Source organism: Streptomyces sp. CNZ287, assembly GCF_007827615.1.
The window spans coordinates 55,225-112,895 of the sequence record NZ_VISV01000007.1 but is presented as its reverse complement, the minus strand read 5'-3'; the positions used below and the strand labels follow the sequence as shown (position 1 = coordinate 112,895).

Genomic DNA, 57,671 nt, shown 5'->3' with positions numbered 1-57,671 from the left:
TCCAAGGGCTCCTCCCCTGGGCCCGCGGCGAAGCCGCCCGCCTCGACGAACTCGCCCCGGAACGCATCGAGGTACCCAGCGGCTCCCGCATCCGCGTCGACTACGAGGACCCCCAGCAGCCCGTGCTCGCCGTCAAGCTCCAGGAACTCTTCGGCCTCGACCGGACCCCGCGGATCGCGGACGGCCGCGTACCCCTCCTGGTGCACCTGCTCTCCCCCGCCGGCCGCCCCGCCGCCGTCACCGCGGACCTGGAGTCCTTCTGGCGGCAGGGCTACCCCGCGGTCCGCGCGGAGCTGCGGGGCCGCTACCCGAAGCACCCCTGGCCCGGGGACCCGGCCACCGCCACGCCCACCCGGCACACCACGCGCCGCACGAACGCCGGGCGCTGACCGGCGAGACCGCGACCGCGGCGGCCCCGCGTCCCTCAAGCCTGCTCGCCTTACTCGACGGTCAGCTCCAGCGTGAGGGTCACGCCCTCGCTCGTGGTCAGCCGCAGCAGGTACGTGCCGACCGCGTCGCCCGCGTGGATCGTCGGCAGCTTCACCGTGCCGTCGTCCTCCGTGGTCAGGTTCAGCTTGCGGACCGGGTTGCCCTCCGTGTCCTTGAAGAACGGGCCCTCGTCGTTCTGCTCGCCCGCCTCCGTGACCATCGCCGCCGTCACCGGCGCCTTCGCGGCAGGACCGCCCCGGTACGTCACCTTGGCCTCGACGGTGCCGAACTCGCCGCCCGCCGCCGCCTTCAGCGCCGCGTCACCGACGCGGGCCAGCCCGTACGACGCCTCCACCTCGGCGGCGAAGTCCACCGGGCTCACGCCGCCGCCCGTCGTGGCGCGGATCGTGAACTCCCCGGTCAACTGACCCGCCTTGACCACAGGCGCCGTCGCATAACCAGTGCTGTTGGTGGTCACGGACGCGGTCTTCCCGCCGCCGGCGAAGACCGCGCCGGTCTGGCCGCTGATGGTGAACGTGACCGTCTTGCCGGACACGCCGGTGCCGCGCGAGGTCACGCCCCGCACCTTCGGACGCTCCTCGAAGTCGGCGCCGGTGTACGCCGTGGAGGACTGCGGGCTCGCCAGGCGCAGGTCCGCGATGGTCGGCGGCGGCGCCGGCTCCTCGGGGTCCTCGTCACCCCCGCCGGACGGCGGCGGGTCGCTGGGGTCGGGGCTGGGGCTGCCGCCGCCCTTGCCGTCGTCCTTGCCACCGCCCTTGCCGTCGCCGTCGTCTCCGCCCTTGCCCGGGCTGTCGCTCTCCGACGGGCTCGGCGAGGGAGTCGGCGTGTTGATGCCGTCGCTGCGGTCGCCCGGGTCGGCACCGGTGCCGTCGGGCACCGCGTCGGCGCCGCCCTCCTTGTAGAAGTCGTACCAGGTCAGAACCGTACGGAGATACGACTGCGACTGGTTGTACCCGAGGATGGCGGCTTCCAGATCGGACTGCGAGGACAGATCGCGCCCGCCCGCGCACAGGTAGCGGCCGGCGGCCAATGCCGCGTCATAGACGTTGTTCGGATTCCGCTCGCCGTCGTCGTTGCCGTCGCTGCCCCAGGTGGCCCAGGTCGAGGGGATGAACTGCATCGGGCCGACGGCACGGTCGTGGCTGGTGTCACCGTCGTACTCGCCGCCGTCGGTGTCCGTGATGTTGGCGAAGCCGTTGCCGTTGAGCACGGGACCGAGGATCGGGCTCCGCGTCGTACCGTCCGCCTTCACGTCACCGCCGCGGGCGTGCCCCGACTCGACCCGGCCTATGGCCGCCAGCAGCTCCCACTCCAGGTTGCACCCGGGGTTCGTGCTCGCGAGCCGGCTCTCCGCCTGCTTGTACGCGTCGAGAACGGTCGCCGGGATACCGGAGTCGTCGGCCTCGTCCTCCAGCTCGTCACCGGGCGAGGGGTTGGCGCTCTCCAGCGGCGGCAGGTCGGTGTAGTAAGGGGACCCACCCGTGATCGAGTCCTCCCCGCCCCCCGGCGCCTGGTCGGGGGCGCTCTTCCCGGGGACGTCGGGCCCCGCGGAGAGCCCCGGCGCCTGTGAGGCCGTGAGCGCCGCCATCGCGGCGGCGGCCACCGCCGCGGTCATCGCACCCTTGCGCAGTCGTCGTCGCGTCGGCGCAGACATCGCCTACCCGTCCCCTCCGTAGGTCTGCAGGCTCCCCCGCACAGCAATGCTCGCGACCATACGTCAAGTTGATGCGGCGTTCTACCGCCTGTGGATGAACGGTAACCCCACCCGCACACCCCTCGGACACCGGCGACGGCGGGGCGGGCACCGGGTCAGTACTTCGGCCCAACGTGCGCGTCCATCAGCGCGACGGAGGCACGCCTGGCGACGGAGATGTTGAACGGATCGGACCCGCGGGCAAGGGTCGTCCACTCGACCCCGACCCGGTCGAGGGTGTCGGTGAACAGCCTGCGGATGTCGTCGGACTTGTTGCTGAAGAAGTAGCGCGGGTACTCGTACCGCTTGCGCCGGCCGGCGACGAGACGCGTCGTCCAGTTCGTGATCCGGCACCCGTCCGAGTGGATCAGCCCGCGGATGAAGGGCCAGGGGTGGCGGTCAAGGATCTCCTGCTGCCATGGCTCGACCGCGATCCGCCGCTCGTGCTTCTTACCGGGGCCGTGCTGGGGGAACATGCACGCCCAGTGGACACTACAACTGGTCACCGCCACACACCCCTTTCGCTGCACGCGGCCGACCCTGTTATCCGGTCGGACTGCGCGGATGGCATCGGAGCAGGCCGCGATGAGCCCCGGCCATGCGTCCGCACAGGCGATGCTCAGGGTGTAGGTGCCACCACGCTGAGGGCTGACGCAGCCGTCACCCAGGTATAGCCCGAACAAATAGGCGTACGGCTCGGGTGCCGCGGGCAGGGTGGCCTGCGGGCCGCAGCGCACGCACTGTCGCTGCGCCGTCACAGAGGGGTGCGGTTCGAGCCGCACGAGCCATCTCCCAATAGATGCCCGGGACACCCCCATCTGCCTGCTGACCGAGTGCAGGCTTCGCCCCTCAGCGATCAGGGCCATTGCGCGCTTGCGCGTATCAAGGTCGTACACAGAAGCGAGCTTGGCTCAGAGACGAGCAGGGCGGAGAGAAGTCGCGACATGGTCACCGGATCGCATGAAGATCAAGTGCCCCGGGTGGGACTCGAACCCACACTGGATGCTGTTTGAGAGCATTGCCTGCTACCGATTGGGCTACCGGGGCTCCGCGTGAGGCGGCGACACTCACCATACAAGAGGTCGGTACCCTCGGGGGTGCCCCCCTATCGCAGCCAGGCAATACCCCGAGGAGCACCGTGAGCGCCCCCGAGACCCCCGAAACCCCGGAGGACGTCGTCGCCGCCAGCGCCGGAGGCGGCGAGCACGTGCCGCCGCTGACCACGCGGGTCGTCATCGCGGAGGACGAGGCCCTCATCCGGCTCGATCTGAAGGAGATGCTGGAGGAGGAGGGGTACACCGTCGTCGGGGAGGCGGGGGACGGGGAGACCGCGGTGCGGTTGGCGCGGGAGCATCAGCCGGATCTGGTGATCCTGGATGTGAAGATGCCCGTGCTCGACGGGATCTCCGCTGCCGAGCAGATCGCCGCCGACTCCATCGCGCCGGTGCTCATGCTCACCGCGTTCTCCCAGCGCGAGCTGGTGGAGCGGGCACGGGACGCCGGGGCCATGGCGTATCTGGTGAAGCCGTTCAGCAAGGGTGATGTGGTGCCGGCCATCGAGATGGCCGTCTCCCGCTACACGGAGCTGAAGACGCTGGAGAAGGAGATCGTCGATCTCACGCAGCGGCTGGAGACGCGGAAGCTCGTGGACCGGGCGAAGAGCATCCTGCAGACCGAGTACGGGCTGTCGGAGCCCGCGGCCTTCCGGTGGATCCAGAAGACGTCGATGGACCGCCGGCTGTCGATGCAGCAGGTGGCCGAGGCCGTGATCGAGGACGACGCGGAGAAGAAGGCGAAGAAGAAGCAGGGTTAGTCCGCGGAGCCTCTACGGGGCTTCCGTAGGACCCGCGAACGCGCGAGCGGCCCGTGCCCCCCTCCCCGGGGCGCGGGCCGCTCTGGCTGTGCGGTGGGTTCTCAGTCCTCGCCGAGGTACGCCTTGCGCACGGATTCGTCGTGCAGCAGTTCCTCTCCGGTGCCCGACAGGACGACCTTGCCGACCTCCATCACGTGGCCGTGGTCGGCGATGGAGAGCGCGGCCTGGGCGTTCTGCTCGACGAGCAGGATGGTGGTGCCCTGGGCCTTCAGCTCCCGGATCGTCTCCATGATCTTCTGCATCATGATCGGCGAGAGGCCCATGGAGGGCTCGTCGAGCATGAGCAGCTTGGGCCGGGACATCAGCGCCCTGCCCATGGCGAGCATCTGCTGCTCGCCGCCGGAGAGGGTTCCGGCCGCCTGCTTGCGCCGTTCGCCGAGGATGGGGAAGAGCTCGTAGCACATCTGGATGTCCTGCTCGATGCCCGCCGCGTCCTTCCGGAGGAAGGCGCCGAGTTGGAGGTTCTCGGTGATGGTGAGGCGGGGGAAGAGCCGGCGGCCCTCCGGGGAGTGGGCGAGGCCCATGGCGACGATCTTGTGGGCGCCGACGCCGTTGAGCGGGGTGCCGTCGAAGAAGATCTTGCCGCCGGCGGGCTTCAGCAGTCCGGAGAGGGTGCGCAGGGTCGTCGTCTTGCCGGCGCCGTTGGTGCCGATGAGCGTGACGACCTCGCCGCTCTGGACGCTGAACGAGATGCCCTTGACGGCCTCGATCTTGCCGTAGGCGACCTTCAGGTCTTCGACCTGCAGTAGCGCGGTCACGCGTCGCCCTCCTTGCTGGTCTTGGGGGTGCTGCCGCTCCCGGTGTTCCCGGCGACCGCGTCCTCGGCGGCGGCGACCTCGGCGACGGCCTCGTCCTCGGGGACGCCCTCGAAGGGGGTGCCGAGGTACGCGGCGACGACGCGGTCGTCGCTCTGGACGACGTCGGGGGTGCCCTCGACCAGTTTTTCGCCCTGGACGAGGACGGCGACGCGGTCGCAGAGTCCGAAGATGAAGCGCATGTCGTGCTCGATGACGAGTACGGAGATGCCCTGTTCGCGGATCGCGAAGACCAGTTCGCGGGTGGCCCGGGTCTCCTGCGGGTTCATGCCCGCGGTGGGCTCGTCGAGGAGCAGTAGTCCGGGTTCGCTCGCCAGTGCCCGGGCGATTTCCAGCTTGCGCTGTTCGCCGTAGGGGAGGTTGCGGGCGAGGTGGTCGCGCTTGGCGGCCAGCCCGGTGAACTCCAGGAGTTCCATGGCGCGTGCTTCGGACGCCTTCTCCGCGCGCTTGAAGCCGGGGTTGCGCAGCAGCGCGGACCACAGCCCTTCGTTCGTGCGGGTGTGCCGGCCGACGAGGACGTTTTCCAGGACCGTCATGTTGGCGAAGAGACGGATGTTCTGGAAGGTACGGGCGATGCCCGCCTCGGTGACGCGGTGGGAGCGGTGTGGCAGGACCGTGCCCTTGTAGCGGACCGTGCCCTCGGTGGGGATGTAGAGCCCGGTCATGCAGTTGAAGAAGGTGGTCTTGCCGGCGCCGTTGGGGCCGATGAGCCCGACGATCTCGCCCTGGCCGACGGTGAGGTCGACGTTGCGTACGGCGGTGAGGCCGCCGAAGCGCATGGTGACGCCGCGGGCGTCCAGGACGGTCGCGCCGTCCGGCCCCTTGGCGGGGATGGTGTCGCTGGCCATTGTTGTCACACCCCCACCTTCTTGCTGAGGCCGGTATCGTCCTTGGGCACGTCGAGCTGGCCGGTGTCGTGGAATTCGAGCTGCTTCCGGCGGTCGGCGATGAGGCCCTCCGGGCGGAAGCGCATGAGCAGGACCAGCGCCACGCCGAAGAGCAGGAGCTGGTACTCCTGGACGAACTGCAGCTTGGCGGGGATCAGGTAGAGCAGCGACGCGCCGATGAGCGGGCCGCTGACGGTGCCCATGCCGCCGAGGATGACGGCGGCCAGCAGGAACGCGGAGTTCGGCGGCACGGCTTCGACGAACTTGTACTGGGTGGGCGTGACGGTGTACGTCACGTGCGCCTGTACGGTGCCCGCCATGCCGGCCAGGGTGGCGCCGAGCGCGAACGCGAGGAGCTTGAGCCGGAAGGCGTTGATGCCCATGGCGCGGGCGGCCGTCTCGTCCTCGCGGATGGCGACCCAGGCGCGGCCGATGCGCGACTGGTCCGCCCGCCGGAAGATCGTGACGATCACGACGGTGAAGAGCAGCATGAGCAGGAAGTAGTTGGAGAACCTGCCCAGCTCCTGGCCGAGGATGGTGTGCTCCTCGCCGAGGTTGAAGCCGAGGATCTCCAGCTCCGGGATGTTCGGGATGCCGTTGGGCCCGTTGGTGACGTCGGGCCCTGAGTCGCCGTCGAGGTTCTGCACGCCGATGCGGAAGATCTCGCCGAACCCGAGGGTGACGATGGCGAGGTAGTCGCCGCGCAGCCGCAGGGTCGGGGCGCCGATGAGCACGCCGAAGACGAGCGACGCCGCGGCGCCGGTGAGCACGGCCGCCCAGAACGGGAAGGTGACCCCGATGCTGGAGGTGGGCGCGCCGGAGACCAGGGCGGCGGTGTACGCGCCGACGCCGAGGAAGGCGACGTAGCCGAGGTCGAGCAGGCCGGCGAGGCCGACGACGACGTTGAGGCCGAGCGCCACGGTGGCGAAGATGAGGATGTTGGTGCCGATGCTGGCGTAGGCGTCGTTGCTCTGGGTGAACGGGAAGGCGAACGCGGCGACGAAGGCCGCGGTCACGGTCACGTTCCGGTGCTCGGCGGTGAGCTGGCCCAGTTGCCGGGTGAGGCCCGCGCGGCCCACGGCGGGGAACGCGAAGGAGACGAGCACCATGTAGCCGATGAAGAGTTCGGCGTAGTCGGTGTCGATGCCGAACGTGAAGATGTACAGGCCGAGGGCGAAGGCGGCGGAGATGATGACGATCTCCACCCAGCCGGGCAGGGGCCGTACTCGCCCGGGGGCGGGTGCCTTCAGGGAGTGGACCAGTTGTGCCCAGGCGTTGGCCGGCGGCCTCTCGGGGTCCACGGGGACGTCGGCCGGCAGGCCGAGGGCGCCGAGGGCGGCGATCAGGGCCATGGCGACGGCGATGTAGCCGCCGGGGTCGACGTTGACCAGGCCGCCGAGGTTCTTGACGATGGCGCCGATGGTGTAGCCGGTGACGCCGAGGGTGCCGAGCGCGAGCAGCCGTACCGCGCTGTTGGGGCCGCCGGGGGTGAGCCAGCGCAGTCCGCGCAGGCCGCTGCCGGAGAGCAGGAACAGCAGGGTGAGCAGGGCGCCGGTGAGGGTGAGGAGCTGCAGTCCGCCGGGGTATCCGTAGACGGTGAGGTTGCCCGGGAACTCCTCCGTGTAGGTCCACGAGAGGAAGGTCGAGACGAAGGTGCCGGCGGCGCCGGCGTAGGCGATGAGCCGGGCGCGGCCCGGTGCCAGGGGCAGCACGGCGCCCGCGGGGGCGGCTTCGGATGCGGTGTTCTTCTCCAGGGTGTTCATGGCTATCACGCCCGATCCGCGACGCGTTCGCCCAGCAGGCCCTGTGGCCGCAAGAGCAGTACGAGAATGAGCAGGACGAACGCCCAGACGTCCTTCCACGCACCGCCGCCGAGCTGCTCCATGCCGGGGATGTCGGCGATGTAGGCGGTGGCCATGGCCTCGGCGAGGCCGAGGACGACGCCGCCGATCATGGCGCCGTAGATGTTGCCGATGCCGCCGAGGACGGCGGCGGTGAATGCCTTGAGGCCGGCGATGAAGCCCATCTTGAAGTTGACCTCGCCGTAGCGCAGGCCGTGGGCGATGGCCGCGATGGCCGCGAAGGCGGCGCCGATGGCGAAGGCCATGACGATGATGCGGTCGGTGTTGATGCCCATGAGCTTGGCCGTGTCCGGGTCCTGCGACGTGGCCTGCATCGCGCGGCCGGTGCGGGTCTTGGAGACGAAGAAGCCGAGGGCGATCATGCAGAGGGGGGCGGCGATGAGCAGGTAGAGCTCGCCGCGTTCGATGGTGAAGGCGCCGAAGTCGAGGCGCGGGCCGGAGAACTCCGGGAAGGGCCGCGACTTCGTGGCGTCGGGGTACCAGGCCCAGATGGCCTGCTGGAGGGCGATGGACAGGCCGATCGCGGTGATAAGGGGCGCGAGGCGGGGTGCGCCGCGCAGAGGTCGGTAGGCGAAACGTTCCGCGCCGACGCCGACGAGCACGGAGCAGATGACGGCCATGAGGATCATCAGCGGCAGGGCGACGAGCAGGCTGGTGCCGTTCGGCATCCACAACCACATCGTCAGGGCGCCGAAGCCGCCGATCATGAATATCTCGCCGTGGGCGAAGTTGATGAGCTGAACAATGCCGTACACCATCGTGTAACCGATGGCTATGAGCCCGTACAAGGCGCCGAGTAGCAGGCCGTTGGCAAGTTGCTGCGGCAGATCGTTCACCGCTGGGCCTCCGAGTGGGTGTCAGATATGGCCGCGGGGGGGGCGCTGTGTGCGCCCCCCGCGCCGCTTGCGGTCTGTGTGATCAGTGGGCGGTGGTGGTCGCCCCGGTCAGCCTTCGAACTCGCCGCTGGTCAGCGGCACGTGCTCGCCGTCCTTGACCTGGTACAGCGACAGCTGCTTGTTGGTGGTGTCGCCGAACTCGTCGAAGCCGACCTTGCCGGTCACGCCCTCGAAGGAAACGTCGTTCATGGCCTCGGTGATGGCCTTGCGGGCCTCGTCCGTGTCACCGGGCAGTTCGCCGTCGTTCTCTTCGACGACGGTCTTCACGGCCTGGATGATGGCCCAGGTGGAGTCGTAGGAGTAGCCGCCGTACGCCTCGTAGGCGTCCTCGTAGCCGGCCGCCTCGTAGTTCTTGATGAACTCCTTGGCGGTGTCCAGCTCGGTCAGCGGGGCGCCGACGGAGCTGGCCATGTCGCCCTCGGCGTTCTCCTTGGCGAGGGCGACGTACTCGGCGCTGAACAGCGCGTCGCCGCCGACGGTCGGGATCTTGGCCCCGGCCTTCTTGACCTGGGCGGCAAGCGGGGCGCCGGCCGGGTACTCGCCGCCGTAGTAGACGAAGTCGGCGCCGGAGTTCTTGACCTTCGTGGCGATGGCCGCGAAGTCCTTGTCGTCGGGGTTGACGTGGTCGGTCCCGACGACCTTGCCGCCGAGCTTCTCGAACTCGTCGGCGAAGGTGCCGGCGAGGCCGGCGCCGTAGGTCTTCTTGTCGTCGATGACGAAGACCTTCTGCAGCTTCTCCTCGTTGTAGAGGTACTGCGCCGCGTACGGGCCCTGGATGGCGTCGGTGGTGGACACGCGGAAGTACGTGTCGAACGGCCGGGTCTTCTCGCCGTCCTGCCACTCCTCGCCCTGGGTCAGGGCGGGGTTGGTGTTGGCGGGCGAGACCTGGACCAGGTCGGCGTCGGCGAAGACCTTCTGCATGGACTGGCCGACGTCGGAGTTGAGCGGGCCGACGACGCCCATGACGTCCTCGTTGCCGACGAGCTTGGTGGCGTTCTGCTGGCCCTGCTGGGCCTGTGCCACGTCGTCGAGGGGCTCGAGCTCGAACGTGACGCCCTTGACCTCCTCGTTCTTGTTGGCAGTCTTCACGGCGAGCTCGGCGGAGTTCTGGATGCCGATGCCCAGGGCCGAGAGGTCGCCCGTCAGCGGGGCGTCGAGGCCGATAACGACGGTCGTTCCGTCGCCACCGCCCCCACCTTCGCTGTCGTCGTCGCGGGAACCGCAAGCAGACAGCGTGAGAGCCCCTGCGGTGACCGCAGTGGTGAGTATGAGCAAGGAACGGTGACGCACGATCAGTCCTTTCCCCTGGCGCGGCCTCGACTGCGCAGAGTGGGCCGGTGCACGCGGCAGGCGTCGGAAGGTGACCTGCTGCGCGGTGACTGGGCGTGACTCTAAGCCGCCCCGGGTCGAGGGGGCAGAGGTGCAGGCAATGCTGTGACTCTCTTGTTATGACCCTTACAGCCACCTTCCGCGTCGGCGGGCGCGGTCTGCGCCGGATCCGCGGAGTCCGGACGCCCGAACGGGCGCGAAGCCGCTGCTGGTGTCCTATGCGCCGGGAGCCGCCCGCGAGGCGGGTTCGCATATCGTACGGAGCGCCCGGGACAGTTCGGCGGCGTAGGTCCCGCCGAGGATGGAGCTGTAGTCCTGTATTGCGCGCATGTTACGCAGCGTTACGCGCAGCGAGGGCAGGCTGGCGTCGAGGGGGAGCCCCGCGCACCGGACGACCTCGAACCTGACGGTGACCCGGGTGGGTTGGCCCTCGGCGAGGTCCAGCGGCAGCGCGGGCCGGACGGACAGCTTCAGGCCGCTGTAGCCCTGGGTGATCTTCTCCAGTGAGGCGCCGCTCTCCGAGGTGGCCATGAGCTGGGCGTCAAAGACGTTATCGCCCGCTTTGGGGGTTTCTATCCCGAGAAAGGAGAAGTGAGTGGACTGGAGCGGGTACGGTACGGGCGCGGGCGGCTCCGGCTCCGGCCGTGTGGCCAGGGCGTATCCGCCGGCGGCGGCCAGCACGGCGAGTCCGGCGCCGGCGGCGGCGAGCCGGCGGAAGCGGGGCGGCAGCGCGGTCCAGCGCTCGCCGAGGCGCGGCCCCGCGGAGCCGCCGCCGAGGATCTCCGCGGGCGGGCCGGGGTCCGGCTCGGGGCCGGGCTCGGGCCGGGTGGGGGCGCTCATGGCCGACAGAGTAAGGGCGTACGGGCCGCTGCGCAGCGGTCCGTACGCACCCGCGTCCGACTACCGAACGTACGCGGCGGCGGGTGCCGGGGCCGGGGCCCCGCTCCCGCCGCCGCCGTCCGGACGTGGCCCGCGGCCGGTCCGCGGGACGCCGTCAGCGTCCCCGCGGGCCGGCGGCCGGGCGGGGTACGGTCAGAAGTCCCACTCGGCGTCGTCGAGTTCGGCCCGCTTCTCGCTGTCCGCGCCTGCGAACGCGGCGCCCGCCATGCCCGCGGCGAGGGTGGAGCCGTCGGCGGGGTCGATCAGCAGGAACGAGCCGGTGCGCCGGCAGTCGCCGTAGGCGTCCATCGGCAGCGGCTCCGAGGTGCGGAGCACGACGCGGCCGATGTCGTTGACCTCCAGGGACCCCGGGGAGGGGTGGTGGGAGAGGTCGTCCAGCGTGAGCCGGTCGGGGATCTGCTTGACGATCGCCTTGACGGTGCGGGTGGTGTGCTTGAGCAGCACCCGGGCGCCTGGGGTGAGCGCGGTGTCGTGCAGGTGGCAGACGGTGGCCTGGATGTCCTGCGTGGCGTCGGGGGCCTGCTCGGTGGGGGCGATCATGTCGCCGCGGGAGATGTCGATGTCGTCGGCGAGCCGGATGGTGACCGACTGCGGCGCCCACGCGGCGTCGACGCTCTCTCCCAGCACGTCGATGGCGGCGACGCTGGAGGTGTGGCCCGAGGGCAGCACGGTGACGGGCTGGCCGACGTGGAAGATGCCGGAGGCGATCTTCCCGGCGTAGCCGCGGTAGTCGCGGTGCTCCGCGGTCTGCGGACGGATCACGTACTGCACGGGGAAGCGGGTCACGCGGCCGCGCGGGTCGTGGTCGATCTGGACGGTCTCCAGGTGCTCCAGCACCGTGGGGCCCGCGTACCAGTCCATGACGGCCGACGGGGTGACGACGTTGTCGCCCTCCAGCGCCGAGATCGGGATGGTGGTCACGGCGGGCACGCCGAGGGCCTTGGCGTACGTGGTGAACTCGGCGGCGATGGCGGCGAAGACGTCCTCCGCGTAGCCGACGAGGTCCATCTTGTTGACGGCCAGGACCACGTGCGGCACGCGCAGCAGCGCGGCCACCGCGGCGTGCCTGCGGGTCTGCTCGACGACGCCGTGCCGGGCGTCCACGAGGATGACCGCCAGTTCGGCGGTGGAGGCGCCGGTGACCATGTTGCGGGTGTACTGCACGTGGCCGGGGGTGTCGGCGAGAATGAAGCGGCGCCGCGGGGTGGCGAAGTAGCGGTACGCCACGTCGATGGTGATGCCCTGCTCGCGCTCGGCGCGCAGCCCGTCGGTGAGCAGCGCCAGGTCGGGGGCCTCCTGCCCGCGGCTGGCGGAGGCGCGCTCGACGGCCTCCAACTGGTCGGCGAGGACCGACTTGGAGTCGTGCAGCAGCCGGCCGACGAGGGTCGACTTGCCGTCGTCGACGCTGCCCGCGGTGGCGAAGCGCAGCAGGGAGACCTCGGTGAGCGCGGCCGGCTCCGTGGCGGGGGCGGGTGGGTTCACAGTCATGATCAGAAGTAGCCTTCGCGCTTGCGGTCTTCCATGGCGGCCTCGGACATCTTGTCGTCGGCCCTGGTGGCGCCGCGCTCGGTGAGGCGGGTGGCGGCGATCTCGGCGATGACCTTCTCGATGGTGTCGGCGTCGGAGTCGACGGCACCGGTGCAGGACATGTCGCCGACGGTGCGGTAGCGCACCGTGCGGGTCTCGACGCGCTCGCCCTGCTTGGCGCCGCCCCACTCGCCGGGGGCGAGCCACATGCCGCTGCGGAGGAAGACCTCGCGGCGGTGCGCGTAGTAGATCTCCGGGAGCACGATCTTCTCGCGGGCGATGTACTGCCAGACGTCCAGCTCGGTGAAGTTGGACAGCGGGAAGACCCGGACGTGCTCGCCGACAGCGTGCTTGCCGTTGTAGAGCTGCCACAGCTCGGGGCGCTGGCGGCGCGGGTCCCAGCCGCCGAACTCGTCGCGCAGGGAGAAGATGCGCTCCTTGGCGCGGGCCTTCTCCTCGTCGCGGCGGCCGCCGCCGAAGACCGCGTCGTAGCGGGCCTCCTCGATGGCGCGCAGCAGCGGCACGGTCTGCAGCGGGTTGCGGGTGCCGTCGGCACGCTCCTTCAGCTCGCCGCGGTCGATGAACTCCTGGACGGAGGCGACGTGCAGCCGCAGGTTGTGCTGCGCGGCGACGCGGTCGCGGTACTCCAGCACCTCGGGGAAGTTGTGCCCCGTATCGACGTGCAGCAGCGCGAACGGCGGCGGGGCCGGCGCGAACGCCTTCAGCGCCAGGTGGAGCATCACGATGGAGTCCTTGCCGCCGGAGAAGAGAATCACCGGACGCTCGAACTCCCCCGCGACCTCGCGGAAGATGTGCACCGCCTCGGACTCCAGCACGTCCAGGTGCGGCAACTGGAAGTCCTGGGCGGCGGCCTGCTCGAACCGGCTCATGCGAGACCTCGTTCCACCAGTGCGGCGTGAAGCATCGCCGCGGATTGTTCGACACTCTGCTCGTGCGTGGGGATGCGCAGATCGGGGTCCGCGGGCGGCTCGTACGGGTCGTCCACGCCGGTGAGTCCGGAGATCTCGCCGGCCGCCTGCTTGGCGTAGAGGCCCTTCACGTCGCGCTCGGCGCAGACGTCGACGGGCGTGGCCACGTGTACCTCCACATACGTCGTACCCTCCGTCTGGTGGCGCTTGCGCACCGCCTCGCGGCTGTCCGCGTACGGGGCGATCACCGGCACGAGGACCTTCACGCCGTGCGACGCGAGGAGTTCGGCGACGAAGCCGATGCGCTGCACGTTGGTGTCGCGGTCCTCCCGGGAGAAACCGAGGCCGGCGGTGAGGAATTCCCGGATCTCGTCGCCGTCCAGCACCTCCACCCGGTGGCCGGCGTCCCGGAGCCGCTCGCCGAAGGTGCGCGCCAGCGTCGTCTTGCCGGCGCTGGGCAGGCCGGTGAGCCAGATCGTGGCGCCGCGCGCGTGTACGCCGTCGGCGCCGGGTGCGTTGTCAGGCACTCCCACTCCCGTGAATCTCCTCGAAAAGTGCCTCCCACTGCGGATGGACCGCCTCGGGAGTGTAGGAGCGCGACGTCTGCAGTGCCGCCGCTCCCATGTCGGCCCGTAGGCCCTCGTCGTCCATGAGCTGCCCCATGGCCTCGGCGAGCCCGTCCACGTCCTTACGGGGCACCAGCAGCCCGTCCTTCCCGTGGGTGAGCACGTCGGCGGGACCCGTCGGGCAGTCGAAGCTGACCACGGGGAGTCCGTGGGTCATCGATTCGATCATCACCATGGGCAGGCCCTCGAACCGCGAGCTGAGCACATAAAAGGATGCTCTCGCAAGTTCGTCGTCCAGTTTGTGCGTGTGCCCCATCAGAAAGACGTGGTTGTACAGGTGGTTCTCGTTGATCAGCCGGCGCAGCTCGGCCTTCTTCTCGCCGGTGCCGAAGATGCGCAGTTGCCAGTCGGGGAACTTCTCCACGAGCTGCGCCCACGCGGGGATCAGCATGTCGAAGCCCTTCTGGGGGAAGAGCCGGCCGGCGGCCACGGCGACGTGTGCCGCGTAGGTGGTCAGCTTCTTGTCGCCGGTGTGCACGGCGTTGGGGATGCGGACGACGCGGGTGCCGGGCAGCAGCTCCTGGTAGTCCTCGCGGTCACCGTGGGTGAGGACGGCGACGGCGTCGAACCGGGGGTACTCGCGCTGGATGGCGGCGCGGATGTCCGAGGGGTGCGTGCCCAGGTTCATGTGCTCCTGGGCGATCTTGTGGCAGGAGCGCGGGGTGAACCGGGCGGTGAGGAAGTTCAGCCCGGGGCGGGTCGGGACGATCACGGCGTCGTGCTGCCGCTCCAGCCAGTCGATGACGGTGTCCTCGATGTACCGGTTGTAGCGCTCGTACGCGAACTCCCCCGACGGGATGTGCCGGGGCAGCTGGCCCTCGCGCTCGACGCGCTTCTCCGCCGCCCGGGCCCCGGCCGCGGCCAGCTCCGCCTCGCGGGCGCCGGGCCGCTGGTCGACCAGGGTGGTGATGGTGACCTTCGGGTGGAGGGGGAAGTGGGGCTCGTCGCGGGTGCGCTGCATGCTGGCGATCTCGACGTCGTGGCCCGCGGCGGCCATGGACCCGGCCTGGTTGAACACGGTGCGGATGGTCCCGCCGGTGCCGTAGGCGTGCATGAGCAGATAGCGGATCTTCATGAGGCCGGCAGTACCTCGACGGAGAGGTTGTCCTTGATGGTGTAGTACGGCTTGACCTCGACGTCCGCGCCGTCGATCTCGGCGGGCTGGCCGGGGAAGACCATGATGTTCTTCTTGCCGGTGATCCCGTCGAGGTGGCGGCCGGCACGCAGCCGGACCTCCCTGTCGCCCTCGGGCGCGGCCAGGTGGATGTCCCACTGGGCCGGGGTGGTCAGCCCCGCGGGCGCGAGGTCGGCGACGGGCACCGTGACGTCGAACCCGCCGTCCGCAAGGTCCGCCGGGTAGCGCAACTGCTGGTCCTCGTGGTCGCGCCGGACGAGGAGCAGTTCCCAGGGGCCGCGGCCGCCGGTGACGCCGTGCAGGCTGCCGGTGAGGCGTACGGCGCCGTCGCGGGGCCAGACCTCGGCGATCTCGGCGTGCGGCTCGCGGGCGACGGCCGCGGCGGCCTGATCCGCTCCGCCTTCGAGGTAGCCCCAGGCGGCGCTGATCTCGCGCAGGGGCTCGGGGATCTCCTCCTCGGCCGGCAGCGCGCGGCCGGCCTGCACCTGGCCGCTGCGGATCTTGTCCTTCCAGTCGCCGAGACCCTTCTTGTAGCTGGTCTGGGTCCGGGAGCCGTAGTCGAGCATGCCGGGCTCGAAGTCGATCTCCAGGTAGGAGCAGATGCCCTTCATGGCGGACTCGGGGTCGTCGGTCAGCTCCTCGTACCGCACCACGTGGCCCGGCAGGGCCTGGCGGGCGCGTTCGGTGGCGCGCATGTAGCGCAGCGCGTCGAGGGCGGCCTCCTCCTCGGTGCGCTTCTCCGGGTCGGCCTCGTACCAGGAGCGGGCGATGGAGGCGGGGTGGCGGAGGAGGAAGATGAACCGGGCGTCGGGCCAGCAGGCGGCGATGCGCTTGTACGCGAAGGTGTTGCTGGGCGTCTTCTCCACCAGGAAGTCCTTGCCGGAGCGCACCAGCTCACGGTGGAGCACCCGGTCCCAGATGAGGTGCTCCAGGTCGCCGCGCTCCAGGCCCAGCTCGGCCATGGCGCGCTCGGCGAGCTTGGTGCCGGCGGTGACCTCCAGCCGGCGGAAGTGCAGCTCGTGCGCGGAGTGCAGGCGCGAGTGCGCGTTGAGGAGCAGGCGCAGCAGGGTGGAGCCGGAGCGTACCGGCGACATGATGAACACGGGCCGCCGGAGTAGCCGGTCGACTTCGGGATCCTCCGGGGGGCGGTACGCGACCTGCGCGACCGGCTTCGTCTCCGCGGGCTCCTTGGCCGGGGCGGGTTTCGGGGCAGGCGCATGCGGCAGCCCGGCCTTGCGGATCTCGTAACCCGTGGTTGCGCCGAGCTTGTGATTCAGCTTCCGGAGGAGGTTCATGCGCCCCGAGGCTAGAAGGCGTTTGTGAGACGGGCAACGTACCCGCGCGGCATGTTCTCTAAACGTGCAGGTCATAGCCAGTTTGATTCACGCCGAGTGGCGCTGGTCACAGCGACCTCGGAGGGCTGGGGCAGACCTGCGGAATCCCGTACCGGGCACTGCCTCTCACCGCCCGGACGGGTGAATTCCGCACGAGGCGTCGGCGCCGCCAGGGTGAGGGCGTGCTGAGAACCATGAGAGCGGGATGAGAGCGGACGGCCCCGGGGGCGGCCGCTCTGAGCGTATCGGGTGAGCGATTCTCATGTGCTTCTCATCCCCGGGTCCGCCGCGGTGTCCCGCGGCGGGACACGCGGGCGGGCGGCGGAAGTTCGGGCGCGCGGGCCGGCGCGGTCGATGGTGGTGCACGTGCCGGACGGACCGGCACGGAAGGGATGTCTCACCATGAACGTGACGATGAAGCGCGCCGCGGTCACCGCGGTCGCGGCGCTGGCGGTACTGCTCGGCACCGCGGGCGCGGCGAGCGCAGCCGAGGGGCACGCCGCGCCGCAGCGACCGTGCGCGACGCAGGGCAAGCACGTCTCGCACGGTCCGGCCGGCCCGGCGGGCCAGACCGGCAAGCGGGTGCACGTGAAGGACGTGCCCCGGGGGCACTGCAAGAAGACCAAGCGGACGCACGCCCGCGGGGAGCGCAAGCCGGTGAAGAAGGTCGTCGTCAGGGACGGGCTGAGGGGGCCGCGCCACTGACGCCTTGCGGCGGCGGCCGGCGGTCCCCGGACCGTCCCGGCCGCCGCCGTGCGCCGGTCCGCCGCGGGGTCAGGCGTCGCGCAGCAGGCAGGTGAGCCGTGCGGTGCACACCCGGCGGCCCTCCTCGTCGCTGACGACGATCTCGTACGTCGCGGTGGACCGGCCGCGGTGCAGCGGGGTGGCGACGCCGGTGACGACGCCCGCGCGCAGGCCCCGGTGGTGGGTGCAGTTGAGGTCGACGCCGACGGCGGCCTTCGCCGGGCCGCCGTGCAGCATCGCGCCGACGGAGCCCAGGGTCTCGGCGAGCACCGCGGAGGCGCCGCCGTGCAGGAGCCCGTACGGCTGCGTGTTGCCCTCCACTGGCAGCGTGCCCACGACCCGCTCCGGCGCCGCCTCCAGCACCCGCAGGCCCATGCGCTGCCCGAGGGCTCCGGCGGAGAACAGCTTCTCCAGGTCGACGCCGACGCCGGCGAACTCGTCGAGGATCTCTCGGGGGAACTTCGTGGTGTGCTCGCCCATGGGCGCCCGGCTCCGTCCTTTACGCCGTCGTGTCGGGCTCCACCGTAGACGCGGCCGGTTCCAGCCTGACCACCAGGGACTTGCTCGTGGGGGTGTTGCTCGTGTCCGCGGTGGAGTCCAGCGGCACCAGCACGTTGGTCTCCGGGTAGTACGCGGCCGCGCAGCCCCGGGCCGTCGGGTAGTGCACGACGCGGAAGCCGTCCGCGCGCCGCTCGACGCCGTCGTGCCACTCGCCGACGATGTCCGCGTACGCGCCGTCGGCGAGGCCGAGGTCCGCGGCGTCGCCGGGGTGGACGAAGACGACGCGCCGCCCGCCGCGCACGCCGCGGTAGCGGTCGTCCAGGCCGTAGATCGTGGTGTTGTACTGGTCGTGGCTGCGCAGCGTCTGCAGCAGCAGCCGCCCCTCGGGCACCTCGGGGTACGTCACGGGGCCCGCGGTGAAGTGGGCCTTGCCGGTGCTCGTGGGGAAGCGCCGCTCGTCGCGCGGGGCGTGCGGCAGGGTGAAGCCGCCGGGGCGGCGGACGCGGGCGTCGAAGTCCTCGAAGCCGGGCACCACGCGCGCGATGCGGTCGCGGATGCGCCCGTAGTCACTGCTGAACTCCTCCCAGGGCGTGGCGCTGTCCTCCCCCAGCACCGCGCGGGCCAGCCGGCAGATGATCGCGACCTCCGACAGCAGCGCGTCGCCGGCGGGCGCGAGCCGGCCGCGGGAGGCGTGCACGACGCCCATGGAGTCCTCGACGGTGACGAACTGCTCGTGGCCGCGGCCGTCGGGCCCCGGCTGCCGGTCGCGCTCGGTGCGGCCGAGGGTGGGCAGGATGAGCGCGCGGGCGCCGGTGACGACGTGGCTGCGGTTGAGCTTGGTCGAGACGTGCACCGTGAGCCGGGCACGGCGCATCGCGGCCTCGGTGACCTCGGTGTCGGGCGAGGCGGAGACGAAGTTGCCGCCGACCGCGAAGAAGACCTTGGCGGCGCCGTCGCGCAGCGCGCGGATGGCGCGTACGACGTCGTAGCCGTGGTGGCGGGGCGGGTCGAAGCCGAACTCCTTGCGCAGCGCGTCCAGGAAGGCGGGCGCGGGGCGCTCGAAGATGCCCATGGTGCGGTCGCCCTGGACGTTGCTGTGGCCGCGCACGGGGCAGACGCCGGCGCCGGGGCGGCCGACGTGGCCGCCGAGGAGCAGGAAGCTGACGATCTCCTTGATGGTGGGCACGGCGTGCTTGTGCTGGGTGAGGCCCATCGCCCAGCAGACGACGATCTTGTCGGCGGCCAGCACCAGTTCCGCGGCGCGGTCGAGGTCGGCGGCGGTCAGGCCGGTGGCGCGCTCGGCGTCCGCGTCGGTGTAGCCGCGGGCGGCGGCGGCGTACTCCTCGTAGCCGTGGGTGTGCTCCTCGATGAACTCCTCGTCGACGGCCTTGCCGCCGGAGTCGTGCGCGGCGAGGACCCGCCGGGCCAGGGCGCGGAAGAGTGCCTGGTCGCCGCCGACGCGGACCTGGAGGAAGAGGTCGGTCAGCGGGGTGCCCCCGCGCGCGAGGCCGCGTACGGTCTGGGGGTTCTTGAACCGGACCATGGCGGGTTCCGGCAGCGGGTTGACGGTGATGATGCGGGCGCCGTTCTGCTTGGCGCGCTCCAGCGCGGTGAGCATGCGCGGGTGGTTGGTGCCCGGGTTCTGGCCGGCGACGATGATCAGGTCGGCCTGATGGAGGTCGTCGAGCAGGACGCTGCCCTTGCCGACGCCCAGGGTCTCGGTGAGCGCGGAGCCGGACGACTCGTGGCAGAGGTTCGAGCAGTCCGGCAGGTTGTTCGTGCCGAACTCGCGGGCGAAGAGCTGGTAGAGGAACGCGGCCTCGTTGCCGGTACGCCCGGAGGTGTAGAAGACCGCCTCGTCGGGTGAGTCGAGGGCGGTCAGTTCCTCGGCGACGATGGCGAACGCCCGCTCCCAGGAGACCGGCTCGTACGTCTCGGCGCCCTCGGCGAGGTACACGGGGTGGGTGAGCCTGCCCTGCTGGCCCAGCCAGTAGCCGCTGCGGCCGGCGAGGTCCGCGACGGGGTGCGCGGCGAAGAACTCGGGGGTGACGCGGCGCAGCGTCGCCTCCTCGGCGACGGCCTTGGCGCCGTTCTCGCAGAACTCGAAGGTGTGCGGCTTGTCCGGGTCGGGCCAGGCGCAGCCGGGGCAGTCGAAGCCGTCGCGCTGGTTGACGCGCAGCAGGGTGCGGGCCGTACGCCGTACGCCCATCTGTTCCTGCCCGGTGCGGAGCGCGTGCGCGATGGCGGCGGCGCCGACGGCCGACTGCTGGGGCGAGGTGACCTCGGGGGCGTCCTGTACGGGGTCGCCGACGGGCGGTTTGCCGGCCATGGCGGTCACCCTTTCTCCGGTGGGGTGTACGGTTCCGATCCTGCCATGCCGCACCGTCACGGGCTCCGTTGTCAGTGCGGCATGGCAGGATCAGGACCGTGGCTGAGAACGGATCGAAGACCCATCGCCCCCGCCTGATGCTGCTGGACGGACATTCCCTGGCATACAGGGCGTTCTTCGCGCTGCCCGCGGAGAACTTCTCCACCGTCGGCGGGCAGGTCACCAATGCGATCTACGGCTTCACGTCGATGCTGTCGAACACGTTGCGTGACGAGGCGCCGACGCATCTGGCCGTCGCCTTCGACGTCTCGCGCAAGACCTGGCGCTCCGCGGAGTTCGCTGACTACAAGGCGAACCGGTCGTCGACGCCCGACGACTTCAAGGGCCAGGTCGAGCTGATCGGCGAGCTGCTGGACGCGATGAACGTGCCGCGCTTCGCCGTCGAGGGCTTCGAGGCGGACGACGTGATCGCCACGCTGGCCACGCAGGCCGAGGCGGCCGGGTTCGAGGTGCTGATCGTCACCGGCGACCGGGACTCCTTCCAGCTCGTCTCCGACCAGGTGACGGTGCTCTATCCCACCAAGGGCGTCTCCGAGCTGACCCGCTTCACCCCGGAGAAGGTCGAGGAGCGGTACGGCCTGACCCCCGCGCAGTACCCGGACTTCGCCGCCCTGCGCGGCGACCCCTCCGACAACCTGCCCGGCATCCCGGGCGTCGGCGAGAAGACCGCGGCCAAGTGGATCAAGCAGTTCGGGTCGTTCGCGGAGCTGGCCGAACGGGCCGAGGAGGTCAAGGGCAAGGCCGGACAGAATCTGCGCGACCACCTCGACGCGGTGAAGCTCAACCGCCGCCTGACCGAGCTGGACCGCGCCGTCGAGCTGCCCGCCCGGCCCGAGGAGCTGGAGCGCAAGCCGTACGACAGGACGGCGCTCCAGGTCGTCATGGACGCCCTGGAGTTCCGCAACCCCAACTTCCGCGAGCGGCTGTTCAACGCCGACCCGGGCGCCGCCGAGGCGGTGGTCGAGCCGGAGCCGGGGGTGCAGGTCGACGGCCGGGTGCTGGCGACGGGCGAGCTGGCACCGTGGCTCGCCGAGCACGGCTCCGTGCCCCTCGGCATGGCCACCGTCGGCACCTGGCAGCTCGGCGTCGGCAGCGTCTCCGAGGTCGCTCTGGCCACCGCGGAGGGCCCCGCCGCGTGGTTCGACCCGGCCCGGCTGGACGCCGCGGACGAGCAGGCGTTCGCGGGCTGGCTCGCGGACCCCGGCAGCGCCAAGACGGTGCACGACGCGAAGAGCGCGATGCGCGTCTTCGCCGAGCACGGCTGGACGGTCGAGGGCGTGGCGATGGACACGGCCCTGGCCGCCTATCTGGTCACCCCCGGCCGGCGGACGTTCGCGCTCGACGCGCTCTCGATCGCCTATCTTGGCCGCGAGTTGGAGCCCCCGGCGGCCGACGGGCAACTGGAGCTGGGCCTCGACGGCGCGGAGGGCGACCAGGAGGCGGCCGAGCGGGACGCGCTGATGCGCACGGCCCGTACGGTCCTGGACCTCGGCGAGGCGCTGTCGGAGAAGCTGGCGCAGGTCGGCGCGGCGGAGCTGCTGGGCGACATGGAGCTGCCGGTCTCCGCGGTGCTGGCGGGGATGGAGCGGGCCGGCGTCGCCGTCGACCGGGCCCATCTGGTGGCCATGGAGGAGCAGTTCGCCGGCGCGGTGCAGCAGGCCGTCCGGGAGGCGCACGACGCGGTGGGGCACGAGTTCAACCTCGGCTCGCCCAAGCAGTTGCAGGAGGTCTTCTTCGGCGAGCTGGATCTGCCGAAGACGAAGAAGACCAAGACGGGCTACACGACGGACGCCGACGCGCTGGCCTGGCTCGCCACCAAGACCGACCACGAGCTGCCGGTCATCATGCTGCGCCACCGCGAGCAGGCCCGGCTGCGCTCCACGGTCGAGGGGCTGATCAAGACCATCGCGGCGGACGGCCGGATCCACACCACGTTCAGCCAGACCGTCGCCGCCACCGGCCGGCTGTCCTCCACGGATCCGAACCTGCAGAACGTGCCCATCCGTACCGACGAGGGCCGGGCGATCCGGCGCGGCTTCGTCGTCGGCGAGGGGTACGAGTCGCTGCTGACCGCCGACTACAGCCAGATCGAGCTGCGCGTGATGGCCCATCTGTCGGAGGACGAGGGCCTGATCGAGGCGTTCACCTCCGGCGAGGACCTGCACGACACGGTCGCCTCACAGGTGTTCGCGGTGCCGCGCACCGAGGTCGACGCCGAGATGCGCCGGAAGATCAAGGCGATGTCGTACGGGCTGGCCTACGGGCTGTCCGCGTTCGGCCTCTCGCAGCAGCTCGGCATCGAGGCGGCCGAGGCCCGCAAGCTGATGGAGAACTACTTCGAGCGGTTCGGCGGCGTCCGGGACTATCTGCGCCATGTCGTCGACGAGGCGCGGGCGACGGGCTACACGGAGACGATGTTCGGCCGCCGCCGCTATCTGCCCGACCTCAACAGCGACAACCGCCAGCGGCGCGAGATGGCCGAGCGGATGGCGCTCAACGCGCCGATCCAGGGCACGGCGGCCGACATCGTGAAGCTCGCGATGCTGCGGGTGGACCGGGCGCTGACGGCGGCGTCGCTGGAGACGCGGCTGCTGCTCCAGGTGCACGACGAGGTCGTGCTGGAGGTGGCGCCGGGCGAGCGCGAGCAGGTGGAGGAGCTGGTGCGCCGCGAGATGGCCGGCGCGGTGTCCCTGCGGGCGCCCCTGGACGTCGCGGTGGGCGTCGGCCCGGACTGGGAGTCCGCCGCGCACTGAGCGCCTGTCCCCCGGCGCGGGCGGGGAAAGCCCGGTCCGCGGGGGGGGCGCCGGCGGGAGCTGCGGGACTCACCGCTGCCGCCTGCGGCGAGCAGCGGCGGCCGGGCGCGGTGTTCCGCATGCACGGAAGCCCGCGAGCACAGCGAGCCCCGGTTACCCACCCGGCCGCCCCGCCGAAGGCGGACCTCCGCGGTGCGTCAGCTCGCCGGGTCGTCCTCGCCTATGCGGTGGACGCGGACGAGGTTGGTCGAGCCCGGGATGCCCGGAGGGCTGCCGGCGGTGATCACCACGACGTCGCCCTTGCGGCAGCGGCCGATCTTCAGCAACTGCTCGTCGACCTGCGCCACCATCTCGTCGGTCGTCTGCACCATCGGGCCGAGGAACGTCTCCACGCCCCACGTCAGGTTGAGCATGCTGCGCGTCGCCGGATCCGGGGTGAACGCCAGCACCGGGATCGGCGAACGGTAGCGCGAGAGCCGCCGCACCGTGTCGCCGGACTGCGTGAACGCCACCAGATAGCGCGCCCCGAGGAAGTCGCCGATCTCCGCCGCCGCGCGCGCCACCGCGCCGCCCTGTGTGCGCGGCTTGCTGCGCTCGGTCAGCGGCGGCAGGCCCTTGGCGAGCATCTCCTCCTCCGCCGCCTGCACGATCCGGCCCATCGTCCGCACCGTCTGGATCGGGTACTTGCCGACGCTCGTCTCGCCGGAGAGCATCACCGCGTCCGTGCCGTCCATCACCGCGTTGGCCACGTCGGACGCCTCGGCGCGCGTCGGCCGGGACGCCTCGATCATCGAGTCGAGCATCTGCGTGGCGACGATGACCGGCTTGGCGTTCCGCTTGGCCAGCTTCACCGCCCGCTTCTGCACCATCGGCACCTGCTCCAGCGGCATTTCCACGCCCAGGTCCCCGCGGGCCACCATGAGCCCGTCGAAGGCGTCGACGATGCCCTCCAGGTTCTCCACCGCCTGCGGCTTCTCCACCTTGGCGATCACGGGGACCCGCCGGCCCTCCTCGTCCATGATCCGGTGGACGTCGCGGACGTCCTGCCCGGAGCGGACGAAGGACAGCGCGATGATGTCCGCGCCGGCGCGCAGCGCCCAGCGCAGGTCATCACGGTCCTTGGTGGAGAGCGCGGGGACGGAGACGGCGACGCCGGGCAGGTTGAGGCCCTTGTGGTCGGAGACCATGCCGCCCTCGATGACCATCGTGCGGACCCGGGGCCCGTCCACGGCGGTCACCTCCAGCGTGACGCGGCCGTCATCGACGAGGATCCGCTCGCCCCGGCCGACGTCGGCGGCCAGCCCGGCGTACGTCGTACCGCAGCACTGGCGGTCGCCTTCGACCGGATCGACGCTGATGGTGAATTCATCGCCCCGTTCGAGAAATACAGGACCTTCGCGGAACGTGCCGAGGCGGATCTTCGGGCCCTGAAGGTCGGCGAGCACGCCGACGCTGCGCCCCGTTTCGTCCGCGGCCTTGCGCACCCGCGCGTAACGCTCCTCGTGCTCAGCGTAGGTGCCATGGCTGAGATTGAACCTGGCGACGTCCATTCCCGCCTCGACCAGCCCCTTGATCTGGTCGTATGTGTCGGTGGCAGGGCCCAGGGTGCAGACAATCTTCGCTCGGCGCATACATTCGACTCTATGACTTACCGACAGGTAGGGAACCGGGTATTGCCCATTCCCCAACGACATTTGAGCGAAGGTCTATTGAGATCGAGCTGACAACTAATAAAACGTGCGGGCCGCTGCTCTGATGAGCGCTTTCAGAGTTGCGGACGGGACATGGTGAACCTCGCGTTCACCCGTGCGTAGACAGTCTGTCGCTGGGGTTCGAGGTCGAGCGCGGGGGCCGCCTCCCCGCCGGGGACCGCGGGGCCGCCGTAGCCGCGGGTCGCCTCCGTCGCCAGCCACGCCTCCTGCCGCTCCGCGCCCTCGTCGGCGATCTCCAGCACGGCCGTCAGCTCCGCACCCACCGCCTCGGCGTACTCGCGGGCCCGCGTCACCGCCTCCCGTACCGCCTGCTGCCGCGCCTCGCGGTGCACCGGCGAGTCCGGGCGCAGCGCCCACCACGGCCCTTCGACGCTGGTGAGTTCGAGGTCGGCGGCCCGGGTGCTCAGCTCGCCGAGCGCGGTGAAGTCGCTGAACGTCGCGGCCAGCCGGACCCGGCCGTGGTAGCGGCGCACGCGCTCGCCGCGGCCGTGCCGGCCGAGTTCCGGGGTCACGAGCAGCGCGCCCGTCTCCAGCTTCTCGACCGCGTCGCCGTACGACCTGATCAGATCGCGCGCCTCGGCGTTGCGGCGGGTCAGGTCCTCCAGCGCGGTGCGCCGGTCGGTGCCGCGGACGGCGACGGTGACCGCGATCCGGGCGATCTCCGGGTCGACTTCGAGCCGCGCTTCGCCGCGGACGGCGAGGCGCGGCTGGTCCGGGGTGCCGTGGGGGGCCGGGGCGGAAGCGGGGGGCGGGTTCGTCATGTCCTTACTGTGCCAGGATCCGGCGCGCACGGCCCGGGGATGCGGGGCGCCGCTTCCCCGGGCCGTGCGCGCCGGTCCTGCCGGAGCCCGAAGGTGGTGAAGGCGGTACGGCTCGGCAGCGGGTACGGCTCCGCGCCGGTGACGTCGTCGAGGATGACCGCACTGCGGTGCGCGGCCAGGCCCAGGTCGGGCGCGCCGACGCCGTGCGTGTGCCGCTCGGCGTTCTGCACGTAGATCCGGCCCGTGACCTCGGGGTCGAGCACCAGGCGGTGCCGCTCGTCGACCTTCGGGCGGCCCGCGGCGTCGCGCTGCAGCAGCGGCTCCAGCGGGGCGAGGAGGCCGTCGAGCGGGCGCTCGCGGTAGCCGGTGGCGAGCACCACAGCGTCGGTGCGCAGCGTCTCGCGGGCGCCCTGCGCGGCGTGCTCCAGGTGCAGTTCGATGCCGTCCGAGCCGAGGCGCCCGGCGGTGCGTACGGTGACGCCGGGGGTGAGGACAACGTCGGGCCAGCCGCCGCCGAGGGTGCGGCGGTACAGCTCGTCGTGCACGGCGGCGATGGTCTCGCCGTCGATTCCCTTGTACAACTGCCACTGCCGGGGCAGCAGGTCGTCGCGCACCTCCTCGGGCAGCCCGTGGAAGTAGTGCGCGTAGTCGGGCGTGAACTGCTCCAGGCCCAGCTTGCTGTACTCCATGGGCGCGAACGCCGGGGAGCGGGCCAGCCAGTGCAGCCCTTCCGCGCCCGCGGGCCGGGCCCGCAGCAGGTCGAGGAAGACCTCCGCGCCGGACTGCCCGGCGCCGAGGACGGTGACGTGCCCGGCGGCGGCGAGGCGGGCGCGGTGGGGCAGGTAGTCGGCGGAGTGCACGACGTCGGCCGTGGGCGAGCCGACGAGCGGCCGCAGCGCCTCCGGTACGTACGGCTCGGTGCCCACCCCCACGACGAGGTGCCGGGCGTGCGTGCGGCCCAGCGCGGCGGCCTCGCCGGCGGCGTCGAGCTGGGCGAAGTCGGCCTCGAAGAGGCCGCTCTCCGCGTTCCAGCGGACGTCCTCGACCTGGTGGCCGAAGTGCAGGCCGGGAAGCTGCCCGCTGACCCAGCGGCAGTACGCGTCGTATTCGGCGCGGTGGGCGTGGAAGCGCTCCGCGAAGTAGAAGGGGTAGAGCCGCTCGCGCAGCCGCAGGTAGTTGAGGAAGCTGAAGGGGCTGGTGGGGTCGGCGAGCGTGACGAGGTCGGCGAGGAAGGGCACTTGGAGGGTCGTGCCCTCGATGAGCAGCCCGGGGTGCCAGCGGAACTCCGGGCGGCGCTCGTAGAACGCGGTGGTGAGGCCGCGGACGCGGGCGGCGAGGGCGGCGAGGGAGAGGTTGAACGGGCCGATGCCGATCCCGGCGAGGTCCAGGGGGCGCCGGCGGCCGGTCTGCTCAGCGGGCATCGGAGGCGGCTCCGTTCTCGCGTTCCTGCCGGGGCGTAAGGGCCGGTGCCCGGTGGGCCTCGGTGACGAGCTTCAGCAGGTTGCGCAGGTCGCCGGGGTGCACATGGGGGTTGAGCAGGGTGGCCTTCAGCCAGCGCCGCCCGCCCGCCTCGGCGCGGCCGAGCACCGCGTGCCCGTCGGTGAGCAGCCGCCGCCGCAGCGCGCCGACCGCGGCGTCGCCGGCGCCGGCGGGCCGGAAGAGGACCGTGGTCAGCGTCGGCGGCGCGTACAGCTCCAGCTCGGGGTCCTCCTCGACCAGTTCGGCGAGGTGCGCCGCCGCGGTGAACGTCCGCTCCACCAGCTCCGCGATCCCCGCGCGGCCCAGGGCGCGCAGCGTGACGGCGATCTTGAGCACGTCGGCGCGGCGGGTGGTGCGCAGCGAGCGGTGCAGCAGTGCGGGCAGTCCCGCCTCGGTGTCGTCGTCGGCGCTGAGGTAGTCGGCGGTGTACGCGAGCGGCGCCAGGTCGGCGTCGTCGCGTACGGCCAGGAAGCCGGCGGCGATCGGCTGCCAGCCCAGCTTGTGCAGGTCGAGGGCGACGGTGTGGGCCCGGTCGAGCCCGGCGACAAGGTGCGCGCGGGCCGGGGCGAGGAGCAGCAGCCCGCCGTACGCGGCGTCCACGTGCAGCCGGGCGCCGTGCGCCGCGGCGGCGTCGGCGAGCGCCGGCAGCGGGTCGACGGCGCCGGCGTCGGTGGTGCCGGCGGTCGCGACGACCAGCGCCGGGCCCGGGGCGCCGCCGGGGCCGCGGATCTCCGCGAGCACGTCCCGTACGGCGGCCGGGTCCAGGACGCCGCGCGGCGTGGGCACGGCGTGCGGGGCGCGCATGCCCAGCAGCCACGCGGCGCGCCGCACGCTGTGGTGGGCGCCGGCGCCGGCGACCACCTGCACGCCGGGGCCGAGGAGTTCGCGGGCGAGCAGCAGCGCGAGCTGGTTGGCCTCTGTGCCGCCGGTGGTGACCAGCGCGTCGGGCCGGGCGGCGCCGGGGTGGACCTCGGCGGCGACGGCGGCGGCCACCTCGGCCTCCAGCTCGGCGGCGGCCGGGGCCTGGTCCCAGGAGTCGAGCGACGGGTTGAGCGCGCCGGCCGCGAGGTCCGCCGCGGCGGCGACGGCGAGCGGCGGGGCGTGCAGGTGGGCGGCGCAGTGCGGGTCCGCCGGGTCGGCGGCGCCTTCGGCGAGGAGGCGGACGAGGCCGGCGAGGGCCGCCTCCGCGCCGACGCCGGTGTCGGGCAGCACGGGGCGGACGGCCGCGCGCACCCGCGCGGCGACGGCCGCCGGGCCGCCGGCGGGCAGCGGCCCCCGGCGGCGGTCGGCGCCGTCGCCGAGGGCGGCGAGGACGGTGTCGAGGTACGGGCGGAGGGCGCGGGGGCCGGCGGGGCCGCCCGCGAGGGCGGCTTCGGCGGCAGCGGGCATGCAGTCTCCTGAGGGCGCCGGCCCCGGAGGGCCGGTGGTGAGGTGAGGCGGCCCTAACCTACTTCCGCCATTTCTCCGAAACGCACCGTTCTGCCCGGGAGTTCGCCCGTACGTGGGAACGCGTCAGGACACGGAGGGGCGCGTTCCACGATCTGCTACGGGGCCGGGCGCGACGCCGTTCCGGCAGCCGCGCCCGGCCCGTTCCGCTACGCGGACCCGGCGTCCGCCGCCTCGCGCACGCGCAGCGCCCGGCCCAGGTCGTCGAGTTGGTCGGCCAGCCGCCGCCGCAGCGCCGGCACCAGATCGTCCCGCTCCAGACACTCCCGGCCGAGCCGCAGCGTCTCCGCGTCCACGAACCCCCGCGGGAACCCGGAGCGCCCCGCCGCCTCGGCGATGGCCGGGCCGCGGCGCCCGGCGAGCCCCGGCGTCTCGGCGAACCAGCGCGGCACGTACGGCGCCAGCACCTCGCGCTGCTCCGGCTGCCAGAAGCCCAGCGCGGTGGCGGTGAACAGGTAGGTGGAAAGCTCGGCGGCACCGGCCGCGCCCCCGTACATCGACTCCCAGGCCGCCGCCTTCGCCCCCGCGTCCGGCAGCGCGGCGAGGCACCGCGCCGCGCCCTCCTGCGCGGACGCGCCGGGGTCGCGCGCGACCTCCGCCTCGATCCGCTCCGGGGTCGTGGCACCGAGGACGGCGAGCCGGACGAGGCAGCGCCAGCGCAGGTCGGGGTCGAGCACGGGGCCGCCCGGGACGGTGCCGGCGGCGAGCCAGTCGCGTACCTCGTCGGGCTCGTCCGCGCAGTCGATGAGGGCGCGTACGGCCGCGAGCCGCAGCCCCGGGTCGTGGTCGTCGTCGGTGCGGCGCAGCAGTTCGCGGCAGGTCTCCGCGACCGTCGCGCGGGCCGCGGGACGGTCCGCGTCGGGCACGTAGGCGCCCGCGACCGGACCGCGGGCGAAACCCAGCACGCCCTGGACGACGGCGAGGTCGTCCTCCGCCGGCAGGTGCGCGGCGGCGGCCCGGAGGTAGTCGGCGGGCGGGAGTTCGGCGTCGCGGACCATGTCGCGGGCCGCGTTCCACAGCACGGCGCGGCTGAGCGGGTCGGGGATGCCGGACAGGCAGCGCAGCGCGGTCTCCCAGGAGCCCTCGTCCAGCCGGATCTTGGCGTACGTGAGGTCGCCGTCGTTGACGAGCACGAGGTCGGGCACCCGGCCCTCCGCGGACGCGGACTTCAGCCCGAGGTCCGCGGCGAACTCCTGTGCCGCCCTCTCGCGCAGCACCATCCGGCCCGGCTCGCCGGGGACCTCGTCGTAGAGGCCGACGTCCAGCCGGTGCGGGCGGCGCCCGGCGTGCTCGACCTCCAGCACCCACACGTCGTCCTCGCCCTGCCAGATCTCGGGACGGAAGGTGTCGACGCCGGTGGTGCGGAGCCAGGCGTCGGCCCACTCGGGCACGTCGCGGTCGGAGGCGCGGTCCATGGACGCGATGAAGTCGGCGAGGGTGGCGTTGCCGAAGCGGTGCCGGGAGAAGTAGTCGTCGAGCCCGGCGAAGAAGTCCTTCTCGCCCATCCAGGCGACGAGTTGGCGCAGCGCGGAGGCGCCCTTCGCGTACGAGATGCCGTCGAAGTTCTGCAGCGCGGCGGCGCTGTCGGGGACGCGCGGCGGGGCGACGGGGTGCGTGGAGGGCCGCTGGTCGGCGTCGTAGCCCCAGCTCTTGCGGGCGATCGCGAAGTCGGTCCAGGTGCCGGTGAAGCGGGTGGCCTCGGCGAGGATCTGGTAGCCCATGTACTCGGCGAAGGACTCGTTCAGCCAGATGTCGTCCCACCAGCGCAGGGTCACCAGGTCGCCGAACCACATGTGCGCCATCTCGTGCGCGATGACCATGGCGCGGGTCTGGCGCTCGGTGTCGGTGACGGCGGAGCGGTAGACGAACTCGTCGCGGAAGGTGACCAGGCCCGGGTTCTCCATGGCGTTGGCGTTGAACTCCGGGACGAACGCCTGGTCGTAGGAGTCGAAGGGGTACGGCTCGGCGAACCGCTCGTGGTAGCGGTCGAAGCAGCGCCGGGTGACGTCGAACAGCTCCTCGGCGTCGGCGTCGAGGTGGGCGGCGAGGGAGCGGCGGCAGTGCAGGCCGAAGGGCAGCCCGGCGTGCTCGGTGTGGACGGAGTGCCAGGGTCCGGCGGCGACGGCGACGAGGTAGGTGGCCAGCGGCGGGGTGGTCGTCAGCCGCCACCGCACGCCGGCTGCGGGCTCCGCGCCGGGTCCCGCGTCCGCCTCCTGGTGGGCGATGCCGTTGCCGAGCACGGTCCATCCTGCGGGCGCGGTGACGGAGACGTCGAAGACGGCCTTGAGGTCGGGCTGGTCGAACGCGGCGAAGGCGCGCTGCACGTCGTCCAGGAAGAGCTGGCTGTAGACGTACGTCTCACCGTCGGCGGGGTCCGTGAAGCGGTGCATGCCCTCGCCGGTGCGCGAGTAGCTCATGACGGCCTCGACGCGCAGTTCGTGCTCGCCCTCGGCGAGTTGCAGCGCGAGCCGGTTGTCGTCGAGCGCGCCGGTCTCCAGGTCCCGGCCGTCGAGCGTGGCACGTACCAGCTCGGCGGGCCGGATCTCGACGAACGTCTCCGCCGCCGTGCGGGCGGCGAAGGTGATGACGGTGCTGGAGCCGAAGACCTCCTCACCGCGCGTCAGGTCGAGGTCGACGGCGTAGTGGCGGACGTCCAGCAGGTCGGCGCGGAGCTGCGCCTCGGCGCGGGTGAGTGCGGGCATGGGCCTTATGCTGCCTCACGACCTGCGGGTACGACGACACCCGGGCGGGGTCGGGCCGCGGCCTCGCGTCCCGGCCGGGGCGGCGGGACTACGCTGCCGGGCGTGCCGGACAGAACGCTGGAGGCGCTGGGCCTCGCGACCGTACCCCTGCTGGAGCCGCTGGCGTATCCGGGGCCGCCGGTGCCCGGGCCCTCGCTGCTCGCCGGCGACCGGCTGCTGCCGCTGCGGCCCGCGCCGGGCGGGGTGGGGCGGTGGCGGGTCGCGGACGGCGGTACGGACACGGGGCTGGACGAGGCGCTGGCGGCGCTCGGGCAGCCGCCGGTGGCGGCGCGGGCCCCGGTGCTGGCGCTGGGGTCCAACGCGGCGCCGGGGCAGGTGCGGCACAAGCTCACGCGACTGGGGCTGCCCGCCGTCGCGCCGGTCTCCCCGGTCACCGCCGGCGGCCTCGGCGTCGGCGTCTCGGGGCACATCAGCCCGCCCGGGTACGTCGCGGCCGCCCCGTACGCGGAGCCGGACGCCGAAGCGCGGCTGTGGGTGACGTGGCTGGACGACGGGCAACTGCGGACCGTCGACGGCACGGAGATGCCGAACTACGGGCGCGCCCTGCTGCCGGCCGCGGAGTTCCCGGTGCGGCTGCCCGGCGGCGGGCTGCTGCCGGACACGTACGTCTACTACAACGTCCGCGGCATCCTCTCCGACGGCCGCGGCCGTCCCCTCCCCCACGCCCTGGACCAACCCGCCCTCCTCACCCGCCTCCTCGCCGCCTCCACCCGGCTGCGGGACCTCCTGGGCCCGGCACCCCGCGACTGGGTCGCCCGCGCGGGCACCGACGCCGGGGTGCGGGAGGCGGGGACGCGGATCTTCCACGAGGAGGGCTGGCTGCTGCCGGAGCGGACCTTCGCGGCGTACGACGCGGGCGGCGGGGCGTAGGAGACGGGCGGGGAGCGCGCGGCCTGCCCGCCCACCGCGCGTGCTGCGCGGTCCTGTTGCCCGCGTGCGGGACCAGGTACCGGAGCGTTTCGCCCGTCAGGGGGCGGAGGGGGATTCCGGGGCGGCGGAGTTGGCGATGGTCTCGTGGTGCCGGATGACCTCGGCGATGATGAAGTTGAGAAGTTTCTCCGCAAATGCCGGGTCCAGCTTGGCGCTCTCCGCCAGCTCGCGGAGGCGGATGATCTGGCGGGCCTCGCGGGCGGGGTCGGCGGGGGGCAGGTGATGGGCGGCCTTGAGGCGGCCGACCTGCTGGGTGCATTTGAAGCGTTCGGCGAGCATGTGCACGACGGCCGCGTCGATGTTGTCGATGCTGTCGCGGAGCCGGTCGAGCTCGGCGCGTACATCGGAGTCGGAGAGGCCGTCCATGGCCGACGGGGACGTGGAGTGGTCGGTCATGCCGCCACCGTAACAGGGGCGGGACGGTTGTCAGTGCCGCCTGTTACCTTGCTGGGCATGGCAAACGTGCAGGCAGGGGCGGACCGGCGGGCGATGGCCGCGGCGGCGGTGACGGTGGTGCTGTGGGCGTCGGCGTTCGTCTCCATCCGGGACACGGGCGAGCACTTCAGCCCCGGCGCGCTGGCGCTCGGCCGGCTGCTGGCGGGCTCGGCGGCGCTGGCGCTGCTCCTGCTCGTGCGCCGCGAAGGGCTGCCGCCGCGGGGGGCGTGGCCGGGCATCGCCGTGTCGGGCACCCTCTGGTTCGGGGTGTACATGGTGGCGCTCAACTGGGGCGAGCAGCTGGTCGACGCGGGCACGGCCGCGATGGTCGTGAACGTCGGGCCGATGCTCGTGGCGCTGCTCAGCGGCTGGCTGCTGAAGGAGGGCTTCCCGCGGATGCTGCTGGCGGGCCTCGGCGTGTCCTTCGCGGGCGCCGTGGTGGTGGGGATATCGATGTCCGACGGGGGCAGTTCCTCGCTCGGCGGGGTGCTGCTGTGCCTGCTGGCCGCGGCGACGTACGCGAGCGGGGTCGTCAGCCAGAAGCCGGCCCTGGCGCACGCCTCGCCGCTCCAGGTCACGGCCTACGGCTGCATGACGGGCGCGGTGCTGTGCCTGCCGTTCGCCGGGCAGTTGGCGGGGCAGATAGGCGACGCGCCGCTCTCCGCGACGGCCAACGTGGTCTATCTCGGCATCTTCCCGACGGCGCTGGCCTTCACGACGTGGGCGTACGCGCTGGCGCGGACGACGGCGGGGAAGATGGGCGCCACGACGTATGCGGTGCCGGCGCTGGTGGTGCTCATGTCCTGGGCGGCGCTGGGCGAGGTGCCGGAGGTGCCGACGCTGCTGGGCGGCGCGCTGTGCCTGGCGGGCGTGGCGGTGTCGCGCCGCCGGGGCGTGCGCCGCGACCCGCGCGTCGTCGCCTCGGGCGGTACGGCGGCGGGCACGCCGGCGGCCGGTGCGGCACCGGCGGCCGGGGAGCCGGCCGGAGGACCGGCCCCGGAGGAGAAGACGTGCTGAGCGTGCGGGCGGCGCAGCCCCGCTGAGCGGCGGGGGTGTGCCCGGGGCCCTGGCGGGGTCCTCCCGTGGTACTACGGGCCCGCGCGGATGCGGGCCGTGGTCGGACGTTCTGCCCGGCCGCGCCGCCTAGCGTCGCGGGTATGACGATCGAAGTACGCGGGCTCACCAAGCGGTACGGCGAGAAGACCGCCGTCGACGACCTGACCTTCACCGTGCGCCCGGGAACCGTGACGGGCTTCCTCGGACCCAACGGCGCCGGCAAGTCCACCACGATGCGCCTCATCGTGGGCCTGGACGCGCCGACGAGCGGCTCCGTCACCGTCAACGGCCGCCCGTACGCCCGGCATCCCGCGCCCCTGTCCGAGGTCGGGGCACTGCTGGAGGCGCGGTCCGTCCACACCGGGCGCAGCGCGTACAAGCATCTGCTCGCGCTCGCCCTGACCCACGGCATCCCGCGGGCGCGGGTGGAGGAGGTGATCGAGGCGGTCGGGCTGGCCGGGGTGGCGCGCAGGCGCGCCGGCGGGTTCTCGCTGGGCATGGGGCAGCGCCTCGGCATCGCCGCCGCGCTGCTGGCCGACCCGGCGGCCGTCGTACTCGACGAACCGGTCAACGGTCTCGATCCCGAGGGTGTCCTGTGGATCCGCAACCTGCTCAAGGAGTTGGCGGCGGAGGGCCGCACGGTGTTCGTCTCGTCGCATCTGATGAGCGAGATGGCGCTGACCGCGGAGCACCTGGTCATCGTCGGCCGCGGACAGCTGCTCGCGGACACGACGGTGACGGAGTTCGTACGGGCCGCCGGGCGCGACGAGGTGTCGCTGAGATCCCCGCAGGCGGGCCGGTTGCGGGAGTTGCTGGCCGGCCCGGGTGTGGAGGTCGCCTCCGACGGACCGGACGAGCTGCGGGTCCGCGGCGTCGGCGCCGAGGACATCGGCCTGACGGCGGCCGCGCACGGCGTCCCGCTCTTCGGGCTGACGCCGCACCGGGTGTCGCTGGAGGAGGCGTTCATGGAGCTGACCAGGGACGCCGTCGAGTACCACGCCCCCACCGCGGGGCGGAAGGAGGAGATCGCCGCATGAGTACCCCGTCCCTGACCGCACCCGGCACGGGCCGCACGCGCGTCGCCGCCGGTGGCGGCTACCGCGTGACGTACCCGCGGGTGCTGCGCGCGGAGTGGTCGAAGCTGTGGTCGCTCCGCTCGACCTGGTATTCGCTGGCCGCCGTCGCCGTGCTGGCCGCCGGCATCGGCCTCGCCATCGGCGCAAGCTACACCGACGGAGGCGGCGACGGTCCCCAGGACCCCGTCGAGGTCAGCCTGCTGGGCCTCAACTTCGGCCTGCTGATCCTGGCCGTGCTGGGCATCCTCACCACCGCCGGCGAGTGGTCCACGGGGATGGTGCGTGCCACGATGTCGGCGGTGCCGCGCCGGCTGCCGGTGCTGTGGGCCAAGGCGGTCGTCTTCGGCACGGTGAGCTTCGTCCTGACGCTGGCGACGGCGCTGGTGACGTTCCCGCTGGCGCAGGCGTTCCTCGCCGGCACCCCCATCGCCGCCGGCCTCGGCGACCCCGGGGTGGGGCGGGCCCTGGTCACCACGGCCGCGGGGGCGGCGCTGATCGCCGTGCTGGGGGTGGCGGTCGGGGCGCTGCTGCGCGGCGTACCGGCGTCCATCGGGGCGTTCGTGGCGGTGCTCATGGTGGTACCGAGCGTGGCGCCGCTGCTGCCGTACGACTGGGTGGAGGACGCCGTGGCGTACACCCCGCTGGCCGCCATGGAGCCGCTGATGGCCGCCCACCCGGCTCCGGACCTGCCGTCGATCGGCGCGGCGCTCGTCACCATGGCCGTCTGGGCGGCGGCCGGGCTGGCCGGGGCGGCGCTGCGGCTCCGGCGCCATGACGTCTGAGTGCCGCTGGGCCACCATGGGCCGAGGGCAGGCGGCGGGTGCGCGGCGATGCGTTGTCCGGCCGGCGGGGCCGGGCGGGCGGAGCGTCCCGCCAGGGCGGTGAGGGCGGGGCGGATGGCGTGAACGGGGCAAGAGGCGCGGGTGGCGACGGGAACCCTGCGAGTGGCGGCAACGGCCGGGGGGACGGCGGCGGGATGACACGGGAAGCGGCAGAGCGGCAAGCGGAAGGGCCCGGCGCGGACGGGGACACGGCGGCGGGGCGGGGCACGGGAGCGGATCCGGCGCCCGTGCCCACGCAGCGCCTCCACGCCGCCGCGCAGCGCATACGGGGTTTCGACGCCCGCCGTCCGGCCGTGTGGGACGCGGTGCTGACCGGCCTCGTCGCCTTCCCGGGCCTCGTCCAACTCACCCTCGGCGACTGGCGCGGCGACTCCCGGGACCAGCCCGGTGCGGACCCCGCCGAGCTGGCGTCGATGACGCCGACCGTGCCGTGGCTGATCTGGGCGGGCATGGTGGCGGCGATGCCGTGGCGCCGGCGCTACCCGTTAGCGACGTTCTGCGCGGCCGCCGCGCTGACCTTCGTCCACGACGCGTACCACCTGGCGCTCGCCTCCGTGATCGCGCTCGGCGTCGCCCTGCACAACGTCGCACTTCGGCTACCGCTGTCGCGGCTGCTGTGGGTCGCCGCGATCCTGGCGGTGGACATCGGCGCGGAGACGCTGCGCGAGCCGCCGGAGGACTTCGTCCGCACGTATCTGCCGGTGATCGCCATCGCCGCGACCCTCGTGATGAGCGGCATCACCGTACGCACCCGGCGCGACTACATCGCCTCCCTGCTGGACCGGGCCGACCGGCTGGAGGTCGAGCGCGACCAGCGGGCGCGACTCGCCGCCGCGGCCGAACGCGCCCGGATCGCACGCGAGATGCACGACATCGTGGCGCACAACCTCTCGGTGATCGTCGGCCTCGCGGACGGCGGCGCGTACGCGGCCCGCCGCGGCGGCGGCCCGGCGGCGAGTGGCACGGGCGGCCCCGCCGACCGCGCCGCTGAGCGGCCCGCGCAGGCGCTGGAGGCGATCTCCACCACCGGCCGGCAGGCACTGGGCGAGTTGCGCCGCCTCCTGGGCGTCCTGCACGAGCAGGACGCCGGCGCCGGGCCCGCGCACCTGGCGCCGCAGCCGGGGCTGGCCGAGCTGGACCCGCTGCTCCAGCGGGTACGGGAAGCGGGGCTGCCGGTGCGCTGCACGGTGCGCGGGGACTCGGGAACCCTCTCGGAGGGGCGGCAGTTGACGGTCTACCGGATCGTGCAGGAGGCGCTGACGAACACGCTCAAGCACGCGGGCGCGGGCGCGACGGCCGCGGTGCGTCTGAACTGCGGGACGGGCGGGGTGGAGATCGTGGTGACGGACACGGCGGCGCCCGCCGGCCGGGACGGCGAGGGCCGGGGCCGGAACGGGCGCGCACACGTGCCGCGGGAAGCGGGTGACGGGAGCGGGCCCGTCGCCGGGGCAGGGGGCGCGCCCGGGACCGTGCCGGGGGCCGGGGCCGCAGGCAGGTCCTCCGCCCGGGACGGGTCCGCCGGCGCGTGGGCCTCCCCGGGCAGCGGTGACGAAGGGCACGGTCACGGCGGCCGGGGCATCGCGGGCATGCGCGAGCGCGCCGCCGTGTACGGAGGCACCCTCGACGCGGGCCCCGCCGCGGGCGGCTGGCGCGTGTACGCCACACTGCCGCCGGTGGCCGGTCCCGCGCCCGCCGGCGCGTCCCCGTCAGCACCCGGCCCTTCGCACCTCGCCGCCCCCTCGCCCGGGTCTCCTCACGCACCCGCTGCCGGGACCCCGCGCACGGACTCCTCCTCTCCGGCCGCGGCTTCACACATTTCCTCTTCTGCGCCCCCGCGGGAGTCCTCGCCCGCTGCCGGCGGCCCGCCCTCCGCCGGGAGGCCGCCCGTGCCCGGTCCCCCGCCGGAGGCGACTCCGTGACCAGCGTGCTGATCGTCGACGACCATGCCCTCCAGCGGTTCGGCTTCCGGATGCTGCTGGAGAGCCAGGGCGACATGGCCGTCGCCGGCGAGGCCGGCGGCGGCGCGGAGGCGGTGCGGCTGGCCGCGGAACTGCGGCCCGACGTCGTCCTGATGGACGTCCGCATGCCCGGCCTCGACGGCATCGAGGCCACCCGCCGCATCACCGCCGCCGGCGGCCGCACCCGCGTGCTGATCCTGACGACGTTCGACCTCGACGAGTACGCCTTCGCCGGGCTGCGCGCCGGCGCCAGCGGGTTCCTCGTCAAGGACGCGCTGCCCGACGAACTGCTCGCCGGGATCCGGGCGGTGGCCTCCGGCGAGGCAGTGGTCGCCCCGGCGCTGACCCGCCGGCTCATCGAGCGCTACGCGCACCTGCTGCCCGCCCGCAGCGAGCCCGCGGGCCCCGACCCGCGGCTCGCCGTGCTCACCGACCGGGAGCGCGAGGTGCTGCGGGCCGTCGCGCTGGGCTGGACGAACGGCGAGATCGCGGAGCGGATGCACCTCGCCGAGTCGACCGTCAAGACGCACATCGGCCGGATCCTCGGCAAGACCGGAGCCCGCGACCGTGTGCAGGCGGTGATCTTCGCGTACGACACCCGCCTGGTACGCCCCGGCTGACCGGCGCTGCCCGCGACGACGTACCGCGGCGCCCGGCCCGTACGCCCGTGACCGCGGGGCGTACCTGCCCACCCACCGGCCGGCCGACGGCCGGCTACCCGGGGCCCCGGCCCCGCGGGGTCCATCCGGCCACCGGCGGGTCCCCCGTGTCCGGGGCGCGGTCGCTCCAGCCGCCCGGAGCCGTGCGGCCCTGCTGGTCGCGGAAGCGCACCGGCGCCACCCCCACCCGGCGGGTGAACAGCCGCGAGAAGTACGCCGGGTCGTCGTATCCCACCCGCCGGGCCACCGCCGCGATCGGCAGCTCCGTGGCGGCCAGCAGCTCCTTCGCCCGCCCGAGCCGTATCCCCAGCAGGTAGTCCTTCGGGCTGCACCCCGCCGCCCGCCGCACCGCGGAGCGCAGCTCCGCCGTCGTCATCCCGTGCCGCGCCGCGTGCTCGGCGACGGACAGCGGCAGGAAGGCGTCGCGGGCCAGCGCCGGCAGCACCGGGTCGCCGTCCGGGGCCATGTCCGCGCGCGACCGGCGCAGCGCCACGAGCAGGTCGTGCACGGCGGCGGACGTCTCGACCTCCAGCATCGGGTTGCCGCGGCGGGCGGCGCGGGCGATGCGGGTGACGACGGTACGCGGCCCGGTGGCGTCGCTGAGCGGCACCACGGGCCGCTCCGGCTGGACGTAGCCCAGCTCGGTGTACGCGGCCACGGCGGACCCGGTGAAGTCGACGAACGCCTCGTCCCAGCCGGTCGCGGGGTCGGGCCCGTAGTGGTGGACAGCGCCCGGGGTGAGCCACAGGAGCGCGGGCGGCGCGACGTCCAGCACCGGTCCTTCGCCGTTCCGGAACCAGCCGCGGCCGCTGCTGATGACGACGGCGACGTGGTGGTCGAGCGTGCGCGGCCCCACGACCGGCAGGTCGCCGTACTGCAGCCCGACGCCCAGGCAGACCAGGCCGAGCTTGCGGTGCACCGGGCCGGGGGTGAAGTAGCGCATCCACGTGTGGTGGCTCATCTCCCGCCCTCCTTGCATCGCCGCCGCCGGGTCCTGACACCGGGACCGAGCGCCGAGTCCAAGCACCGTCGATCTTTGTCCATAGACGGGCGGGTGGCCAGGGGGCGCGAGTATGTGCCCGGCAATCGGCGACGAACGGCGGGAATCGGTGCCTGAGTTCACGGTGGAAGGCGACAGTTTTCATCTCGACGGGAGGCCGGTGCGGCTGCTGTCGGGGGCCATGCACTACTTCCGGGTGCACGAGGCGCAGTGGGGCCACCGCCTCGCGATGCTCCGCGCGATGGGCCTGACTTGCGTCGAGGCGTACATCCCGTGGCACCTGCACGAGCCGCACCCCGGCCGCTACGAGGACGTGGCGGCGGCCGGCCGCTTCATCGACGCCGCGCAGGCCGCGGGGCTGTGGGTGATCGTCCGCCCGGGTCCGTACCTCTGCGCCGAGTGGGAGAACGGCGGGCTGCCGCACGGGCTCACGGGCCCGCCGGGTCGCGGGTGCGCACCCGCGACCCGGAGTTCCTGGCCGCCGTGGACGACTGGTTCGACGCCGCGCTGCCGCAAATCGCCGCCCGTCAGGTGACGCGGGGCTACGCCCCCTCCGACAGCCGCGCCGGGAAGCCCCCGGTGGCCACGGGACCCCACCGCTCCGGCGTGATCCGGATCAGCGACTTCCCCTGCCGCACCATGGCCTCGCGGTACTCGTCCCAGTCCGGGTGCTCGCCCGCGATGTTGCGGAAGTACTCCACGAACGGCTCCACGTCAGCCGTCGCGTCGATCACCTCCGCCGCGCCGTCGACCTGCACCCACGGTCCGTCCCACTCGTCGGAGAGCACTACGATCCCGACCCGCGGGTCGCGCCGCGCGTTGCGGGTCTTGGCCCGTTCCGGGTACGTGGACACGACGATCCGCCCCGCGTCGTCCACGCCGCAGGTCAGCGGCGACGCCTGCGGCGAGCCGTCGGCCCGCCGGGTGAGCAGCAGGGCCCGGTGCCTGGGCCGTACGAAGTCGAGCAGCCCGGCGAGGTCGACCCGGGTGTTGGTGGCGATGTTCGGACTCATGTGCGTCACGATACGTCGCGCCGGGCCGCGCGGCGCGGGGCCCGTACAGTGGGCTGGAGTCGGACCCCGGGGGTCGCCGGTGAACAGCGTGAGCGAGGTCGTGCACGGCTTTCCGCATCTGCGGACCGTGCGGTCGGCCCTGACGGCGCTCTACCGGCGGCTCACCGCCGACCTCCTGCACGCCGACTTCCCCGTCAGCGTCCCCCCGGCCGACGTCGCCCTGGCCGCCGACGAGGATCTGCACCTCGGCGTCCAGCGCGTGGCGCACACGCTGGTGCAGCATCTGCGGCTGCCGGACGCGCGGGTGATCGTCGGCTTCCGGGAGATGCCGGAGGCCGCGGTCGTGGAGCTGGCCGCGGGCCCGGAGTACTTCGTCGAGCTGAACCCGCGCTTCCGCGAGCACCGCAGGGACATCGGCGGGGCGCTGGCGCACGAGGTGATGCACGTCTATCTGGACCGCCTCGGCCTGTCCTTCCCGGAGACCGCGGAGAACGAGATCCTCACCGACACCGCGACCGCCTACCTCGGCGCGGGCTGGCTGCTGCTGGACGCCTTCCGGGAGGGCGGCGGCGCCTCGCAGCGGTTCGGCTACCTGACGCCGGAGGAGTTCGGCTACGTCGTCGCCAAGCGTGCCCTCGCCTTCGGCGAGAACCCGGAGGTCTGGTTCACCAGCCCGCAGGCGTACGAGGCGTACACCGCCGGCATGGACCTGGCCCGCCGGGACGCCGCCCGCCCGCCGCTGGCGGCCAGCGGCCGGCTGGGCCGGCACCGGTACACCCGGGACCGCAGGCGCGCGCAGGAGCTGTTCCTGCGTGCGGCCGACGGCGGGCTGACGACGACGGCCGCCCCCGTCGACGGCTACGCCTTCGAGGCCGGGCCCCCGATGCGGGTGTCGTTCCCGTGCCCCGTCTGCCACCAGCGGATCCGGGTGCCGGTGCGCGGATACGTACGGGCGCGCTGCGGGCTGTGCAAGGCGGTGCTGGAGTGCGACACGTGACCGGCCCGCGGAATCCGTGGGCGCCGCGGGCCGGTACGTGCCGCGTCCTCAGCCCTTGATCGCCCCGGCCGCGAGACCGGAGGCCAGCCGCCGCTGCACGATCACGAAGAAGATCAGCACCGGCAGCGTGATCAGCGTGGAGCTGGCCATGACCGGCCCCCACGCGGTGTCGTTCTCGCCGAAGAACTGGTAGATCCCCACGGCCGCCGTGTACTTCTCGCTGTCCTTCATGAACGTGTACGCGAAGACGAACTCGTTCCAGGCGGTGATGAACGCGAAGACGCTGGTGGCCACCAGACCGGGCGCCACCAGCGGCAGCAGCACGGACCAGAACATCCGCGGCCAGGTGCAGCCGTCGATGTACGCCGCCTCCTCGACCTCCTTCGGCACGGTGGCGACGAACCCGCGCAGCGTCCAGATCGCGAACGGCAGCGACAGCGCGATGTAGACGATCGTCAGCCCGAGCAGGCTGTTGAGCATCTCGTAGTCGCGCATCTGCAGGAAGAGCGGGATGACCAGCGCCTCCAGCGGCACCATCTGCACGATCAGGATCATGATCAGCACGGAGGTGCGGAACGTGAAGCGGAAGCGCGCCACGGCCACGGCCGCGAAGAGCGAGAGCGCGGCGGCGGCCAGGATGGTGCCGAGGCCGACGATCGCCGAGTTCAGCAGGTAGCGGTCGAAGTCGCCCTCGTTCCACACCCGGCTGAAGTGCTCGAACGTGACGCCGCTGGGCAGCAGGTCCGAGCCCCGCGAGGAGGCCCGTGGGTCCAGCGCCGTGCTCATCATCCAGTAGACGGGGAAGAGGGTGAAGATCAGCAGCCCCGCGACGGCGGCCGGCAGGCCGATGCGCGAGCCGATCGAGGTGCGCTTCACAGGTCCTCCTCCCCCTGCCGGAAGAGCGTGCGGATGTAGACGAGGGTGATGGCGATGAGCAGGAGGGTGAGCATCACCGCGGCGGCGGCGCCGGCGCCGTAGTCGTTCTTGGCGAACGCCTCGATGTACGAGTACACGCCGAGGTTCATGACGTCCTCGTTGCTTCCGCTGCCGCCGGGCATGAGGAAGATCTGGGTGAAGACCTTGAAGTCCCAGATGGTCGAGAGGATGGTCACGACCAGGAAGATCGGCCTGAGGGCCGGCACGGTGATGCGCCAGAACCGCTGCCAGGCGCTCGCGCCGTCGATCATCCCGGCCTCGTACAGCTCCTTCGGCACCGTCATCAGGCCCGCGAGCACGGTGATGGCGACGAAGGGGAAGCCGTGGTGGACGACGTTCAGGGTGGCGATGGCGTAGAAGCCGAGCCGCTCGGTGAACCAGTTGGTGGTCTCGGGGTCGATGAGCCCGAGACCGCCGGCCAGCCGGCTCATCAGCCCGTCCTCCGCGGCGAAGAGCCAGACCCAGACGTACGTGCCGGTGACCGCCGGCATCGCCCAGGCGGCCATGATCGCGGTGGAGCAGACCACCCGCCACACGGTGCCCAGCCGGTTGAGCAGCAGCGCGACGAAGGTGCCGAACGCCACCGTGAGGATCACGCAGCCGAACGCGAAGAACGCCGTGTTCGGCAGCACCGTGCGCCACAGCAGCTCGTTGGAGAGCAGGGCGGAGTAGTTGTCGAAGCCGGTCCAGGTGCCGACGCCGCCGCCGAACTTGACCTCGTAGTCCTGCAGCGACAGCTTGCCGACCTCGATCAGCGGCCACAGCAGCAGCCCGGCCAGCACCACAAGGGAGGGTGCCAGCAGCAGCCACGGCCGGGTCACCGTCACCAGCCGCTTGCGGCGGCGGGCGGCGTCGGCGGAGGCGCGGCCGGGCCGCGACGGCTCCGTGGGGGGAGCCAGCGCGACCTCGGCGGCGAGCGAATCCTTCACTGTGTCTTTCCGTGTCCTTGTCCGAAAGCGGGGTCTACTCGGACTTGGCGAAAATGTCGTCCATCTCGCCGGCGGCCTTGTCCGCTGCCTCCTGGACGCTCTGGTCGCCCTTGAGCACGGACTGGACCAACTTCAGCACCACCTGGCTGGCCTGGATCTCGCCGTAGGCGGTGGTCTTGGGGACGGTCGCGCCGGCCTCCATCATCTGCTTGGCGAACGGCTCGACCAGCGGGTCGCCCTCGTCGGCGATCTTCTTCAGGTCGGTGTTGGTACCGGGGAAGTAGTTCGTCTGCTTGGCCCACTCGGCGGCGAACTTGCCGGTGGTGGCCATCTTGACGTACTCCCAGGCCAGTTCCTTCTTGTCGCTGTCGAACGTCGACAGGTAGGAGCCGCCGAGGAACGACGGGCTCATGCCGCCGTCCTTGCCGGGGATCGGCGCGGCGGCGATCTTGCCCTCCAGCTCGGGGGCCTCGTCGAGGAAGGTCTTGGGGGTCCAGTTGCCGGAGATCGTCATGGCGACGTTCCCCTTGGTGAACTCCTGGGCCACCTCGTCCTCGCGCCAGGTGGTGACCTTCGCCGGGGACAGCTTGTCCTTCGTGGCGAGGTCGGTGTAGAACTGCAGGCCCTCGACGGACTCCGGCGAGTTGATGGCCGACTTCCAGGTGTCGCCGTCCTGCACGGCGGGCTCGCCGCCCGCGCCCCAGACGAAGGGCATCGCGAACATCTCGGCCCCGCCGGCGACGGGGAACGAGATCATGTCCGGCTCCTCCTTCTTCAGGGTGAGCGCGACGTCCCGGAGCTCTTCCCAGGTCGTCGGGGCCTTCAGGCCGTGCTTGTCGAAGATGTCCTTGCGGTAGACGAGGCCGCGCACGCCCGCGTACCAGGGCATGCCGTACTGCTTGCCCTCCAGCGTGCCCGCGTCCTTCAGCCCCTCGACCAGGTCCTGGTCGAGACCGGCGTCCTTCACCTGGTCGGTGACGTCCACCAGGCCGCCGGTGTCGGCGAACTGGGGCACCCAGGTGGTGCCGACCTCGGCGACGTCCGGCACCTGGTCCGGGCCGCCCTCGATCGCAGTGGTGAACTTGCGCTGAGCGCTCTCCCACTGCTGGTACTCGACGTTGACCTTCGCGCCGGTCTTCTTCTCGAACTCCTTGTTCAGTTTGTCGAAGAAGGGCTCGGCATCGGGGTTGGTCCCCTTCATGATCCAGACGTCGAGGGTCTTGCCCTTGCCGTCCAGTGCGTCGCCGCCGCCGTCCCCATCGTCGGAGTCGCTGCCACAGGCGGCGAGCCCCAGCACCATTGCGGCGCTCACGGCGCCGATGACGAACTTCCGCATGAACCGCTCCCGCTCTCCAGTGAGCCGAACCTGAACTTGTCTAGACCACCAGGACGGTATGGAGTGGTTTAACCAGGGTCAAGGGTGGTTTCGAGGTGATGCCGAACCGTTGTCTGAGGCGTCGCCGAAGCGTCCATCCGACACTTGTCCGACCTTTGACGTTGCGCGCTGTGCATCCGAAACTATCATCGTCATTTTCTTACCGCCCGCCTCCGGCGCGCGACCGGAGGCAGGCGTGGAAGCGCTTGCTATCGCGAAGCGTCAGCCGGCGGCCCTGGCGGAAGCGGTCAGCGTGCAGGCGTCGCCGTTGAGCGTGGCGCGCTTCGGCGGCGAAACATCACCCGTATGGCTCGCCAGATAGCCCAGCGAGACGCTCTCCCCCGGCTCGATCACCGCGTTGTGCGCGGCGTTGGCCGCGGTGATCATGTCGCTGCCCTGGAAGAGGTCGGTGTTCCAGTCCGAGATCACGGTCTGGCCGATCGCCAGCGGGAACTTCAGCGTCCAGCCGTCGATCGGCGTGCTGCCGGTGTTGGTGAGCGTCAGATCCGCGCTCAGGCCGCCGCCCCAGGTGGTCGAGGCGACGTCCAGCGCGCAGGTCGGCCGCTGCCGCTCGAAGGCGACCTTGTGCAGCCCGCCCGGCAGGTCGTTGACGACGTAGAACTCGCCGTCGACCGTCTCGCCCACGTCGGTGATCTGGGTCGGGAACTGGCCGATCTCCGCCTGCTCGTAGCCGCCCCGGCCGTCCGGGCGCAGCGCCCAGACCGCCGACGAGCAGTAGTCGGTGCCGATGTACGTGCCGCCCAGCAGGCCGGCGTACCGCTCGCCGCGGTAGACCCGGCCGCCGACCACGGCGCAGCCGCCGGTCTGCGGGGAGTAGGTGAACACGGGGTCGGTGTAGTCGGCGTCCCCGGCGCACTGGGCCTCGTCGAAGACCTGGAAGCCCTCGCGGCAGGACCAGCCGAAGTTCGCGCCCGGCTGCTCCGGACGGGCGACGTGGTCGATCTCCTCCCAGCGGCCCTGGCCGACGTCGCCGAGCCACAGCGAGCCGTCCGCGGGGTCGAAGGAGAAGCGCCAGGGGTTGCGCAGCCCGTACGCCCAGATCTCCGGGCGGGCGCCGGCGGTGCGGGTGAACGGGTTGTCCTCCGGCACGCAGTACGGCAGGTCGCCGCAGGTCCGGTTCACGTCGATGCGCAGCAGCTTGCCCAGCAGGGTGTCGAGGCGCTGGCCGCTGTCGAACGGGTCGCCGGCGCCGCCGCCGTCGCCGATGGTCCAGTAGAGGTAGCCGTCGGGGCCGAAGGCGAGCGTGCCGCCGTTGTGGTTGCTGTACTCGGCGTGCTCCTGGGCGAGCAGCACCTCCAGGCCGCCGTCGTCGAGGCCGTAGCGGGCGAGGGTGATCGCCCCGTCGGGCAGCGCGCTGTAGACCACGTACAGGTCCCGGACCTCGGGGAAGGCCGGGTCGGGGACGATGGCGAGCAGCCCGCGCTCGTTGCCGGACTCGTCGACGACGTCGGTGAGGTCGGCGACGGGCTCCGGGGCGAGGCCGGTGTCGGGGTGGTAGGCGCGGACGGTGCCGCGCTTCTCGGCGATGAAGAGCCGGCCGCTGCCGTCGTCGGGCGCGGCGATGTCGATGGGGCGGCGCAGTCCGGAGGCGACCTGGGTGGTGGTCACCGCCAGCTCCTCCAGCGGGACGTCGGCGGCCGGCCCCGATCCGGTGACGGTCGGTTCTGGGGCGGCGGCGGCCGTGAGCGGGGCGAACAGGGCGAGCACTAAGGCGAGGAACAGCGGTGCCGTCGAGCGACGTCTGAGCATGTGGACTCCTGGGATACGAACGGGAGTTGCAGGACGGCGCACCTTCCCGGAAGGTATCCGCTGCGCCCCGGCCGCACCAGACCGCAGCCATCCCGCCCGCCCCGCCCGCCCCCGCGGCCCCACCGCACCCCCCGGACGCGCCGAGGCGCCCGCCTCAACGGTCGGGGAGAGGCAGGCGCCGCGGGTCTTGCTGTTCCGTACCTCGTTGTACGGGACATCCCGAAGACATCTCTGTGCGGTGCGGCCGGGCGTCAGACCACCAGCGCCCGGTCCGTCGGCCGGATCGGCGCCGGCAGGTCGCTGGCGCCCGTCAGCATACGGTCCACGCCGCGCGCCGCGGAACGCCCCTCGGCGATCGCCCAGACGATCAGCGACTGACCGCGCCCGGCGTCGCCGGCGACGAAGACCCCGGGGACGCTGGTGGCGTAGTCCGCGTCGCGGGCGACGTTGCCGCGTGCGTCCAGCTCCAGGCCGAGCTGCTCGACCAGACCGTTCTCCCGGTCCACGCCGGTGAAGCCCATCGCGAGCGTGACCAGCTCGGCCGGGATCTTCCGCTCGGTGCCCGGCACCGGCTTGAACCCGCCGTCCTCGAACCGCACCTCGACCAGGTGCAGGAAGGCCACGTTGCCGCCCTCGTCGCCCTCGAAGTGGGTGGTCGAGACGGAGTAGACGCGCTCCCCGCCCTCCTCGTGGGCGGAGGTGACCTTGTACGTCATCGGGTAGACCGGCCACGGCTGGCCCTCGGGGCGCTCCTCCGACGGCCGCGGCATGATCTCCAGCTGGGTCACGGACGCCGCGCCCTGCCGGTGCGCGGTGCCGACGCAGTCGGCGCCGGTGTCGCCGCCGCCGATGACCACGACGTGCTTGCCCTCGGCGGAGATCGGCGGGGTGACGTAGTCGCCCTCCTGGACCTTGTTGGCGAGCGGCAGGTAGTCCATCGCCTGGTGGATGCCGGCCAGCTCGCGGCCCGGGACCGGCAGGTCGCGGGCGGTGGTGGCGCCGGCGGCGACCACCACGGCGTCGTAGCGCTTGCGCAGCTTGGCGCCGTCGATGTCGCGGCCGATCTCCACACCCGTACGGAACTTGGTGCCCTCCGCCCGCATCTGCTCGACGCGCCGGTTGATGTGCCGCTTCTCCATCTTGAACTCGGGGATGCCGTACCGCAGCAGCCCGCCGATCCGGTCGGCGCGCTCGTACACCGCGACCGTGTGCCCGGCCCGGGTCAACTGCTGCGCCGCGGCCAGCCCGGCGGGGCCCGAGCCGATGACGGCGACCGTCTTGCCCGACAGCCGCTCCGGCGGCTGCGGCGTGACGGCGCCGGCCTCCCACGCCTTGTCGATGATGGTGACCTCGACGTTCTTGATGGTCACCGCCGGCTGGTTGATACCCAGCACGCAGGCCGTCTCGCACGGCGCCGGGCACAGCCGCCCGGTGAACTCCGGGAAGTTGTTCGTCGCGTGCAGCCGCTCGCTGGCGGCGGTCCAGTCCTCGCGGTAGGCGTAGTCGTTCCACTCGGGGATGAGGTTCCCCAGCGGACAGCCGTTGTGGCAGAAGGGGATGCCGCAGTCCATGCAGCGGCCCGCCTGCTTGCTGATGACGGGCAGCAGCGAGCCCGGGACGTAGACCTCGTTCCAGTCCTTGACCCGCTCGGCGACGGGCCGGGTCTCGGCGACCTCGCGGCCGGTGGTCAGGAAGCCCTTGGGGTCAGCCATGGAGCGCAGCCTCCATCATCTTCTCGTGCGTCTGGGCCTCGGTGAGGCCGGCCCGCTCAGCGGCGTCCTTGGCGGTGAGCACTGCCTTGTACGTGGACGGGTAGACCTTGCTGAAGCGGGCGACGCCCGCGTCGGGGGCGTCCCACTCGGCGAGCAGCTTCCCCGCGACGGTCGAGCCGGTCTCCTCGTGATGGCGGCGCACCACGTCGTGCAGCCACTCCCGGTCGGCGTCGTCCAGCTTCTCGACGGCGGCGAGGTTGCCCTCGTTGACGTTGTCCGGGTCGAGGTCGATGACGTACGCGACCCCGCCGGACATGCCGGCCGCGAAGTTGCGCCCGGTCTCGCCCAGCACGACGGCCTGGCCGCCGGTCATGTACTCGCAGCCGTGGTCGCCGACGCCCTCGGCGACGACGAGCGCGCCGGAGTTGCGGACGCAGAACCGCTCGCCGACCTTGCCGCGCAGGAACATCTCGCCGCCGGTGGCGCCGTACGCGAGGGTGTTGCCCGCGATGACGCTGTACTCGGCGAGGTGCTCCGCGGCACGGTCCGGCCGGACCACGAGCCGACCGCCGGACAGGCCCTTGCCGACGTAGTCGTTGGCGTCGCCCTCCAGCCGCAGCGTGACGCCGCGCGGCACGAAGGCGCCGAACGACTGTCCCGCGGAGCCGGTGAAGGTGATGTCGATCGCGCCGTCGGGCAGCCCTTCGCCGCCGAACTTCTTCGTCACCTCGTGGCCGAGCATGGTGCCGACCGTGCGGTTGATGTTGCGGATCGCCACCCGGGCCCGTACGGGCTGGGCCTCGGCGGCGGACGGTGCGGCCAGGGCGTCGGCGGCGAGCTTGATCAGCTCGTTGTCGAGCGCCTTCTCCAGGCCGTGGTCCTGGCCGGTGACCTGGTAGCGCGCGGCCCCGTCCGGCAGCTCCGGGACGTACAGCAGCGGCGCCAGGTCCAGGCCCTGCGCCTTCCAGTGGTCGACGGCGCGGGTGATGTCCAGCACCTCGGCGTGGCCGACGGCCTCGTCCAGGCTGCGGAAGCCCAGCTCGGCCAGGAGCTCGCGGACCTCCTCGGCGATGAACTCGAAGAAGTTGACGACGTGTTCCGCCTGACCGGTGTAGCGCTCGCGCAGCACCGGGTTCTGGGTGGCGATGCCGACCGGGCAGGTGTCCAGGTGGCACACGCGCATCATCACGCAGCCGGAGACCACCAGCGGCGCGGTCGCGAAGCCGAACTCCTCGGCGCCGAGGAGCGCGGCCACGACCACGTCGCGGCCGGTCTTGAGCTGGCCGTCGGTCTGCACCACGATCCGGTCGCGCAGCCCGTTGAGCAGCAGCGTCTGCTGGGTCTCGGCGAGACCCAGCTCCCAGGGGCCGCCGGCGTGCTTGAGCGACGTCAGCGGGGAGGCGCCGGTGCCGCCGTCGTGTCCCGAGATCAGCACCACGTCGGCGTGCGCCTTGGACACCCCGGCCGCGACCGTGCCGACGCCGACCTCGCTCACCAGCTTCACGTGGATGCGGGCCTGCGGGTTGGCGTTCTTCAGATCGTGGATGAGCTGCGCCAGGTCCTCGATCGAGTAGATGTCGTGGTGCGGCGGCGGCGAGATGAGGCCGACGCCGGGGGTGGAGTGCCGAGTCCTGGCCACCCACGGGTACACCTTGTGGCCGGGCAACTGGCCGCCCTCGCCGGGCTTGGCGCCCTGCGCCATCTTGATCTGGATGTCGTCGGCGTTCACCAGGTACTCGCTGGTGACGCCGAAGCGGCCGGAGGCCACCTGCTTGATCGCCGAGCGCCGGGCCGGGTCGTACAGCCGGTCGGCGTCCTCGCCGCCCTCGCCGGTGTTGGACTTGCCGCCGAGCTGGTTCATCGCGATCGCCAGCGTCTCGTGCGCCTCCCGCGAGATGGAGCCGTACGACATGGCGCCGGTGGAGAACCGCTTGACGATCGCGGCGACGGGCTCGACCTCGTCGAGCGGCACCGCCGGGCGGTCCGACGCCAGCCGGAAGAGCCCGCGCAGCGTCATCAGCCGCTCGGACTGCTCGTCCACGCGCTGCGTGTACTGCTTGAAGATGTCGTAGCGGCGGGTGCGGGTCGAGTGCTGCAGCCGGAAGACCGTGTCCGGGTCGAAGAGATGCGGCTCGCCCTCGCGGCGCCACTGGTACTCGCCGCCGATCTCCAGGTTGCGGTGCGCCGGGGCGATGCCGGAGGCGGGATACGCCTTGGCGTGCCGGGCGGCGACCTCCCGGGCGATGACATCGAGTCCCGCGCCGCCGATCTTCGACGTGGTGCCGTGGAAGTACGTGTCCACGAACTCCTGGTCCAGGCCGATGGCCTCGAAGACCTGCGCACCGCGGTACGAGGCGACGGTGGAGATGCCCATCTTGGACATCACCTTCAGCACGCCCTTGCCCAGCGCCTTGATCAGGTTGCGGATGGCCGTCTGCGCATCGCCGTCCGGGCCGCCCTCGATGAACGTACCGGCGCGGACGAGGTCTTCGACGGACTCCATCGCCAGGTACGGGTTGACGGCGGCGGCCCCGTAGCCGATGAGCAGAGCGACGTGGTGTACCTCGCGCACATCGCCGGCCTCGACCAGCAGGCCGACCTGGGAGCGCTGCTTGGTGCGGATCAGGTGGTGGTGGACGGCGGAGGTGAGCAGCAGCGACGGGATCGGGGCGTGCTCGGCGTCGGAGTGCCGGTCGGAGAGGACCAGCAGCCGGGCGCCGGAGTCGATCGCCGCGTCGACCTCGGTGCAGACCTCCGCCAGCCGGTCGGCGAGCGCCTGGCCGCCGCCCTGCACGCGGTAGAGCCCGGAGAGCGTCACGGACTTGAAGCCCGGCATGTCGCCGTCGGCGTTGACGTGGATGAGCTTGGCCAGCTCGTCGTTGTCGAGGACAGGGAACGGCAGCGTGACCGTACGACAGGACGCGGGCGTGGGCTCCAGCAGGTTGCCCTGCGGGCCCAGCGCCGAGTGCAGCGAGGTGACCAGTTCCTCGCGGATCGCGTCCAGCGGCGGGTTGGTGACCTGCGCGAAGAGCTGGGTGAAGTAGTCGAAGATCAGCCGCGGCCGGTCCGAGAGCCCCGCGAGCGGGGTGTCGGAGCCCATGGAGCCGATCGGCTCCGCGCCGGTGCGCGCCATGGGCGCGAGCAGGACGCGCAGCTCCTCCTCGGTGTAGCCGAAGGTCTGCTGGCGGCGGGTGACCGAGGCGTGGGTGTGCACGATGTGCTCGCGCTCGGGCAGCTCCGGCAGCGCGACGATGCCGGCGTCCAGCCAGTCCCCGTACGGGTGCTCGGCGGCCAGCTCCGCCTTGATCTCGTCGTCCTCGACGATGCGGTGCTGCGCGGTGTCGACCAGGAACATCCGGCCAGGCTGCAGCCGGCCCTTGCGCACGACGCGGTCCGGGTCGAAGTCGAGCACGCCCACCTCGGAGGCGAGCACGACCAGCCCGTCGTCGGTGACCCAGTAGCGGCCGGGGCGCAGGCCGTTGCGGTCGAGGACGGCGCCGACGAGGGTGCCGTCGGTGAAGCTGACGCCCGCCGGGCCGTCCCAGGGCTCCATGACGGTGGAGTGGTACTGGTAGAACGCCCGCCGGGCCGGGTCCATGGACTCGTGGTTCTCCCACGCCTCCGGGATCATCATCAGCATCGCGTGCGGCAGCGACCGACCGCCCAGGTGCAGCAGCTCCAGCACCTCGTCGAAGGAGGCGGTGTCGGAGGCGCCGGGGGTGCAGATGGGGAAGACCCGCTCCAGGTCGTGCTCCCCGAAGAGCTCCGAGGAGAGCTGGGACTCCCGCGCGCGCATCCAGTTGCGGTTGCCCATGACCGTGTTGATCTCGCCGTTGTGCGCGATGTAGCGGTACGGGTGGGCCAGCGGCCAGCTCGGGAAGGTGTTGGTGGAGAACCGGGAGTGCACGACGCCGATGGCGGTCGTCAGCCGGCGGTCCGACAGGTCCGGGAAGAACGGTTCGAGCTGCCCGGTGGTGAGCATGCCCTTGTACACGAGGGTGCGCGAGGACAGCGAGGGGAAGTACACGTCGGTCTCGCGCTCGGCACGCTTGCGCAGCACGAACGCGGACCGGTCCAGCTCGATGCCGCTCTTGCGGGCCGCCGGGTCGGCGCTCTCGACGAAGAGCTGGGCGAACGACGGCATGGTCGCGCGGGCGCCGGCGCCGAGCAGCTCGGGCGCGACGGGCACCTCGCGCCAGCCGAGGACCCGCAGGCCCTCCTCGGCGGCGATGGCCGCGACCCGCTCCCGTACGGCGGCGGCCTCGTCCTCGGCCACGGGCAGGAAGGCCATGCCGACGGCGTACGAACCGGCGGCCGGCAGCGGGAAGCCGGCGGCGGCGCGGAGGAACGCGTCCGGGACTTGCAGCAGGATGCCGGCGCCGTCGCCGGTGTCGGGGTCGGAGCCGGTGGCACCGCGGTGTTCCAGGTTGCGCAGCACCGTCAGCGCCTGCTGGACGAGTGCGTGGCTGGCCTCCCCGCTCAGCGTGGCGACGAAGCCGACCCCGCAGGCGTCGTGCTCGTACCGGGGGTCGTACAGCCCCTGCGCTGCAGGGCGGGCCGCCTGGGATGCGTGCCGCATCGGCTCTCCCGTCGTCGTCGTGGCAGTGATGCGTGCCGAGGGACGACGTTGGCCCTGGCCGAAATTTCGTGCAGGTTACATGATGACCTGCAGCTCAGGAAGCGGATACCGCGTATCAGCATCCGGACACCCCCGGTCGGGGAGTGCACCCCGCCGCGCGGGGGATCTGCACGGTTCGTGCAGGACGAAGCGCGGGCGGCACTGCCCGCGGTCCCCGTCACATGCCCGCGGTGGTCCGGTTCGAAACGCGGGGGTAATAGATCAGAAGTGCGAGCAGATCGCTTTCGAGGATACGGGATCCGGCCGCGCCCGCGGTCCGGCGATCAGCCGCCGACCGTGGCTCCGAAGAGGGCGCCCAGGCCGTACGTGACGGCCGCCGCGGCGCCGCCGAGGAGCAGTTGCCGCAGCCCGCTGTACCACCAGGTGCGGGCCGTGATCCGCGCCACCGCCGCGCCGCAGGCGAAGAGCCCGGCCAGCGCGAGCAGCACCGCGGGCCACAGCGCCGTCGCGCCCAGCAGATACGGCAGCACCGGCAGCAGCGCGCCGACGGCGAAGGAGCCGAACGACGACAGCGCCGCCACCGGCGGCGACGGCAGGTCGCCCGGGTCGATGCCCAGCTCCTCCCGGGCGTGGATCTCCAGCGCCTGCTCCGGGTCCCGCATGAGCTGCCTGGACACCTCGGCGGCCAGCTCCGGGTCCACCCCGCGGGACTCGTAGAGGTCGCTCAGCTCTTGCAGCTCGTCCTCCGGGTGCCGGCTCAGCTCGCGCCGCTCCACGTCCAGCTCGGCGAGGACCAGCTCGCGCTGGGAGGCGACGGAGGTGTACTCCCCCGCGGCCATCGAGAACGCGCCGGCCGCCAGCCCCGCGAGGCCGGTGAGCACGATCGTCGTGGACGAGACCGAGCCGCCGGCCACGCCGGTGATCAGCGCGAGGTTCGACACCAGCCCGTCCATCGCGCCGAAGACGGCGGGCCGCAGCCAGCCGCCGGTGACGTCACGGTGGGTAGGGCCGTGCCGCTCGGCCGGCCCGCCCGCCTGCAGCCCCGCGGACATGGATCGCGCTCCCCTCGTCGATCTTCCGTTCGACGATACGCGGGGTCCCGGCGGCCCGCCAGCAAGGCAGGCCGTACTCACCTGGGACGACACACCCCGCCGGCCACCGGCCGCGGGCCGCCCGGGGCCGGTGTCTCCGGGGGCGGCGGGGCGGCGGGGGCGCGAGCGGCTGAGGCGTCAGAGGTGCTGCGGGTCGCACGGGATGCTTCCGGTGCGCGGCGGGGGCCCGGCAGGCTGAGGTGCCCTTACCGGCCGTATCACCGGGGTTCGGTCGCCGGACTCGCCGGACAGACTCTAGGGGACGATCCGGCCGGGTGACCGGGCCGGACACGGGCGGGGCCGTCGCCGCGGGTGCGGTGACGGCCCTGCCGTGCGTGCGGTGTGCGGGGCGGCTACGTGTGCCGGCCGCGCTCCCCCGCGGGGGCGTCCCCCGCGGCCTTGGCCTCGGCCGCGCCGGCGGTCGCGGGCTCCTGCTCGCCGGCGGCCCCGGAGGCGTCGCCGGGCCCGTCCGGTCCTTCCGCCTCGCCGGGCTCGCCGTCCTTCGCGTCGGCCCCGGCCTTCCCGGCGGCGCCGGGCGCGTCCTTCCCGGGGGCGCCGGGCGCGTCCTTCCCGGGGGCGCCGGACTCGTCGTGCGCGGCGCGCTCCACGACCTCCTCGCGGCCCGGCCGCTTCTTCGCCGACACCACGATGTAGAGCACCGCGGCGGCGAAGACCAGGATCGACGTCCAGACGTTGAGCCGCAGCCCGAGGACCTCGTGCGCCTCGTCCACGCGCAGGTACTCGATCCAGCCGCGGCCCGCCGTGTACCCCGCGACGTAGAGCGCGAAGGCCCGGCCGTGGCCGAGGCGGAATCGCCGGTCGGCCCAGATCACCAGCAGCGCGACGCCGATGCACCACAGCGACTCGTACAGGAAGGTCGGGTGGAAGGTCTCGGCGGTGCCGGTGACGGAGTACTCCGCGTCGATCTCGACGGCCCAGGGGACGTCGGTCTGCTTGCCGTACAGCTCCTGGTTGAACCAGTTGCCCCAGCGGCCCAGGGCCTGCGCGAGCGCGATGCCGGGCGCGACGGCGTCGGCGTAGGCCGGGATCGGGATGCCGCGGCGGCGGCAGCCGATCCAGGCGCCGAGTGCACCCATCGCGATGGCGCCCCAGATGCCGAGGCCGCCCTCCCAGATCTCGAAGGCCTTGACCCAGTCGCCACCCTCGCCGAAATACGGCTCGTACGTGGTGACGACGTGGTAGAGCCGGCCGCCGACGAGGCCGAAGGGCACGGCCCAGATGGCGATGTCCGCGACGGTCCCCGCCCGGCCGCCGCGTGCGATCCAGCGACGTCCGCCGAGCCAGATGGCCACGAAGATGCCGAGCAGGATGGCGAGGGCGTAACCGCGCAGCGGGAGCGGTCCGAGGTGCCAGACGCCCTCGGAAGGGCTGGGGATGTATGCGAGATCCATAGCAGGTCCGACGGTACCGTGCCGCGGCGCGGCGCGGGGAGCCCGCGGGGACAACGGCTCCGTAACTCTCCGCGATGTCGCCGCCCCGCAGAGGTGGCTCAGTCCTTACCGGCGTCCTCGACGAGCTGCTTGAAGCTCTCCGGGGTGAGGTTCGAGCCCGGCCCGAGGATGTTCTCGCCCTCCAGCAGCACGGTGGGGGTCGAGTTGTGGCCGGACTTGCCGAACGCCTCGTCGGACGCGTCGACCCAGCCGTCGAACCTGCCGTCGTCGACGCAGGAGTCGAAGCGCTTGCCGCGCAGCCCGTCGACCTTGCCCGCCAGGTCCTTGAGGTGTCCCTTCTCGGCGAAGGCGTCGTCGTTCTCCGGCGGCTGGTTGCGGAAGAGCACGTCATGGTACGGGACGAACTTGCCGGCGTCCTGGGCGCAGGCCGCGGCGTTGGCGGAGTTCAGCGAGCCGGTGCCGCCGAAGTTGCCGTCGATGAGCTTGACCAGCCGGTACTCCGTGCGCAGTTTCCCCGCGTCCTCCAGCTCGTTGATCGTCTTGCTGAAGCGGTCCTCGAACTGGCCGCAGGCCGGACAGCGGAAGTCCTCGTACACGGTGAGGGCGGCCGGGGCGGCCGCCCTGCCCGCGGGCAGCGCGAGGCGGTCCTCGCCGACGGCGCCCTTCGGGAACACGACGGGCTTGTCGTTGGTGTCACTGCCGCTGTTCTGGCCGATGAGGACGCCGACCACCGCGACCACGGCGAGCACCCCGACCACCGCGGCGAGCACGACCAGCATCCGCCGCCGCTTGTCCATGGACCTCTGCCGCTCGCGCTCGGCCTGCATCCGGTCCCGGGCGGTGCGCTTCCCCTGAGAGTTGTTCTCGCTCACGCCCGGCTATAACGAGGGACCCGGCCCCCGGTGACGGATCAGAACACGCGCCCGTACTGCAGGTAAGCGGCGGCGGCGGAGAGCACCAGCACGACCGAGACGAGGACGAGGCAGACGGTGAGGGCGCGCGGCACCGGCGCGTGGGGCATCCGCGGGCGGGGGCGGCGCATCCGGTGCTCTTTCGGTGCCGCCTCGCGCCGGGCCTCCTCGGCGGCGAGCCGCTCCGTGACCTCGTACCACCGCGCGGAGCGCTCCTTCGGCGCGGTGGCCTCTATCTGGCCCAGGGAATCCCTCTGGAACCGCTCCCATATGTCATCGGGCAGACGCGGCTCGTCGTCGGCGCCGGGCTGATTGCCGGCCATCGGGCCCTCCCCTGTGCGGCACGGATTACTACGTCAAGTTTCGCACGTCCGTACCCACCGCGGAGGGCCCTGTGGATATCCGCTTGGGTCGCTCAGCCCCGGCGGCGTACCCCCTCGGCCAGCTCACCCGCGAGCGCCCGCACGGCCGCGAGGCCCGCCTCGTGGTCGTCCCCCGCGGCCAGCAGCCGCTTGACGAACGCCGAGCCGACGATCACGCCGTCGGCGAACGCGGCGACCTCGGCCGCCTGGTCCGCCGTCGAGACCCCGAGGCCGACGCAGACCGGCAGGCCGCCGTCCCGTGCCGCCTCGGTGGCGCGGGTGCGCCGGACCAGGTCCTGGGCCTCGCGGCCCACGGACTCGCGGGTGCCCGTGACGCCCATCAGCGACGCGGCGTAGACGAAGCCGCTCCCGGCCGCCGTGATGGCCGACAGCCGCTGCTCGCGGCTGCTGGGGGCGACCACGAAGACCGTGGCCAGGCCGTGCTTGTCGGCCGCCTGGCGCCACGGCCCCGACTCCTCGACGGGCAGGTCGGGCAGGATGCAGCCCGCGCCGCCCGCCGCGGCCAGGTCCTCGGCGAAGCGCTCGGGGCCGTAGCGGTCGACCGGGTTCCAGTACGTCATGCAGAGCACCGGGGCGTCCGTCGCGGACTGCACCTCGGCGACCGTGCGGATGACGTCCTTGATACGCAGCCCGCCGCGCAGCGCGATGTCGTCGGCGGTCTGGATCACCGGGCCGTCCAGCACCGGGTCGCTGTGCGGCAGGCCGACCTCGAGGGCGTCGCAGCCGCCTTCGAGCATGGCGGTCATGGCCCGTACGCCCGTGTCCACGTCGGGGAAGCCGGCGGGCAGATAGCCGATGAGGGCCGCCCGGTCCTCCGCCTTCGCGGCGGCGAGCACGGCGTCGAGCCGCGCGATGTTGCCCGTCACCGGTCCGCCTCCTCGGCGTCGTAGAGCCCGAAGTAGCGGGCGGCGGTGTCCATGTCCTTGTCGCCGCGCCCGGAGAGGTTGACGACGATCAGGCCGTCGGGCCCCAGCTCGCGGCCGACCTCCAGCGCACCGGCGAGCGCGTGGGCGCTCTCGATGGCCGGGATGATGCCCTCGCTGCGCGACAGCAGCCGCAGCGCCTGCATCGCCTCGTCGTCGGTCACGGCCCGGTACTCGGCGCGGCCGGCGTCCTTGAGGTAGGCGTGCTCGGGGCCGACGCCCGGGTAGTCGAGGCCGGCGGAGATCGAGTACGGCTCGGTGATCTGGCCGTCCTCGTCCTGCAGCACGTACGACCGGGAGCCGTGCAGGATCCCGGGGTCCCCGAGGCTGAGGGTCGCGGCGTGCTCGCCGCTGGTCAGGCCGTGGCCGGCGGGCTCGCAGCCGACGAGGCGCACGGCGGGGTGGGGCAGGAAGGCGTGGAAGAGGCCGATGGCGTTGGAGCCGCCGCCGACGCAGGCCACGGCCGCGTCGGGCATCCGGCCCGTGCGGTCGAGCAACTGCTGCCGGGCCTCGATGCCGATGACCCGGTGGAAGTCCCGGACCAGCGCGGGGAAGGGGTGCGGTCCCGCGACGGTGCCGAAGAGGTAGTGGGTGTGCTCGACGTTGGCGACCCAGTCGCGGAACGCCTCGTTGATCGCGTCCTTGAGGGTGCGGCTGCCGGACTTCACCGGGACGACCTCGGCGCCGAGGATCCGCATGCGGGCGACGTTGAGCGCCTGCCGCTCGGTGTCGATCTCGCCCATGTAGACGGTGCACTCCAGGCCGAGGAGGGCGCAGGCGGTGGCGGTGGCCACGCCGTGCTGGCCCGCGCCGGTCTCGGCGATGACGCGGGTCTTGCCCATGCGGCGGGTGAGCAGGGCCTGGCCCAGCACGTTGTTGAT

46 protein-coding genes, 1 tRNA gene and 1 pseudogene (2 of these 48 only partly in view) are annotated in these 57,671 nt (G+C 72.6%); 12 read left to right on the top strand and 36 right to left on the bottom strand.

The annotated features are described in order from the left end of the window. Positions 1–389: the final stretch of an ATP-dependent helicase C-terminal domain-containing protein gene (locus FB457_RS15265; protein WP_145782204.1), read on the top strand. It extends 2,290 nt beyond the left edge of the window; only the last 389 of its 2,679 coding nucleotides appear in the window; its start codon lies beyond the left edge, outside the window; it ends in the stop codon at positions 387–389. Positions 390–439: 50 nt separating this feature from the next. Here the strand turns inward: FB457_RS15265 and FB457_RS15260 are convergent, their stop codons facing one another. The 3 genes from FB457_RS15260 to FB457_RS15250 form a co-directional block, all read right to left on the bottom strand. Then, positions 440–1,864 carry a lysozyme family protein gene (locus FB457_RS15260; protein WP_145782252.1) on the bottom strand — a complete coding sequence of 475 codons (1,425 nt, stop codon included), beginning with the start codon at positions 1,862–1,864 and terminating at the stop codon, positions 440–442. A gap of 395 nt (positions 1,865–2,259) precedes the next feature. Then, entirely contained in the window at positions 2,260–3,039 is a 780-nt protein-coding gene (locus FB457_RS15255; protein ID WP_186461985.1) for an IS630 transposase-related protein, read from the bottom strand. Positions 3,040–3,115: 76 nt separating this feature from the next. Further along, positions 3,116–3,190 (bottom strand) — tRNA-Leu (locus FB457_RS15250). Between the two features lie 91 nt (positions 3,191–3,281). Here FB457_RS15250 and FB457_RS15245 point away from each other — a divergent pair. Next, positions 3,282–3,956: a response regulator gene (locus tag FB457_RS15245; RefSeq protein WP_145782203.1), complete on the top strand. Its 675-nt coding sequence runs from the start codon at positions 3,282–3,284 to the stop codon at positions 3,954–3,956. A gap of 101 nt (positions 3,957–4,057) precedes the next feature. On the opposite strand, the gene FB457_RS15240 is transcribed toward FB457_RS15245, so the two are convergent. The 11 genes from FB457_RS15240 to FB457_RS15190 form a co-directional block, all read right to left on the bottom strand. Beyond that, entirely contained in the window at positions 4,058–4,774 is a 717-nt protein-coding gene (locus tag FB457_RS15240; protein ID WP_047015172.1) for an ABC transporter ATP-binding protein, read from the bottom strand. Further along, entirely contained in the window at positions 4,771–5,679 is a 909-nt protein-coding gene (locus tag FB457_RS15235; RefSeq protein WP_145782250.1) for an ATP-binding cassette domain-containing protein, read from the bottom strand. The genes FB457_RS15240 and FB457_RS15235 overlap by 4 nt, the downstream gene beginning before the upstream one ends. A 5-nt stretch (positions 5,680–5,684) precedes the next feature. Further along, the gene (locus tag FB457_RS15230; protein WP_145782249.1) at positions 5,685–7,481 is read right to left on the bottom strand and encodes an ABC transporter permease subunit; all 1,797 of its coding nucleotides are present in this window, start codon (positions 7,479–7,481) and stop codon (positions 5,685–5,687) included. 5 nt (positions 7,482–7,486) lie between these two features. Next, entirely contained in the window at positions 7,487–8,416 is a 930-nt protein-coding gene (locus tag FB457_RS15225) for a branched-chain amino acid ABC transporter permease (RefSeq protein ID WP_047015175.1), read from the bottom strand. A gap of 108 nt (positions 8,417–8,524) precedes the next feature. Next, on the bottom strand, positions 8,525–9,766 hold the full coding sequence (locus tag FB457_RS15220; protein ID WP_047015176.1) for a branched-chain amino acid ABC transporter substrate-binding protein: 1,242 nt from the start codon (positions 9,764–9,766) through the stop codon (positions 8,525–8,527). 255 nt (positions 9,767–10,021) lie between these two features. Beyond that, positions 10,022–10,645 (bottom strand): hypothetical protein, encoded by a 624-nt coding sequence (locus FB457_RS15215; protein ID WP_145782202.1) that lies wholly within the window; start codon positions 10,643–10,645, stop codon positions 10,022–10,024. A 192-nt stretch (positions 10,646–10,837) separates the two neighbouring features. Continuing rightward, positions 10,838–12,193, bottom strand: a complete 1,356-nt coding sequence (locus FB457_RS15210; RefSeq protein WP_047015178.1) for a sulfate adenylyltransferase subunit 1 — start codon at positions 12,191–12,193, stop codon at positions 10,838–10,840. Between the two features lie 2 nt (positions 12,194–12,195). Continuing rightward, positions 12,196–13,122, bottom strand: a complete 927-nt coding sequence (cysD, locus tag FB457_RS15205; RefSeq protein ID WP_047015179.1) for a sulfate adenylyltransferase subunit CysD — start codon at positions 13,120–13,122, stop codon at positions 12,196–12,198. Then, complete coding sequence (cysC, locus tag FB457_RS15200) at positions 13,119–13,688, bottom strand: adenylyl-sulfate kinase (protein ID WP_047015180.1); 570 nt, start codon at positions 13,686–13,688, stop codon at positions 13,119–13,121. The genes cysD and cysC overlap by 4 nt, the downstream gene beginning before the upstream one ends. Beyond that, a complete protein-coding gene (locus tag FB457_RS15195; protein WP_145782201.1) occupies positions 13,681–14,862 on the bottom strand; it encodes a glycosyltransferase family 4 protein in 1,182 nt (393 codons plus the stop codon). Before FB457_RS15195 ends, cysC begins: the two co-directional genes overlap by 8 nt. Further along, complete coding sequence (locus FB457_RS15190) at positions 14,859–16,217, bottom strand: sulfotransferase family protein (protein WP_047015182.1); 1,359 nt, start codon at positions 16,215–16,217, stop codon at positions 14,859–14,861. Before FB457_RS15190 ends, FB457_RS15195 begins: the two co-directional genes overlap by 4 nt. Positions 16,218–16,658: 441 nt before the next feature. On the opposite strand from FB457_RS15190, the gene FB457_RS15185 reads away from it, so the two are divergent. Then, positions 16,659–16,961, top strand: coding sequence for a hypothetical protein (locus FB457_RS15185; RefSeq protein WP_047015183.1), 303 nt, complete (start codon positions 16,659–16,661; stop codon positions 16,959–16,961). A gap of 69 nt (positions 16,962–17,030) precedes the next feature. Here FB457_RS15185 and FB457_RS15180 read toward each other — a convergent pair whose 3' ends face one another. Both FB457_RS15180 and FB457_RS15175 read right to left on the bottom strand, forming a co-directional pair. Beyond that, the gene (locus FB457_RS15180; protein ID WP_047015184.1) at positions 17,031–17,480 is read right to left on the bottom strand and encodes a PaaI family thioesterase; all 450 of its coding nucleotides are present in this window, start codon (positions 17,478–17,480) and stop codon (positions 17,031–17,033) included. A gap of 19 nt (positions 17,481–17,499) precedes the next feature. Beyond that, positions 17,500–19,830: an FdhF/YdeP family oxidoreductase gene (locus tag FB457_RS15175; RefSeq protein ID WP_145782199.1), complete on the bottom strand. Its 2,331-nt coding sequence runs from the start codon at positions 19,828–19,830 to the stop codon at positions 17,500–17,502. Between the two features lie 137 nt (positions 19,831–19,967). Here FB457_RS15175 and polA point away from each other — a divergent pair, with 137 nt between their 5' ends. Next, positions 19,968–22,643, top strand: coding sequence for a DNA polymerase I (gene polA, locus FB457_RS15170; protein ID WP_078898172.1), 2,676 nt, complete (start codon positions 19,968–19,970; stop codon positions 22,641–22,643). A gap of 197 nt (positions 22,644–22,840) precedes the next feature. Here the strand turns inward: polA and pyk are convergent, their stop codons facing one another. From pyk to pepN, 5 genes are all read right to left on the bottom strand, one after another. Then, positions 22,841–24,274, bottom strand: coding sequence for a pyruvate kinase (pyk, locus tag FB457_RS15165; RefSeq protein WP_047015186.1), 1,434 nt, complete (start codon positions 24,272–24,274; stop codon positions 22,841–22,843). A gap of 134 nt (positions 24,275–24,408) precedes the next feature. Beyond that, positions 24,409–25,116: an SIMPL domain-containing protein gene (locus tag FB457_RS15160; protein ID WP_047015187.1), complete on the bottom strand. Its 708-nt coding sequence runs from the start codon at positions 25,114–25,116 to the stop codon at positions 24,409–24,411. Then, a complete protein-coding gene (locus tag FB457_RS15155; protein ID WP_145782198.1) occupies positions 25,113–26,537 on the bottom strand; it encodes a SidA/IucD/PvdA family monooxygenase in 1,425 nt (474 codons plus the stop codon). Before FB457_RS15155 ends, FB457_RS15160 begins: the two co-directional genes overlap by 4 nt. Continuing rightward, entirely contained in the window at positions 26,527–27,984 is a 1,458-nt protein-coding gene (locus tag FB457_RS15150; RefSeq protein ID WP_145782197.1) for an aminotransferase class V-fold PLP-dependent enzyme, read from the bottom strand. Before FB457_RS15150 ends, FB457_RS15155 begins: the two co-directional genes overlap by 11 nt. A gap of 206 nt (positions 27,985–28,190) precedes the next feature. Continuing rightward, positions 28,191–30,743 carry an aminopeptidase N gene (gene pepN / locus FB457_RS15145; RefSeq protein WP_047015190.1) on the bottom strand — a complete coding sequence of 851 codons (2,553 nt, stop codon included), beginning with the start codon at positions 30,741–30,743 and terminating at the stop codon, positions 28,191–28,193. Positions 30,744–30,845: 102 nt separating this feature from the next. On the opposite strand from pepN, the gene FB457_RS15140 reads away from it, so the two are divergent. After that, positions 30,846–31,673 (top strand): hypothetical protein, encoded by an 828-nt coding sequence (locus tag FB457_RS15140; RefSeq protein WP_047015191.1) that lies wholly within the window; start codon positions 30,846–30,848, stop codon positions 31,671–31,673. Between the two features lie 96 nt (positions 31,674–31,769). Here the strand turns inward: FB457_RS15140 and FB457_RS15135 are convergent, their stop codons facing one another. Further along, positions 31,770–32,129 carry a chorismate mutase gene (locus FB457_RS15135; RefSeq protein ID WP_047015192.1) on the bottom strand — a complete coding sequence of 120 codons (360 nt, stop codon included), beginning with the start codon at positions 32,127–32,129 and terminating at the stop codon, positions 31,770–31,772. A 93-nt stretch (positions 32,130–32,222) separates the two neighbouring features. Between FB457_RS15135 and FB457_RS15130 the strand changes: the two genes are divergently transcribed. The 5 genes from FB457_RS15130 (at position 32,223) to FB457_RS15110 (ending at position 37,720) form a co-directional block, all read left to right on the top strand. Next, on the top strand, positions 32,223–33,185 hold the full coding sequence (locus FB457_RS15130; RefSeq protein WP_145782247.1) for a DMT family transporter: 963 nt from the start codon (positions 32,223–32,225) through the stop codon (positions 33,183–33,185). A 140-nt stretch (positions 33,186–33,325) separates the two neighbouring features. Continuing rightward, complete coding sequence (locus FB457_RS15125; protein WP_145782196.1) at positions 33,326–34,261, top strand: ATP-binding cassette domain-containing protein; 936 nt, start codon at positions 33,326–33,328, stop codon at positions 34,259–34,261. Continuing rightward, positions 34,258–35,082: an ABC transporter permease gene (locus FB457_RS15120; RefSeq protein ID WP_047015195.1), complete on the top strand. Its 825-nt coding sequence runs from the start codon at positions 34,258–34,260 to the stop codon at positions 35,080–35,082. The genes FB457_RS15125 and FB457_RS15120 overlap by 4 nt, the downstream gene beginning before the upstream one ends. 194 nt (positions 35,083–35,276) lie before the next feature. Then, complete coding sequence (locus FB457_RS15115; RefSeq protein WP_145782195.1) at positions 35,277–37,061, top strand: histidine kinase; 1,785 nt, start codon at positions 35,277–35,279, stop codon at positions 37,059–37,061. Further along, complete coding sequence (locus tag FB457_RS15110) at positions 37,058–37,720, top strand: response regulator (RefSeq protein ID WP_047015196.1); 663 nt, start codon at positions 37,058–37,060, stop codon at positions 37,718–37,720. Before FB457_RS15115 ends, FB457_RS15110 begins: the two co-directional genes overlap by 4 nt. A 94-nt stretch (positions 37,721–37,814) precedes the next feature. Here FB457_RS15110 and FB457_RS15105 read toward each other — a convergent pair whose 3' ends face one another. Then, positions 37,815–38,720 carry a helix-turn-helix domain-containing protein gene (locus tag FB457_RS15105; RefSeq protein WP_145782193.1) on the bottom strand — a complete coding sequence of 302 codons (906 nt, stop codon included), beginning with the start codon at positions 38,718–38,720 and terminating at the stop codon, positions 37,815–37,817. A 148-nt stretch (positions 38,721–38,868) separates the two neighbouring features. Between FB457_RS15105 and FB457_RS15100 the strand changes: the two are divergent. Next, a pseudogene (locus FB457_RS15100) lies at positions 38,869–39,302 on the top strand (beta-galactosidase); the annotation flags it as partial. Here the strand turns inward: FB457_RS15100 and FB457_RS15095 are convergent. Then, positions 39,302–39,772 (bottom strand): PPOX class F420-dependent oxidoreductase, encoded by a 471-nt coding sequence (locus tag FB457_RS15095; protein ID WP_047015199.1) that lies wholly within the window; start codon positions 39,770–39,772, stop codon positions 39,302–39,304. The pseudogene FB457_RS15100 and the gene FB457_RS15095 sit on opposite strands and share 1 nt — an antisense overlap. A 79-nt stretch (positions 39,773–39,851) precedes the next feature. Between FB457_RS15095 and FB457_RS15090 the strand changes: the two genes are divergently transcribed. Further along, positions 39,852–40,769: a hypothetical protein gene (locus tag FB457_RS15090; protein ID WP_047015200.1), complete on the top strand. Its 918-nt coding sequence runs from the start codon at positions 39,852–39,854 to the stop codon at positions 40,767–40,769. Positions 40,770–40,817: 48 nt separating this feature from the next. Here FB457_RS15090 and FB457_RS15085 read toward each other — a convergent pair whose 3' ends face one another. The 12 genes from FB457_RS15085 to trpB all read right to left on the bottom strand — a co-directional run. Continuing rightward, positions 40,818–41,645, bottom strand: a complete 828-nt coding sequence (locus FB457_RS15085; protein ID WP_047015201.1) for a carbohydrate ABC transporter permease — start codon at positions 41,643–41,645, stop codon at positions 40,818–40,820. Further along, positions 41,642–42,634, bottom strand: coding sequence for a carbohydrate ABC transporter permease (locus tag FB457_RS15080; RefSeq protein ID WP_047015202.1), 993 nt, complete (start codon positions 42,632–42,634; stop codon positions 41,642–41,644). Before FB457_RS15080 ends, FB457_RS15085 begins: the two co-directional genes overlap by 4 nt. Positions 42,635–42,668: 34 nt before the next feature. Next, on the bottom strand, positions 42,669–43,970 hold the full coding sequence (locus FB457_RS15075; protein WP_047015203.1) for a sugar ABC transporter substrate-binding protein: 1,302 nt from the start codon (positions 43,968–43,970) through the stop codon (positions 42,669–42,671). A 261-nt stretch (positions 43,971–44,231) separates the two neighbouring features. Beyond that, a complete protein-coding gene (locus tag FB457_RS15070) occupies positions 44,232–45,779 on the bottom strand; it encodes a PQQ-dependent sugar dehydrogenase (RefSeq protein WP_047015204.1) in 1,548 nt (515 codons plus the stop codon). Positions 45,780–46,030: 251 nt separating this feature from the next. Continuing rightward, complete coding sequence (locus FB457_RS15065) at positions 46,031–47,491, bottom strand: glutamate synthase subunit beta (RefSeq protein ID WP_047015205.1); 1,461 nt, start codon at positions 47,489–47,491, stop codon at positions 46,031–46,033. Continuing rightward, positions 47,484–52,070 carry a glutamate synthase large subunit gene (gene gltB / locus FB457_RS15060; RefSeq protein WP_145782192.1) on the bottom strand — a complete coding sequence of 1,529 codons (4,587 nt, stop codon included), beginning with the start codon at positions 52,068–52,070 and terminating at the stop codon, positions 47,484–47,486. Before gltB ends, FB457_RS15065 begins: the two co-directional genes overlap by 8 nt. A 323-nt stretch (positions 52,071–52,393) precedes the next feature. Further along, positions 52,394–53,122: a VIT1/CCC1 transporter family protein gene (locus tag FB457_RS15055; RefSeq protein ID WP_047015207.1), complete on the bottom strand. Its 729-nt coding sequence runs from the start codon at positions 53,120–53,122 to the stop codon at positions 52,394–52,396. A 392-nt stretch (positions 53,123–53,514) separates the two neighbouring features. Beyond that, entirely contained in the window at positions 53,515–54,573 is a 1,059-nt protein-coding gene (gene lgt, locus FB457_RS15050) for a prolipoprotein diacylglyceryl transferase (protein WP_145782191.1), read from the bottom strand. 98 nt (positions 54,574–54,671) lie between these two features. Next, the gene (locus FB457_RS15045) at positions 54,672–55,445 is read right to left on the bottom strand and encodes a DsbA family protein (RefSeq protein WP_301540160.1); all 774 of its coding nucleotides are present in this window, start codon (positions 55,443–55,445) and stop codon (positions 54,672–54,674) included. A gap of 38 nt (positions 55,446–55,483) precedes the next feature. Continuing rightward, complete coding sequence (locus FB457_RS15040; protein WP_047015210.1) at positions 55,484–55,807, bottom strand: hypothetical protein; 324 nt, start codon at positions 55,805–55,807, stop codon at positions 55,484–55,486. A 92-nt stretch (positions 55,808–55,899) separates the two neighbouring features. Beyond that, positions 55,900–56,733, bottom strand: coding sequence for a tryptophan synthase subunit alpha (trpA, locus tag FB457_RS15035; protein ID WP_145782190.1), 834 nt, complete (start codon positions 56,731–56,733; stop codon positions 55,900–55,902). Continuing rightward, on the bottom strand, positions 56,730–57,671 hold the 3' portion of the coding sequence (trpB, locus tag FB457_RS15030; RefSeq protein WP_047015212.1) for a tryptophan synthase subunit beta. The gene runs 300 nt beyond the window's last position; 942 of the gene's 1,242 nt are visible here — the last part of the coding sequence; its start codon lies off the right edge, out of view — the gene reads right to left on this strand; it ends in the stop codon at positions 56,730–56,732. The genes trpA and trpB overlap by 4 nt, the downstream gene beginning before the upstream one ends.

Coding starts and splice junctions, on each gene's coding strand:
- gltB (WP_145782192.1), bottom strand. CDS start 52,070: ATGCGGCACGCATCCCAGGCGGCCCGCCCTGCAGCGCAGGGGCTGTAC.
- FB457_RS15135 (WP_047015192.1), bottom strand. CDS start 32,129: ATGACCGACCACTCCACGTCCCCGTCGGCCATGGACGGCCTCTCCGAC.
- FB457_RS15160 (WP_047015187.1), bottom strand. CDS start 25,116: ATGACGAACCCGCCCCCCGCTTCCGCCCCGGCCCCCCACGGCACCCCG.
- FB457_RS15150 (WP_145782197.1), bottom strand. CDS start 27,984: ATGCCCGCTGCCGCCGAAGCCGCCCTCGCGGGCGGCCCCGCCGGCCCC.
- FB457_RS15070 (WP_047015204.1), bottom strand. CDS start 45,779: ATGCTCAGACGTCGCTCGACGGCACCGCTGTTCCTCGCCTTAGTGCTC.
- pyk (WP_047015186.1), bottom strand. CDS start 24,274: ATGCGCCGAGCGAAGATTGTCTGCACCCTGGGCCCTGCCACCGACACA.
- FB457_RS15210 (WP_047015178.1), bottom strand. CDS start 12,193: ATGACTGTGAACCCACCCGCCCCCGCCACGGAGCCGGCCGCGCTCACC.
- polA (WP_078898172.1), top strand. CDS start 19,968: ATGCTGCTGGACGGACATTCCCTGGCATACAGGGCGTTCTTCGCGCTG.
- pepN (WP_047015190.1), bottom strand. CDS start 30,743: ATGCCCGCACTCACCCGCGCCGAGGCGCAGCTCCGCGCCGACCTGCTG.
- FB457_RS15190 (WP_047015182.1), bottom strand. CDS start 16,217: ATGAACCTCCTCCGGAAGCTGAATCACAAGCTCGGCGCAACCACGGGT.
- cysD (WP_047015179.1), bottom strand. CDS start 13,122: ATGAGCCGGTTCGAGCAGGCCGCCGCCCAGGACTTCCAGTTGCCGCAC.
- FB457_RS15075 (WP_047015203.1), bottom strand. CDS start 43,970: ATGCGGAAGTTCGTCATCGGCGCCGTGAGCGCCGCAATGGTGCTGGGG.
- FB457_RS15195 (WP_145782201.1), bottom strand. CDS start 14,862: ATGAAGATCCGCTATCTGCTCATGCACGCCTACGGCACCGGCGGGACC.
- FB457_RS15065 (WP_047015205.1), bottom strand. CDS start 47,491: ATGGCTGACCCCAAGGGCTTCCTGACCACCGGCCGCGAGGTCGCCGAG.
- FB457_RS15040 (WP_047015210.1), bottom strand. CDS start 55,807: ATGGCCGGCAATCAGCCCGGCGCCGACGACGAGCCGCGTCTGCCCGAT.
- FB457_RS15185 (WP_047015183.1), top strand. CDS start 16,659: ATGAACGTGACGATGAAGCGCGCCGCGGTCACCGCGGTCGCGGCGCTG.
- FB457_RS15180 (WP_047015184.1), bottom strand. CDS start 17,480: ATGGGCGAGCACACCACGAAGTTCCCCCGAGAGATCCTCGACGAGTTC.
- FB457_RS15130 (WP_145782247.1), top strand. CDS start 32,223: ATGGCCGCGGCGGCGGTGACGGTGGTGCTGTGGGCGTCGGCGTTCGTC.
- FB457_RS15055 (WP_047015207.1), bottom strand. CDS start 53,122: ATGTCCGCGGGGCTGCAGGCGGGCGGGCCGGCCGAGCGGCACGGCCCT.
- FB457_RS15235 (WP_145782250.1), bottom strand. CDS start 5,679: ATGGCCAGCGACACCATCCCCGCCAAGGGGCCGGACGGCGCGACCGTC.
- FB457_RS15230 (WP_145782249.1), bottom strand. CDS start 7,481: ATGAACACCCTGGAGAAGAACACCGCATCCGAAGCCGCCCCCGCGGGC.
- FB457_RS15095 (WP_047015199.1), bottom strand. CDS start 39,772: ATGAGTCCGAACATCGCCACCAACACCCGGGTCGACCTCGCCGGGCTG.
- FB457_RS15215 (WP_145782202.1), bottom strand. CDS start 10,645: ATGAGCGCCCCCACCCGGCCCGAGCCCGGCCCCGAGCCGGACCCCGGC.
- FB457_RS15125 (WP_145782196.1), top strand. CDS start 33,326: ATGACGATCGAAGTACGCGGGCTCACCAAGCGGTACGGCGAGAAGACC.
- lgt (WP_145782191.1), bottom strand. CDS start 54,573: ATGGATCTCGCATACATCCCCAGCCCTTCCGAGGGCGTCTGGCACCTC.
- FB457_RS15155 (WP_145782198.1), bottom strand. CDS start 26,537: ATGCCCGCTGAGCAGACCGGCCGCCGGCGCCCCCTGGACCTCGCCGGG.
- FB457_RS15115 (WP_145782195.1), top strand. CDS start 35,277: ATGACACGGGAAGCGGCAGAGCGGCAAGCGGAAGGGCCCGGCGCGGAC.
- FB457_RS15120 (WP_047015195.1), top strand. CDS start 34,258: ATGAGTACCCCGTCCCTGACCGCACCCGGCACGGGCCGCACGCGCGTC.
- FB457_RS15175 (WP_145782199.1), bottom strand. CDS start 19,830: ATGGCCGGCAAACCGCCCGTCGGCGACCCCGTACAGGACGCCCCCGAG.
- FB457_RS15105 (WP_145782193.1), bottom strand. CDS start 38,720: ATGAGCCACCACACGTGGATGCGCTACTTCACCCCCGGCCCGGTGCAC.